This window comes from Lentzea sp. NPDC054927, from assembly GCF_053610285.1.
The window spans coordinates 1-56,486 of the sequence record NZ_JBSGXZ010000051.1; the positions used below are offsets into that span (position 1 = coordinate 1).

Consider the following 56,486-nt stretch of genomic DNA (forward strand, 5'->3'; position numbering starts at 1 on the left):
GACGAAAAGCGTGTCCGTTTGACACCCCTGCCTGGTTGCAGCGAGTGCTGAGGCACGACTCGTGACGGGGACCCGCCCGGAGCGCTGTTTCAAGACTTAAGGACGCCTCGGCTTCGCCGTCGGGACTGCTCGGCTTCGCCTTCGCTTGAGGGCTCGCCTCCGGCTTCGCGGCTTAGGAGCAGGTGCGTGGGCAGGCCGTGCAGGGTTCTGCGTCTGGGAGCACGTAGTGGAAGCAGCAGCTGTTGCGCTTGCGCTTCCAGCCCTCCTCGGTGAGGTGGAGGGTTGAGGCTGAGACGAAGGGCTCGAGCTTTTCGGGGAGGATCATCGCGGCGTCGGTGACGCCTGCGTTTTCATCGCCGAACAGGCGGCCTGCGGCCCAGGGGCCGTATTCGAGCATGTCGGTTGCCGCTGCCCAGAGTTGGCGGCGGCCGAAGCGGACCACTTGGCCGAAGGAAGCTACGAATTGGGCGGCGTGGGCTGCGTAGCGGGCGCGGAGGATGGCGGCTAGGGCGGCCTCGGAGGGGACGACGGTGGCGGCTGGGTGGTTTGAGGCCGGGTCGTCGGGGAGGCAGGCGAACTCGTCGCACATCAGGGCGATGCCGTCTGGGTGCGGGCGGCCTTCGGTGGCGATGTGGAAGGCCATGTCAGAGGGCTTGAGGGTGGGTACGCGGCGGGCCGTGTGGAAGAGGAGGCCTGCCAGGTAGCCGGGCTGGTGCAGGTACCAGCCCATGATGTAGCCGGCCGTTGCGCGGTCGTCGGACTCGCCGTATTGCTCTACGAGCCAGGAGGCCAGGTCTTTGCGCCACAGGTCGAACCGCGACGGCTCGGCCAGCAGGTCCGAACAGATCGTCCAGTCTGCCGGGGGCGTGCCGAAGCTGATCTCGGTGCCGGCGTTCAGACGGATGATGGATTCGGCCAGAGGCGTGAGCGCGTGCGGGTTCTGCTGTGAGACCCTCGCAGGTACGGTCAACGCGCAAGTCCTATCTCATATGTATGAGGCTTGCCTAACCTTACCTAAGGTGCTCGTTTTTGGCCTGTTGTGGTGGGCCCGGTCACAGGAGTATCGCTCAACGGTCGGTTGTTCGCGCTCAGCGGACATCGCCCGATCTGTGGAATCCGTTGCTCCCGACCTGCGTTGATGCCGATGTCAGAGTTTGCCGGACGCGGCTTGCCGCTGATGGGAACCACAGGCCTCGGGACCGCCTACTACAGTGGAGCCACGGTGCCGCGCTCACCAGGGTAGATCGGTGGAGCCGAGGACCGCCGACGCAGCAGTCAGGGAGTGCGAATGTTCGAAAGGTTCACCGACCGCGCGAGGCGGGTGGTTGTCCTTGCCCAAGAAGAGGCACGGATGCTCAACCACAACTACATCGGCACCGAGCACATCCTCCTGGGTCTGATCCACGAGGGTGAAGGTGTCGCCGCCAAGGCGCTCGAGTCGTTGGGGATCGCGCTGGAGGGCGTCCGCCAGCAGGTCGAGGAGATCATCGGCCAGGGCCAACAGGCTCCGAGTGGACACATCCCCTTCACCCCGCGCGCCAAGAAGGTGCTTGAGCTGTCTTTGCGCGAGGCGCTGCAGCTCGGCCACAACTACATCGGCACCGAGCACATCCTGCTCGGCCTGATTCGCGAGGGCGAGGGCGTTGCTGCGCAGGTCCTCGTGAAGCTGGGCGCCGACCTGAACAGGGTGCGGCAGCAGGTGCTGCAGCTGCTGTCGGGTTACTCGACGGAGAAGGGTGCCGCCGAGTCCACCGGCCGTGGCGAGGGCACGCCGTCGTCGTCTCTGGTGCTGGACCAGTTCGGGCGCAACCTCACGGCTTCGGCCCGTGAAGGCAAGCTCGACCCGGTGATCGGGCGCACCAAGGAGATCGAGCGGGTCATGCAGGTGCTGTCCCGCCGCACCAAGAACAACCCGGTCCTCATCGGCGAGCCCGGCGTCGGCAAGACCGCCGTCGTCGAGGGACTGGCGCAGATGGTCGTCAAGGGCGAGGTGCCCGAGACGCTCAAGGACAAGCAGCTCTACACGCTCGACCTCGGCTCGCTGGTCGCGGGTTCGCGCTACCGCGGTGACTTCGAAGAGCGCCTGAAGAAGGTGCTCAAGGAGATCCGCACGCGCGGCGACATCATCCTGTTCATCGACGAGATCCACACGCTCGTCGGTGCGGGTGCTGCCGAAGGTGCGATCGACGCGGCGAGCATCCTGAAGCCGATGCTGGCTCGTGGCGAGCTGCAGACGATCGGTGCCACCACCCTCGACGAGTACCGCAAGCACGTCGAGAAGGACCCCGCGCTGGAGCGCCGCTTCCAGCCGATCCAGGTGGGCGAGCCGTCGCTCGAGCACACCATCGAGATCCTCAAGGGCCTGCGCGACCGGTACGAGGCGCACCACCGCGTCTCGATCACCGACTCGGCGCTGGTCGCCGCCGCCACGCTGGCCGACCGGTACATCAACGACCGGTTCCTGCCGGACAAGGCGATCGACCTCATCGACGAGGCGGGCGCTCGCATGCGCATCCGCCGGATGACCGCGCCGCCAGACCTGCGCGAGTTCGACGAGAAGATCGCGGACGTGCGTCGCGACAAGGAGTCCGCGATCGACGCGCAGGACTTCGAGCGCGCGGCGAAGCTCCGTGACGCGGAGAAGCAGCTCCTGGGCCAGAAGGCCGAGCGGGAGAAGCAGTGGAAGGACGGAGACCTGGACGTCGTCGCAGAGGTCGACGACGAGCAGATCGCCGAGGTCCTCGCCAACTGGACCGGTATCCCGGTGTTCAAGCTCACCGAGGAGGAGACCACGCGTCTGCTCCGCATGGAGGACGAGCTGCACAAGCGGATCATCGGCCAGGTCGACGCGGTCAAGGCCGTGTCGCAGGCGATCCGCCGCACCCGCGCCGGCCTGAAGGACCCGAAGCGCCCCTCCGGCTCGTTCATCTTCGCCGGCCCGTCCGGTGTCGGTAAGACCGAGCTCTCGAAGGCGCTCGCGAACTTCCTGTTCGGCGAGGACGACGCGCTCATCCAGATCGACATGGGCGAGTTCCACGACCGGTACACCGCGTCGCGGCTCTTCGGTGCCCCTCCCGGTTACGTCGGCTACGAAGAGGGCGGCCAGCTCACCGAGAAGGTGCGCCGCAAGCCGTTCTCCGTCGTGCTCTTCGACGAGATCGAGAAGGCCCACCAGGAGGTCTACAACACGCTGCTCCAGGTGCTGGAGGACGGCCGCCTGACCGACGGTCAGGGCCGGACGGTGGACTTCAAGAACACCGTCATCATCTTCACGTCGAACCTGGGCACGTCGGACATCAGCAAGGCCGTCGGCCTCGGCTTCACCTCGGGTCAGGACACCGCGTCCAACTACGAGCGCATGAAGAACAAGGTCAACGACGAGCTGAAGAAGCACTTCCGGCCCGAGTTCCTCAACCGCATCGACGACATCATCGTCTTCCACCAGCTGACTCAGGACGAGATCATCAAGATGGTGGACCTGATGATCGCCCGCGTCGAGACGCAGTTGAAGAACAAGGACATGGCGATCGAGCTCACGGATCGCGCCAAGATGCTCCTCGCGAAGCGCGGCTTCGACCCGGTGCTGGGCGCCCGCCCGCTGCGCCGGACGATCCAGCGCGAGATCGAGGACACCCTGTCGGAGAAGATCCTGTTCGGCGAGATCCAGCCGGGCCAGATCATCATCACCGACGTCGAGGGCTGGGACGGCGAGTCGGACCAGCACGACAAGGCGAAGTTCGTGTTCCGCGGCGAGGCCAAGCCGAACCGCGTGCCGGACGCCCCGCCCGTCGACCTCGCGGCGCCCGCGGCCATCGAGCCGCAGGACGCTCCGGCGAACGAGACCGAGTGAGTTAGCTCCGGTGTGAAAACGGCCCCCAGGCTTCCGGCCTGGGGGCCGTTTTTTCTACGTGTTCAACAATCCGCGCTCGTGACGAGTTGAGGAAGAACAAGCCCCAGGGCAGAGAGGAGGTCGCGTGCTCACCATCGTCGTGATCGTCGTGGTCGCTTTCACGGTCATGTCCTTGCTGGCCAAGGGCTTCGCCTCCGCCCAGCGCGCGGACGCGGTGGCAGAGCAGACCCCTGCCCTGGCCGAACTGGCGGAAAGCCTCGGCGGCGAGCTGATGGGCCCCGACAAGGCGAGCACGTGGTCCCCGAAACTGCGCTGGCCGGCACTGACCCTCGCCTTCCAGCGCGGACCGTGGCACGTCCGGGTCAGCGAGACCTCCCGAGCCAGGGGACCGGGGCTCGGCGACACCAACGTGATCTTCGCCCACTGGATCGAGATCGCCACGGTTCCCGTGCCGTACCGGAGGGTGCCGCTGGAGTTCTTCGAGCTGATCTTCGAAGACGGGATCGTCCGCGTGGAGTGCGGCGGGCAGATCCGGGTCAGCGAGCTCGTCTTCCTGGTCGACATGATCGTGGAGACGCTCGACCTCATGGCCGGTGTCGAACCGAGAGATCCTTCCGCGGTCGTCTGACCCGCCCTGTAGCGCCGGTCACTCGGCCACCTCGATTCGTCCGTTTCGCCGCGAACCCGAAACTCCTCCTGCCACTATGACGCCCGCTCGCGTGATCTTGTGCGGGCGAGTCTTCAGAGGGAGGTCCTTGTGCCGTCGGCGGCGTTCGAGCAGCTGGTCGCTCAGTTCGAGCGGTTCCAGTCCCAGATGCAGCGCGTTGACCAGCAGTTCGCCGGCATCGGCGAGATGCAGCAACAGCTGACCGAGCTGGAGGCGGTGGCCACGTCGGCCGACCGCGCCGTCACGGTGGTGGCGGGACCGTCCGGCAGCATCAAGGACATCAGGCTGACCGACCTGGCCATGCGCAGGCCACCACACGCACTGGCCGCCGAGCTGATGAGCACGCTGCAGCAGGCCGTCGCCGAAGCCGCCCGGCGCCAGGCGGGAATCGTCGAGGGCGCGATCGGCGACGACATGTCGCTCTCCGACCAGGTCCTGGAAACCCAGGCGCAGCTCTTCGGAATGTCCAAAGAGGAGCTTCGCGCCGTCCGGGCTGAGGAAGCGACGCCGCAGCCGCCTGTCGCTCCGGCCCTGCCGCGTCCGCCGGTGCCATCGATGCCCCAGAACGGTGGACCGGTCCGGCCGCCCGCACCGCCACGCAGGCCCGCACCCGAGCCGCAGGACGACTTCTCCGACCAGAACGTGCTTCGCCGCAACTCGTGGACCGAGCGCTCGCCGCAGCCTCCTGCCGCTCCGTCCAAACAGGACGGGAAGTTCCTGAACCTCTTCGACGACGAGGACGGGCGATGAGCGGGTACAGCGTCAACCCGGAAGAGCTGCGGCAGTACGCGGACAAGCTTCAGGACCACCGCGGTTTCGCCGGCCAGGTCTCAGGTCTCGTGGACAAGTCCGATGTCGGCGACAAGTCGTGGGGTGTCGTCGGGATCTTCGTGAAGCAGCAGTACACGGAGATGCTCGGGGATCTCAAGGAGACGCTCACCGCCATGACGGAGGGTCTGGACTCCGGCGCGGAGAAGTTCAGCGACACCGCGAAGGGCTATGCGGACCAGGAAGAGGCTCTGAAGAAGATCCTCGAAGGCATTCAGGTCGACAGGGGGTAGGGCCGGTATGGCGGAACAGGACTACACGGCCGGCTCCGGCGACCAGCAGGTCAAGATCACCGTCGGCGAGAAGACGGTCGGTCAGAAGGCCGAGGAGAACGCGCCGATCTGGGGCAACTTCGTCAAGGCGAAGGAAGCCGCCGGCAAGACGGGCGACACCGGCGGCGTCGCGGGGCTGACCTCCGAGGGCAGCGCGCTGGTGACGTCGGTCGTCGAGTTCGGCCAGGGCATGGTGATGGACCCGATCGGCTGGCTGGTCGGCCAGGGGCTGAACTTCCTGATCAGCGTCGTGCAGCCGCTCGAGGACGCGATCCACTTCGTCAGCGGCGACGGTCCGGCGTTGCAGCAGGCCTGCGAGAACTTCGGCGCGATCGCCCAGGGCATCTCCGACCTGAGCACGAGGTTCACCGAAGACCTGCAGAGCACTGTGACGACCTGGGGCGGCAGTGCCTCGGAGGCGGCTGCCACGAAGCTGGGCGAGTTCGCCAGCGGCATCGACGGGGTGGCGGGCCAGGCGGGTGAGCTCGCCGAGTTGCTGATGATGTCCTCGATGGTCATGCAGATCATCGAGGACGTCATCAAGGCGATCCTCTCCGAGCTGATCACCTGGCTGATCATGATCTGGATTCCCGCACTGGCCGCCGCCGTGCCGAGCTGCGGCGCGTCGACGGCTGCCGCGGGTGCCGCGACCGGCGTCCGGATCGCCTCCACCGCGAGCCGGGTGTCGCGCATCGTCGCGAAGCTGCGCCAGCTGCTGACCAAGATCATGGACTTCCTGCGGAACCTGGCTGCCAAGGCCAAGAACCTCGGCACCGGTTTCAAGAAGGCCATGGCGGACAAGAAGGTCCGCAGCCAGGACGCCACGGACGCGCTCAGGGGCAAGACGAAGTGGGAAACGTTCCGGAGCAACCCGGTCACCCGGATGAACAGCCACGAGGGCATGGTCGGTGAGCGGATGCAGCAGGGCTTCTGGAAGTCGATGGGTGACGCTGTCGGCAACGAGGCACTTGCTCAGATCAACTACGGCCACGAGAAGGGTGCGCGAAACGCATCCCTCAACGAGCAGGCCGCCGAGTCACGCGAGACCGGAACTGATCACTCGAAACAGCGCATCGAAGGGTATTTGGACATCTGATCATGGAGCCCTACAAGCTGAAACTCCTGTTGCTGCTGGTCGGCCTCGTTGCGTTGTTCTCACCGCTGTGGTGGTGGTCGTGGCGCAAGAGCAGGCAGGAAGTGAACGAGCACGAGGACGCGCTGGCCGCGTTCGCCGGCAACGTCAGCGGTTCGGTGGCGGATGCGAGCGGCGACGTGCTGCCGTGGTCGGCTGCTCTCGCACCACCTTTCATGGGTGAGCACGGTGGTGCATTGGGGTTGTTGACGAGCGCGGGTGGGCCGAGGTTCGACTACGCACTCGAGTTCGAGCGCAACGGATGGCGCGTCCGGGTGTGCGAAGCCTCGGTGGAGGTGCGCACCGTGACCACAGCGGGCAACACCGTCACGCACTACGAGCACCGGATCGAGGTGGCCACCTCGGACCTGGTTCCGCTGAAGATCGTCATCGGGGGTGGTGCCGGACGCGGGCTCTTCACCAGATGGGCGGCCGAGCCGTCGCGGGCGGGCGAAAGCCGCCTGTGGATGGAACTGCGGTTGCCCGAACTGAGCGGGCACCTCGCGTACACCAGTGACCTGCCAGAAGCCGGTGCGGTGGTGAACGACCACGTCGCCGAGTGGTTGCGGACTCAGGCGGATGAGCAGCTGTTCTGGTTCATCGGCTGGGAAGGCGGAATCGTGCACACGACGGTGCATGGGCAGATCGAGGAGGAGTCCGTGCTGCGCAGGGTGGACGCTCTCATCGGCCTGCTCGACCGCATGCCCGGCGCGCGGCCGAGGCACCCGGCGGCGGTCTGAGGCAGGGGCAGGCAACGGGAGCGGGCTGCCGGCCGTCCTTCAGCTGTGAGCACCACACCGGAGACCGACGCGAGTTCGGGCACACTGCACGACGTGGTCACCACCGAGGTGAAGCCGGGCAAGAGCGGGTTCGCCACGTTCTTGCTGGTCGTGTGCGCGATGGCGTTCGTCACGGCGGCGTTCATCAGGCTGCTCGGCATCGACGGCACGCGGTACATGATCGCCACGACCTCGCTGATCCCGTACCTCACGGTCGCTGGGCTGCTCATCGGGTTGTTCGCGCTGTTGCGCAAGAGGTGGGTCATCGGGCTGACGATGACGCTGGTGGGGATCGTGCTCGTGGCCAACGTGGTGCCGCGGGCGTTCCCGGACGCGCGGCCGAACGGGGTGGGGCAGCAGGTCAGGTTGATGACCGCGAACCTGCTCACCGGCATCGCGGACGCCGGCGCCATCGTGCGCGAGGTCAGGGAACGCAAGATCGACATCCTGGCCCTGCAGGAGCTCACGCCGGAGATGGTGCGCGACCTCGACCGGGCGGGCCTCGGCCAGCTGCTGCCCGACCGCGTCTTCCTCGACGAGCCGGGCGGGTCCGGCAGCGGGATCGCCTCGAAGTACCGGCTCTCGCAGCGGAATCTGACCCCGCCGGGCACGTTGCAGCAGGCCGGCGCGCTGGTGGACCTGCCGGGCAAGGACATCGAGGTCGTGTCGGTGCACCCGTTGCCGCCGGTGGTCACCGAGGGGCCGGAGGCGTGGCAGCGCGAGCTCGCCGGGCTGCCCGTGCCCGACTCGACCGGCGCGATCAGGATTCTCGCGGGTGATTTCAACGCGACGCTCGACCACGTCGGCCTCACGCGGTTGCTGAACAAGGGTTACGTGGACGCCGCCGACCAGGTCGGCAAGGGGCTGATCCACACGTGGCCCAGCAACAGCGGGTTCTGGCCGCCGCCGGTCACCATCGACCACGTGCTGGTGGACACCCGCTGCCCGGTCGACACGCTGGACGTGTTCGACGTGCCCGGCAGCGATCACCGGGCCGTCGTCACGCAGTTCGTCGTGCCAAGGCTGTAAGAGCCTCCAACGCGCCCACCGGCAAGGACACGCCTCGCCCGTGACGGACGGCGGGCTCGCGGGTGTTGATCCGGATCAACGAACCGGACGCCGCGCTCGCCAGCTCTGCCTGACGCCGCACGGTCGGCACCGCGGTCCCGGCACCGATCTCGATCACGACCAGGTTCCGGTGCGAACGCCGCCACTCGGTCAGCGCGTCGAGCTGCTCCTGGCTGCGGTGCGGCACCCAGCCCCAGTCGCCGAACATCAGGATGTTGGGCCGCGCCAGGCCACCGCAGAACCGGCACGACGGCAGCTCGCCCACGGCCCGCATCGTCTCGGGATCCACCGTGACGTCGAACGCGCACTCCCAGATCTCGTCGGTGCACGGTTCCACGCACTGGACGTGGTGGATCGACCCGTGGACCTCGGCGACGTCGGTGAACCCCGCCTTCTGGAACTGACCGTCCACATTGGACGTGAAGGCGCGGGCACCCCACGAGCGCAGGATCGCGAAACCCTCGTGCGGCACCGTTTCCCGGTAGAGGTGGAGCCGGTGGCCGTAGAAACCCCACGCCAACTCGGGATCGTCGGCGAAGTGCACGGGATCGGCGATCTCCTCGAACTTCAGCCCGAGCCGCTCGTACGGCGGGTAGGCCCGCCAGAAGCCCTCGGTGCCGCGGAAGTCCGGCAGACCGGAGTCGACCCCCATGCCGGCGCCGGCGCAGACGAGCAACCCGTCCGCCCCGGCGATCAGCTCTGCTGCCTGGTCGTAAGTGGAGTCGAGCGATGTCACTGCTTGGGCTTGCTCCCCAAGACGACCTCGAACTCGAGCAGGTCGGCACCGGACGACACGGGCTTCGCGCGCTCACCGGAGTGCGCGGCGGCGCCGGCCTGCCCGTCGCGCCACGCGACGAAGGCCTCGTCGGTCTCCCAGTGCGTCACGACGAAGTAGCGGTCCTCGCCCGCGACCGGACGCAGGAGCTCGAAGCCCAGGAAGCCGGGCTGGTCGTCGACCGCGCCGAGGCGGGCGGCGAAGCGCTTCTCCAGCTCGGGGCCGTTGCCCTCGGGGACCTTGATCGCATTGATCTTCACGACTGCCATGACACCGACTCTAGCGGCACCATACGGTGATCACGTGGCGGTGATCTTGGTGATAGGCATGTCCGGCACCGGGAAATCGACGGTGCTGGGCCGGTTGGAACAGCGCGGACATCGGGTCGTGGACACCGACTTCGGAGACTGGATCGAACACGTCCTGCTTCCTGATGGCGCCGGCACGGAGCCGCAGTGGCGCGAGGACCGGCTCGACGCGCTGATCGCGGACCATGAACGTTCGGGTGAGCCGCTGTTCATCGCGGGCACGGTGTGCAACCAGGGCAGGTTCTATCCACGGTTCGACGAGATCGTCCTGCTCAGCGCACCCTTGGCGGTGATGCTCGACCGCATCGCCAACCGCGACACCAACCCCTTCGGCAAAACCGCAGAGGAACGTGAACGGATCATGGCGGACAAAACCGAGATCGAGCCGCTGCTCCGGTCGTCGGCCACGATCGAAATCGACACCCGGAAACCACTCACCGAAGTGGTGGACCAACTGGTGGCGCTTGCCGGTCCACGGCGCTAGCGGCGCACACCGGCAGGCAGCAGGTACTGATCTTCCGGAATGCCCGATCCGCGGAACCAGGCCTGAAAGAACCCGTCCAGCTGCTGCCCGGAAGCCTCCTTGAAGAGGTTCTCGAACTCGGGCCAGGACGCGTTGCCGTTGCGGTGCTTCGCGGTCCACGCCTGCAGTGTCTTGAAGAACACCTCGTCGCCGACCTGCTTGCGCAGCGCGTGCATCCCCATGAGGCCCTTGTCGTAGACGCCCCGGAACTCGTTGCCCTTGCCCATGTCGTAGAGCTTCGGCGCCCAGAACGACGACCGGTCGCGCAGCTCCTCCACGCGGCCCCGGTAACGCGCGTCGAGGTCGGTGCCCTCCTTCTCCAGCCACAGCCACTGCGAGTAGGAGGCCAGGCACTCGTTCAGGCAGATGTCGGCCCAGTTCTCGATCGTCACCGAGTCGCCGAACCACTGGTGGGCGTTCTCGTGCACGACCGTTTCGAGGTCCGCCCACGACGCGTAGATCGGCCTGGTCTGGGTCTCCAGCGAGAACCCGATCTGGTCGGCCACCCAGATGCTGCCGGCCGCGCGCTGCGGGTACGGGCCGAACTTCGTCTCGAGGTAGGCGATGATCTCCGGCATCTGCGCCTGCAGCGGTTTCTTCTGCCCGGACGTGCCGGGGGCGTACGCGTCGAGGATCGGCGCGCCGTTGGGCAGCTTCGAGCGGACGATCTCGAACTTGTCGATGGCCACGGTGACCAGGTAGGTCGCGAGCGGCGTCTCCTCCGCCCAGTTGAACGTCGTCCAGCCGTCGGCGCGCGTCACCGGGCCTTCGAGGCCGTTCGAGACGGCGGTCCAGCCGTCGGGCACGCGGGCCGCGAGCTTCAGGGCCGCCTTGTCGCGCGGGGTGTCGTTGGCGGGGAACCACGACGTCGCGGAGTGGGGCTCACCTGCGGCGAACGCTCCGCCGGTCGACGAGATCTGCCAGCCGCTGCGGCCCAGTGAGGCGTCCGCGACGGTCTTGGGCTCGCCGCCGTAGGTGACGACCGCGGTGAACGGCTTGGCCTTCGGGAGCGGCGCGGACGGCGTGATCACCAGCTCGTGGTCGCCCTCCTGCGCGAACTTCGCGGCCTGGCCGCCCACCTTGACGTCGCTGACCTTCAGGCCCTCCAGGTCGAGGTTGAACCTCGACAGGTCGGCGGTGGCGTTCGCGGTGATCGTCGCGACGCCCTGCAGCTGTTTCGACGACGGGTCGTAGGTGATCGCGAGGTCGTAGAGCGTGACGTCGTAACCGCTGTTGCCGTCCGTCGGGTAGTAGGCGTCGCCCGCGCCCGCACCGGCCTCCACCGCGGCCTGCGGTGACGTCTCCTGGCGCTGCTGCTTCGCGGGGTCGCCGCCCGGCGTGCGGAACACGACGAGCAGACCGGCGACGAGCACGATCAACACCAGGGCGATCAGGTACGGGCGGGCCTTCATGCGTTTAATCATCCCTGTGTCGGTGGTGGAGTTCGGCGGAACGGGTCAAGGCGTACTGCTCCTGCACGGTCTGATGAGCAGGGCCACCGCCTGGTGGCCGGTCGCGCAGTGGCTCACGCCCTTCGGTCGCGTCGTTGGTGTTGACCAGCGCGGGCACGGCAGAAACCCGCAGCGGGGACCGTTTCGCACCGAGGACTTCGTCGCCGACGCCGCGAAGGCGATCGAGGACCTGGACCTCGGGCCCGCTGTGGTGATCGGGCACTCCATGGGCGGGCTGCACGCGTGGTGTCTCGCGGCGACCCGTCCGGACCTGGTGCGCGCGATTGTGGTCGAGGACTTCGCCCCGGACAACAGGGGCAAGACGATCGATGAGTGGAAGTGGTTCTTCGACGCGTGGCCGGTGCCGTTCCAGTCGATCTCGCACATCGCGTCGTTCTTCGGCACGCCCCTGTTCGTCGAGTACTTCGAGGAACGCGAGGACGGCTGGCACCTGATCGCCTCGATGGACGACCTCTACGAGATCGCGGCCGAGTGGGGCACGCGGGCGTACTGGGACCTCATCGACCAGGTGAAGTGCCCGTCGCTGGTCATCGAGGCGGGCAAGGGCGGCCAGCTACCGGGGCAGATGGAAGAAGCGGCGCGGCGTTCGAAGGGCCAGTACCTGTACGTGCCGGAAGCCGGACATGTCGTGCACGCCAGCGCGCCGTGGGTCTACCGGGGCGCTGTGGAGGCCTTCTTGAGCACGTCGATCTCGCCGGTCTGAGTGTCGACGATCGACACCTCGCGGACCTTCGCGCGGATCGGCTCGACGGGGAAGATCGCGGCGAACGCGGTCTTCATCGCCTCGTCGTCGACGCTCTGGACGAGAGTGCAGTGCGGCACCCAGCTGCCGGGCAGGTAGTACGCGCTCGGGTTCTTCACGTGACCGGCGAGCACGTCGTGGATGGCCGAATGCACGGCCAGCAGTTCGGCATCGACCACCGCGGCGAGCATCAGCACGTTGTCGACCGTCGAGAACGTGCTGAGCGTCTGCAGCCAGAGATCCGGCATCCACAGCCGTTGGAGGTCTTCGCGGAGCTCCTTGCGCACCTTGGGGCCGATGGTGCTCGCCACGGCGTAGGTGAGGTGCGGTGGGTACTCGTGCTTCGAGCCGATGCGTCGTTGCAGGTCACGGACCTTCTTGTCTGCTTCGTCGTCGAAGAACGCCACCAGCGCGTGCATCAGTGCTCTCCAGGTAGCGCGAAAAGGCCGTCCCGCGTCTGTTCGAGCAGGCCGTCGTCGAGGAGCGAGACCAGGCACTTCTCGCGTTGCGTCACGTCGTGCCACACCATGTCGAGCTGGATCTTCGGCACCGGTCCGGGCGCACCGCGAAGCACGTCCAGCAGCTTGCCCCGCACCTGCCGGTCCGTCCCGGCGAACTGCTGCACCTTCTTCACCGGCCCCGCGTAGGCCGGTCGGCCCGCCTGCTGCCACGCGCACTCGATGTAGAGCGGGCAGTCCGCGCACTTCTGGTTCTTGGCCGTGCAGATCAACGCCCCGAGCTCCATCAACGCCGCCGAGAACACCGCGGCGTCGTCCTGAGCCTCGGGCAGGATCGCCTCGACGTCCCGGAGATCGCGCTTGGTCGACGGCGGGCCGGCGTCACCGGCACCGTGCACTGCGCGAGCCACCACGCGCCGGACGTTCGTGTCGACGACAGCGCACTTCTGCCCGTACGCGAACGTGGCCACCGCACGAGCCGTGTAGCTGCCGATGCCGGGCAGCGATTCCAACGTCTCGACGTCCGAAGGCACCACATCGTCGTGGTCGCGTGCGATGGCCGTGGCGGCCTCGTGAAGACGCAGTGCGCGGCGCGGGTAGCCGAGCTTGCCCCACATGCGGAGCACCTCACCATGGGAGGCGGCGGCCATCGCGGAAGGCACCGGCCAGCGCGCCAGCCACTCGTGCCAGATCGGTTCCACGCGGGCCACCGGCGTCTGCTGCAGCATGATCTCGCTGACCAGCACACCCCAGGCGGTGCACTCGGGACGGCGCCACGGAAGGTCGCGGGCCGCGGTGTCCCACCAGCCCAGAAGCAACTCGTGATTCATCGTGCGCCATTCTCGCGCAAAGGGCCCTCCCCGTTGCCAGGAAGGGCCCTCAGAGCAAGGAGATCAGGCGGCCTGCGCGTCCGCCGCGTCGACCTCGCGCAGCTCACCGGTGTGCACGTCGTACACGAACCCGCGGATCTTGTCCGTGTGCGGGATGAACGGGCTGCGGCGCAGGCGGGCCATCGACCCGCGGACGCTCTGCTCGACCACCTTGAACGCCTCGACGGCCCAGGTCGGGCGCAGGCCGGTGTCGGCCTCCAGCTCGTCCTTGAAGTCGTCCTCGGTCACCATCTCGAGACCGCAGTTCGTGTGGTGCACGAGCAGCACCTCGCGCGTGCCCAGTTTGCGTTGGCTCAGAGCGAGCGATCGGATCGCGTCGTCGGTGACGACACCACCCGCGTTGCGCAGCACGTGCGCCTCACCCTGCTTCAAGCCGAAGATCTCGAACACCCGGATGCGCGAGTCCATGCAGGTCAGAATCGCCACCTGCAGGGACGGCTTCGCGGACGAACGGTCTCCGGGAACCACGTTCCCGAGTTCGTAGTTCCGCTTGAGCAGTTCGTCGATCGCGGTCATGACACCTCCATGGCCTACCGGCGGACCCCTCAGGCGATTGGAACTGGTGTTAGTGCACGTTCACAAGGGGTTTCCGGCCAATATCACGTTCACCGGATCGAGCGATGCTCGCCTACCGCTGGATTCCACCTGGTCGGGCTACGTTCGGGCCGTGACCGAGCCCACAGGCCCCCTGCCGTCCACGGTGTACTGGCGCCGTCGCCTCGCCGCGATCGGGGCCGCGCTGGTCACACTGCTGCTCGTGATCTGGATCGTCGGGATGTTCAGCTCGGACGACCACCAGGCCCAGCCCACCAACGCGGCCGCGGCGTCCTCGTCGAACCCGCCGCCCAGCATGTCCGAGACGGCGTCCGCGTCGTCCTCGACCACTCCGCCGCCGTCGCCCAGCGAGACCGCGCCGCCGGCCCCGCCGCCTCCGCCTCCCGGACCGCCGCAGGCTTGTCCGGACGACGTCATCGGGGTCATGGCGAAGGCGAACAAGCCCTTCTACACCGTCGGTGACCAGCCGGAACTGTCGATGGACGTGGCCAACAACGGGCCGGTGCCGTGCATCAAGGACATCGGGCGCCAGCACCGCGAGCTCACCGTGCTGACCGCCGACGGCGCGACGGTGCTGTGGTCCAGCAACCACTGCCTGGCGACGGCGGGCTCCGAGGTGCGGGTCATGCAGCCCAAGGAAGTCTTCAACTACGGCACGAAGTGGGCGGGCTCCACCTCGCAGCCGGGGTGCGGTGCGCACACCCGGCTCGGGCCCGGCGACTACCTGCTGGTGGCGAAGCTGGCCGGAAAGGCCAGCTCACCCGTGGTGTTCAGGCTGGAACATTAGCTAGTGCCCGCGCTGCAGGCGGTACCACTGCTCGTCGGGCCGCAGGACCGCCTCCATCAGCTTGGGCAGGGTGAAGTGCGACTGCTCGACACCGGTGATCGTCCAGTCCGGGAAGGCCAGTTCGATCTCCTCGCGGTCGGCGCCGCGGATCAGCGGCCTCCTGCGGCGGGGCCAGGCGATCATGAGCAGGGTCGCGTCGGAGGCGGCGACGGCCGTCACCTCGCGGCCCATCGCGCGCTGCCGTTCGGTGTCGAAGTCGTGGAACGTGCCGGAGTCGACGATGAGCCGGTAGCCGGAGCCGACGTCCGCGGCGCGCAGGTCTGTCACGTCGCCGTGGACTAGCCGGACGTCGACGCCTGCCTCGGCCACGCGGTCCCCGGCGCGGCGCAGGGCCTTCTCGACGATGTCGACGCCGGTGACCTCCCAGCCGCGTTTCGCCAGCTCCACCGCCCAGATGCCGCTGCCGGTGCCGAGATCGAGCGCCGGGCCGAACGGGCGCTCCCGTCCCGCTTCCTCGCGGTCGAAGAGCTCGGAGATCTTGTCGACGAACGGCTGGTCGGTCGCCGCGTCCTCCCACGGGTGGAAACCGATCGAGTAGGCCAGTTGGTAGTGCATGGCGTCCTCCTGACGAAGCGGGTGCGCCGACGGTAGAAGTCCGAGACGCGCCACCACATCGGGAGAACTGCGGAGGTGTTCGCGGCCGGGGCGTCAGTACTTCAGACGAGGCCGTTCTCGTAGGCGTAGGCCGTGGCAGCGGCCCTGCTCGGCAGACCGAGCTTGGTGAGGATGTGGCTGACGTGGCTGGCCACGGTCTTCTCGCTGATCACCAGGTCCGCCGCGATCGTGCGGTTGCTGCGGCCCGCCGCGACCAGGGCGAGCACCTCGCGTTCGCGTCCGGTGAGCACCCCGGTGTCCTCGGTGTCGGCGCGGTCGAGCCGCCCCAGGTCGGGCACCGCGCGCATCGCGCGGAACACCGAGCGGGCAGCCTCCCACTCCACGGCGGCACCGTCGGCGTCGCCCAGCGCCCGGCAGGCGAGTCCGATGTGGACGCGGACGCGGGCGTTCTCGTGGCGGGCACCCAGTTCGAGCAGCCGGGAGGCCGCGGGGCGCAACGCGGTCAGTGCCGCGGCCGGGTCGTTCTCGGCGAGGAGCACCGTGCCGAGGGCGTGGTCGGCCCGTGCCCGCAGCAGCGGTGCGGCGAGCCGCGCGGCGTGCCCGGACAACTCCTCCGCACCAGCCCGCGCGGCCGTGATGTCACCGCACGCCAACGAGATCTCGACGATCGCAGGCAGCAGCGCGCACCGGCGCAGCGGCTCCTCCGCCTCGTCGAGGGCCCTGCGGATGCCACCGTGCGCGGCATCGGCCCTGCCCTGGACGAGCCGCAGCAACGCCAAGCCGGGCTGGGGATCGCGCCCGTGCGAGGCGGCTTCCTGGTAGGACCGCTCGGCCTCGGCGAACCGTCCGGTGGACCGGTGCAGCTCACCCTGCTCGTAGCAGGCGGCCGCAAGTGTCATCGGACCGGCCGCGGGGGCGAACCGCTCCCGCACACACGCGAGTTCGTCAGCCGCGGCCGTCCACTCGCCGTGCAGCCGCAGCAGCTCGGCGCGGTGCACGAGACACTGCCCGCGATACAGCACCAGTCCCTGCTGGCTGTCGCACCACCGGCTGAGGTCCGCCGTCCACTCCCGCGCCCGGCGCAGGTCGAACAGTTCCACGCAGCCCTCGATGACCGTGCAGTACAGGTCGCCGACCGCGAGCGGCGAGATCTCGCCCGACGTGACCGCGGCCATCGCCTCGTCGAGCAACGCCACCCCTTCGGCGACGTCGCCGAGGTAGATCAGGCAGCGCCCCTGGCCGACGCGCGCCAGGGTGGTCAGCTCGACGGAACCGAACCGCTCGCCGATCTTGGCCGCCTGCGTGAAGCCGTCGTGCGCGGCCACCACCTCGCCCTGCAGCACGTGCCGCAGGCCGGTCAAGTACCGCAGATAGCCCTGCTCGACGCACTCGCGTTCGCTCAGCAACCGCTGCGCCCGGTCGGTCCACCCACCGCCGCGCGCGAACTCGCCCTTGTTGATCAGTCCGAACGCGAGCCAGAACGCGCATCGGACGGCGCGCGGCGCATCGCCGGCGGTGAGCTGGAAGGCGCGACTCCACGCGGCGACGCTCTGCTCGTCCTCGCCCACGAGGAACGCGGCCTCGGCGAATCGCACGAGGTCGTCGGCCTGCTCGGCGCCGGACGAGGAACAGTAGGTGGCCGACCAGTCCTCACCCGCCATTCCGGGAACGGTACGCGCGCGCCCGACAGAATGCCGGGCGTGCGCAGTGCGGCGTCAGGACTTGCTCGTCCAGTCCTCAGGGCCCGAACCAACGCTCCTCGGCACCGCCGCGCGGCGGGCCCGAGGTCTTGCCGATGATCAGCTCGGTCGCGAGGTTCACCGACCGCGGCCGGGTCCGCTCGTTGGCGTCGAGCAGCAGCTTGCCCGCCGCCCTGCCCTTCTCCAGCACCGGCTGACGGACCGTCGTGAGCCCGGCCTCCTCGCCGGCGCGGATGCCGTCGAACCCGGTCACCGTGACGTCGTGCGGCACGCGCAGGCCACGCCGGGCCGCCTCGGTCATCGCGCCGAGCGCCAGCACGTCCGAGGTGCAGATCAACGCGGTGATCTGCGGGTCCTTGTCGAGCACCTGGGCGGCACCGGACGCACCGGAGGCCATGTTGTGGTCGAAGCGCTCGACCACGGGCACCTGCGACCAGTCGACGCCGGCCTCGCTGAACGCCTCTGCCAGGCCGGACAGGCGGTTGCGCTGCACGTGGAAGTGCGCGGCGTGCTGGCGGTCCGGGGTCACGAAGCCGTCGTTGCGGTCACGCGCGAGGCGCATGCACACGACGCCGACGCGGCGGTGGCCCAGCCCGATCAGGTGCTTCGCGAGCTCGTACATCGCGCCGCGGTCGTCGATGCCGACCCGGTCGACCGTGCCGAGGTCCGGCTGGTCGCAGACCACGGTGGGCACCGGGCGCTCCAGCACCGCGGCCAGGTGCGGGTCGTCGTCGGGGACCGAGTAGACGACGAAGCCGTCGACACCTGCGCGGTGGACGGACGCGACGTCCTCACGTTCGGGGTTGGCGGGCACCAGCAGCAGACCGGTTCCCGCGTCCTCGCACGCCAGCGCGAGGCCCTCGAGGAAGCCGATCGCCGCAGGGTCGCGGAACGCGTAGGAGAGGTTCTCGGTGAGCAACAGGCCCACCGCACCGGCCTTGCGCGTGCGCAACGAGCGCGCCACAGGATCCGGGCCGGGGTAACCCAGCCTTCGGGCCGTGTCCAACACCCGCCGACGCAGCTCGGGCGAGAGCTGGTCGGGCCGGTTGTACGCGTTGGACACCGTTGTCCGGGAAACGCCCAGCTCAGCGGCCAGAGAGGCCAACGTTGCCGGACGTCGCACATGCATCGACCGCGCCATGAAAGGACCGTAACGGTTCAGAACCAATTCGTGAAGTCAGGGTGACCTGCGTCCCTCAAATGACGCATCCGCGCTGGTTGACCCATCTGCCTTGTTCAGAAGTTGGTCCAGACCAATTAGGTCAATCGGTCATCTCATTTCGGAGGTGCAGACGATTCCCTCGCGACCAGCCGCGGCCGGAACACGCGGGTGTAGTTGTCGGTGCCCTGCCTGCGGCGATCCGGGTCCAGACGCAGCACGAGCTCGTCGATCGCCGCGGCCGCCATCTCCTCGATCGGCTGCGCGAGCGTCGTCAAAGCGGGCGACGAGTAGGCCGCCAGCGGGATGTCGTCAAACCCGACGACGGACAGCTCGTCCGGTATCGAGATCCCTCGTTGGTGTGCTTCGCGCATCACGCCGAGCGCCATGTGGTCGGACGAACAGATCACCGCGGTCGGCGTCACGGTGTCGAGCAGCTGCGCCACCGCCAAGCCGCCGCCTTCCGCGCTGAACGGCCCGTGCGCGACGTACTCCGAGCCCGCCGGCAGATGGTTTTCCTCAAGTGCGGCAGCCCATCCGGCGCGCTTCAGCCGTGAGGGAAGGGAGCGCGCCGGACCCGAGACGAACCCGATCCGCTCGTGGCCCAGTTCGATCAGGTGCTTGGTGGCCATGTAGCCCGCGAGCTGCTCGTCCACCGTCACATCGGGCACGTCCAGCGCGGGCGTGGCACCGTTCAGGAAGACCATGTGGACGCCGTCCGCGACGAGCTTCGCGTAGTAGCTCGGCTGCGGCGCCTGACCGAGCGGCACCTCGACGTTGGTGATCTCCGGTGACACGAACACCATGCCCTCGACCCCGCGGGCCAGGAGCATCCGGACGTACTCCTCCTCGCCCATCGGGGCGCCGCTGCGGGTGTTGCACAGCAGCGACGAGTAGCCGAGGCGCGCGGCCCGCGTCTCCAGTGCTTCGGCGAACGCGGGGAAGACCGGGTTCGAGAGCTCGGGTACGAGCAGGCCGATCACGCCGGTGCGCTGCAACGCACCGAGCCCTCGCGGGGTGTACGGCATCTCCGCGAGCACCGACAGCACCCGCTGCCGGGTCTCCTCGTTGACGCCTGCGCGCCTGTTAAGGACTCGACTGACGGTGGAGATGGACACCCCGGCTGCCCTGGCGATCTCGGACAGTCCGGACACGTTGCCTCCCAGCTCAGATCAGGTTTGGCGCAAGCCTGCCGTGTTAGGAAAAATTTTGCAACGAGCGTTTCCAAGACAGTGCCGTTACGGCTTGGTTACGGTCGACGTCTTGACCTGACCATGGTTCTGGTAGTGAAATCGCCCGCAACATTCTCGCAAAAACTTGCAAGACCCCTCATCTCACTGGGAGATGGGGCCCAGCTGGAGGGAACGGCAGCAACGATGCGACGGACAACCCTCGTGACCGCCATGGCGACGGGTGTCGCCCTCGTGCTCACCGCCTGCGGAGGCGGTGGATCGAGCAGCAACAGCGGATCCGACTCGGGCGAAGTGACCTTCTGGGACACCAGTGGCCCCAACGAGAGCCCCGTGTTCAAGAAGATCGCGGAAGGCTGCGCCACCAAGGACGGCTACAAGGTCAAGGTTGAGACGCAGGCGTTCGACACCGCCTTCGCGAACTACAAGACCGCCGCGCAGGGTGGTCAGGGCCCCGACGTCTTCCGCGCAGAGGTCGCGTGGGTGCCCGCGCTCGCCAAGCTCGGCTACGTCGCCGACCTGACGGACACCGACCTGGCCAAGGACACCTCCGACTTCGTGGAGGCCGCGCTGGGCTCGACGAAGTTCGAGGGCAAGAGCTGGGCCGTGCCGCAGGTGACCGACTCGCTGGCGCTGTTCTACAACAAGAAGAAGCTCGCCGACGCGGGCGTCGAGCCGCCGAAGACGTGGGACGAGGTCAAGGCCGCCGCTGTCAAGCTGGGCGGCGAGAAGGCGATCTTCCTCAACAACGACGCGTATTACGCGCTGCCGTTCATCTACGGCGAGGGCGGCGACCTGGTCGACGCCTCGGCGAAGAAGATCGTGGTCAACTCGGACAAGAACGTGAAGGCGCTGCAGACCGCGAAGGGCCTGCTGGACGCCAAGGCCGCGTTCACGTCCCTGGACGCGACGAACTCCTACACCACGATGCAGGCCGCGTTCTCCAGCGGTGACACCGCGATGGTGATCAACGGTCCGTGGTCGGTCGCCGACTACCTCAAGGGCACCGCGTTCACCGACAAGGCGAACCTGGGCATCGCACCGGTGCCCGGCCCCTCCGCCGGCAAGGGCAGCGCGCCGGTCGGCGGCCACGACTACGTGATCCGCCAGGGCACCAAGGCGAAGCAGTCGTCGATCAAGTTCATCCAGTGCATGGCGTCGGTCGAGTCGCAGGCCGCGATCGCCAAGGACCTGGGCCTGCTGCCGACCCGCAAGTCGGCCTACCAGAACGCCGACGTCAAGGCCAACGCCGTCGTCGCCGCGTTCGAGCCGGTCACCAAGACCGCGCACGAGCGCGCCTGGATCCCTGAGGGCGGTCAGCTGTTCGACCCGCTGAAGATCGCGTACGCCGACGTGCTCGCCGGCAAGAAGGAGCCGAAGGCGGCGCTGGACGAGGTCGCCAAGGCCTACAAGGACACCGTCGTTCCCGAGTACTCGATCGGCTGATTGGTGCTGAGTGGCCGGGGGCGACGTTCCCGGCCACTCGCCTGAGGTTCGGAGGAGTTCGGTGCGTCGGTTCCTGGACCGGTACTGGTACGCGTATGCGATGGTGCTGCCGGTCGTGGTGGTCATCGCGGTGTTGGTGCTCTACCCGCTCGCCCAGGGCGTGTTCTTCACCTTCACGAACATCAACGAGGGCAACATCGCCAACCCGGTCCTGGACCGGCCCGCGTCCTACGACGTGGTGGGCTTCAAGAACTACCTGAACGTCCTATCCGGCGGTGAGTCGTACGGCGCGTTCTGGGGCACGCTGGTCCGCACGTTGATCTGGACCTTCGCCTGCGTGTTCTTCCACTACACCATCGGTCTCGGCCTGGCCCTGCTGCTCAACCGGCAGGTGCGCGGCCGGTCGTTCTATCGGGTGCTGCTGATCCTGCCGTGGGCCGTGCCCGCGTTCATCAGCGCGTTCGCGTGGAAGTACATGTTCAACGCGCAGTACGGGATCATCAACCAGGTCCTGCGCGCGGTGGGCCTGCCCGATCCGGTGTGGCTCGGTCAATCCAGCTGGGCGTTGGTGTCCGTGATCATCGTGAACGTCTGGCTCGGCACGCCGTTCATGATGGTGGCGCTGCTCGGCGGCCTGCAGTCGATTCCCGGCGACCTGTACGAAGCGGCCGAAGTGGACGGTGCCACGCCGTGGCAGCGGTTCCGCCACGTGACGCTGCCGGGTCTTCGTTCGGTGTCGTCGACGGTGATCCTGCTGGGCATCATCTGGACGTTCAACATGTTCCCGGTGATCTACCTGGTGGCGGGCCCGAACCCGAACACGCGGATCCTGGTGACTTACGCGTTCGAGCGCTTCTTCTCCGGTGCGTCCCGCGACTACGCGATCGCCTCGACCTACGGCGTGCTGGTCCTTTCGGTGTTGTTGGTGTTCGCCACGGTGTACCGGCGGGCGCTGCGCAAGCAGGGCGAGGTGTGGTGATGACGCTCGACGCTTCGTCTCTCCAGGTGGTTCAGGCCCCCGAACGCCGGCTGCGTCGCGCGGACCGTTCGAAGGGCGCTTCCGCGTTGCTGCACGGCGCTCTGATCGTCGCCTCGATCATCTCGGTGTTCCCGATCTTCTGGGTGTTCGTCACCTCGCTGAAGCCGGACGCCCGCGCCGTCGAGCCCACGCCCAAGCTGGTCAACGAGTCCTCTTTGGACAACTACACCCGGATCCTGGCCGGCGAGAAGGGCGACTTCCTCGCCTGGTTCGGCAACTCCGTGGTGATCGCGCTGATGACGACCGTGATCGGCGTCTTCATCTCGGCCACCGCCGGGTACGCGGCCTCGCGGTTCCGGTTCCCCGGCAAGCGCGGCCTGATGATGTCGTTCCTGCTGGTGCAGATGTTCCCGTTCGCGGTGCTCATCGTGCCGCTGTACAACATCCTCATCGCGTTGGGGCTCAACGGAACCTCCATCGGTCTGGTGCTGGTCTACTGCACGACCGCGGTGCCGTTCTGCACCTACATGTTGAAGGGTTACTTCGACACGGTGCCCGCCGACATCGACGAGGCCGGCCGGGTGGACGGGCTGTCGCCGTTCGGCGTGTTCTGGCGGCTGATCATGCCGCTGGCCAAGCCGGGTCTCGCGGTCACGTCGTTCTACGCTTTCCTGACCGCCTGGGGCGAGGTGGCGTTCGCGTCGGCGTTCCTGTCGGCGGCGGACGAGTCGAAGACGCTGGCCGTCGGGCTGCAGGTGTTCGTGCAGCAGAACAGGACGGAGTGGGGCCACCTCGCCGCCGCGTCCATTTTGGTGGCGATCCCCGCGATCATCGTGTTCTACCTGGTGCAACGGTTCCTGGTGCAGGGCCTCGCGTCCGGCGCAGTCAAGGGCTGACGGAACGTAAGCGCTTGCGTTGAGGAACCTCGAAACGTAAGCGCTTACGTCTGTTCCCGTAAGCGCTTGCAATGCCTAACGTCGCGCCCAGACAAGGTGAAAGGTGCGTCACATGGCTGAGGTGTCCTACGTCAAGGCGTCGCGGATCTTCTCCGGCAATCCGCCGGTTCGCGCGGTTGACGAGCTGTCTCTCGAGGTCTCGGACGGCGAGTTCCTCGTGCTCGTCGGCCCGTCCGGTTCCGGCAAGTCGACCGCGCTGCGCATGCTCGCGGGCCTCGAGGACGTCGACGAGGGCGCCATCCAGATCGGTGGCAAGGACGTCACGAACGTGCCGCCGAAGGGCCGGGACATCGCGATGGTGTTCCAGTCGTACGCGCTGTACCCGCACATGACCGTCGCGGAGAACATGGGCTTCGCGCTCAAGCTGCGCGGTGTCAGCAAGACCGAGATCAAGGCGAAGGTCGAAGAGGCCGCCAAGATGCTCGACCTGCAGAAGTACCTGGAGCGCAAGCCGAAGGCGCTCTCCGGTGGTCAGCGTCAGCGTGTCGCCATGGGTCGCGCCATCGTGCGTGAGCCCTCCGTGTTCCTCATGGACGAGCCGCTGTCCAACCTGGACGCCAAGCTGCGTGTCGAGACGCGTGCGAACATCGCCGCTCTCCAGCAGCGTCTCGGCACCACCACGATCTACGTCACGCACGACCAGGTCGAGGCCATGACGATGGGTCACCGCGTCGCGGTGCTCAAGGACGGCCTGCTGCAGCAGTGCGACACGCCTCGCGCGCTGTACGACCGCCCGGCCAACGCGTTCGTCGCCGGGTTCATCGGCTCGCCGGCCATGAACCTCAAGACCGTGCCGATCTCGGCCGAGGGCGCGAAGCTCGACGGCGTCATCGTGCCGCTGAGCCGGGAGGCGCTCGCCGCCGCCGGTGGTCTGGACGAGGTCACCTTCGGCATCCGGCCCGAGGCGCTCGGCATCGTGCCGTCGAGCGAAGAGGGCATGGACATGACCGTTGAGCTGGTCGAGGAGCTCGGCGCCGACGCGCTCGTGCACGGTGCCGTGAAGATCGGCGACGCGTCGCAGCGCTTCGTGGTCCGCGTCGACGGCCGCACGCCGCCGACCCTGGGCCAGCACGTCAAGGTCGCTGTCCGCGACACCACCGAGATTCACCTGTTCCACCCCGAGTCGGGCGAGCGCCTGGAGGCGTGAGTCACTTCGAAAAGCCCCCGGCGTGACCGTCGGGGGCTTTTTCGTGTCGTAAACTGAACTCGACAACGGTTTCCATTACCTGATCGAGGGACGGCGTGATGACTCTCCGCAACGTTCTGGTGGGTGCGCTCGCAGTGGTGAGCCTGACCGCCTGTGGCACGACCACGCCGTCCGGAGACAGCGGCAAGATCCAGGTCGTCGCCTCCACGAACGTGTGGGGCAGCGTGATCAAGGCCGTCGGTGGCGACGCCGTCGAGGTCAAGGCGCTGCTCGACGACCCGTCGGCCGACCCGCACTCGTACGAGAGCAAGCCCGCGGACGCCGCGCTGGTCAAGGACGCCAAGCTGGTCGTGTTCAACGGCGGCGGCTACGACGACTTCTTCGCCAAGCTGATCACCAGCGACGCCACCAAGAAGATCGAGGCGTTCCCGCTGCGCGACAACCACGCGGAGCCGCAGACCGGGACGCCGGACGCGGACGGGCACGACCACAGCGTGAACGAGCACGTCTGGTACGACCTGCACACCGTGCGCGCCGTGGCCGAGGCCGCCGCGAACGAGCTGGGTGCGATCGCGCCGGACAAGAAGACGACGTTCGAGAGCAACACCCAGCAGTTCACCGCCGCGCTGGAGGACCTCGAGAAGAAGGTCGACGGCATCGGCAAGGGCAAGAAGGTCGTCGCGACCGAGCCGATCGCGCACTACCTGATCGACGAGACCGGTGCCGAGGACGTCACGCCCGAGGCGTTCAGCAAGGCGATCGAGGAGGAGTCGGACGTGCCGGCCGCCGCACTCGCGTCGATGAACCAGCTGGTCGAGGGCAAGCAGGTGAACGCGCTGGTCAACAACACGCAGACGGAGAACCAGGTCACCAATGGCATCGTCGAGAAGGCCAAGACGGCCGGGGTGGCGGTCGTGCCGGTCACCGAGACGTTGCCCGAGGGCGTGACCGGCTACCTTGACTGGATGAGCAAGCAGGTGGACGCGTTGTCGCAGGCGCTCAAGGCATGAGCGCGATCTCGCTGCGCGGGGCCCGGCTGTCCTACGGGGACAGAGTGTTGTGGGACGGGCTCGACCTCGACGTCGAGCCCGGTGAGTTCCTCGCGGTCCTCGGGCCGAACGGGTCCGGCAAGACCAGCCTGATGAGGGTGCTGCTGGGGTTGCAGCCGCTGTCGTCCGGCTCGGTCGACGTGGCCGGCGGAAACCGTGCCATCGGGTACATCCCGCAGCAGCGAGCGCTCGACCAGTCCATGACGTTGCGCGGCCGCGATCTCGTCGGCCTCGGCCTCGACGGCTACAAGTGGGGCCTCGGCCTGCGCAACCGTCGTGAGCGCAGGATCCGCGTCGACGCGGCCATCGAGTCCGTCGGCGCCACCCGGTACGCGGACTCGCCGATCGGCCTGTTGTCCGGGGGTGAGCAGCAACGGCTGCGCGTCGCCCAGGCCCTGGTCGGCGACCCGACCGTGATGCTCTGCGACGAACCACTGCTGTCGCTCGACCTCGCGAACCAGCGCAACGTCAGCGAGCTGATCGACAAGCGCCGCCGCGAGGCGAACACCGCCGTCCTGTTCGTCACGCACGAGCTGAACCCCGTGCTGCCGCTCGTCGACCGGGTCCTCTACCTGGTGGGCGGGCGGTTCCGCGTCGGTACGCCGGAAGAGGTCATGAACTCCCGCACGCTGTCCGAGCTGTACCGGACGCCGGTCGAGGTCGTGCGGGTGCGCGACCAGATCCTCGTCGTCGGTGCCGGGGCCTGCGAGGAGCAGACCCACCACCTCACGGCGGAGGCCGCGTCGTGACGTTCCTCGACCTGCTCGAACTGGACTTCGTGCAGACCGCGCTGATCGCGGCCGCCGTGCTGGGCCTGGTCGCGGGCGTGCTCGGACCGCTGGTCGTGACCCGCAAGATGGCTTTCGCGGTGCACGGGACCAGTGAGCTCGCGTTCACCGGTGGCGCGGCGGCGTTGCTGCTCGGCATCGGCATCGGGTACGGCGCGCTGGCCGGGTCGATCATCGCCGCGGTGCTGCTGGGCGTGCTGTCACGCCGCGAGAGCGACCGCGACTCGGTGATCGGCGCGATCCTGGCGTTCGGGCTCGGCATGGGCATTCTCATGCTCGCGCTCTACAAAGGCCGTGCTTCCAACAAGTTCGGGTTGCTGACCGGGCAGATCGTCGGCGTCGACTCCACCGACCTGAACCTGCTGGTGATCTCTTCGGTGGCGGTGCTCGCCGTGCTGGCGGTCATCTACCGGCCGTTGTTCTTCGCCTCGGTGGACCCGGACGTCGCTGTTTCGCGCGGTGTTCCGGTGCGGGCGTTGTCGATCGTGTTCGCCGTGCTGGTCGGTATCGCGACGGCGCTTTCGGTGCAGGTCGTCGGCGCGCTCCTGGTGCTGGCCTTGATGATCACGCCGGCCGCTGCCGCCATGCGCATCACCGCGTCGCCTTTGCGGGCGACCGTTCTTTCGGTTGTTTTCGCGGAAGTCGCGGCGGTGGGCGGCATTCTGCTGTCGCTGCAACCAGGCCTTCCGGTGTCCGCTCTCGTCACGGCGGTGAGCTTCGTGATATACCTCGTATGCCGAGGTATTGGGGCTGTGCAACGACGTTCCACATGATGGACTGGCGTAGCTCGCGCTTTTTGCCTGCATATCGCGCTGACCAGGTGGCGTAACACGCTGGTAACAAACTGATCGCCGCTCGCCGTCCATGCTGTGGGCCATGAGCAGCAGCCCGCGATCCGAGCGGCGGTTGCGCGCCGACCGGGCGCGGCAAGCCGCCGACGTCATCCGCCAGCAGGTGGTGCGCCGTGCGTTTCCCGACGGCGTGCTGCCGGACGAACGCTTTCTCGCCGCCGAGTTCTCGGTGTCCCGCAACAGCATTCGCGAGGCACTGGAGTTGTTGCGCGAGGAAGGCCTCATCGACCGCGTGCCGGGCGTAGGCACAGTGGTCGTGGCGAACAAGGTCGAACACGGGCTGAACCAGCTGATGGGCCTCGCGGAAACCCTGCACGAGCACGGGGAAGTCACCAACGACGTGCGGGCGGCGACCGTGATCCGGGCGCCTTCTTCTGTCGCGCAACGACTTCAGCTCGCGCCTGATTCCTCTGTCGTCTACGTCGAGCGGTTGCGGCGGCTCAACGGACTGCCGCTGTCGCTGGACCTCACCTATCTCGCGCTGGACGTCGGCGAGCCGTTGCTCGACGAGGACCTCGTCAACCGCGACATCTTCTCGTTGATCGAGCAGACCTCCGGGCAGCGGCTCGGGACGGCGTCGGTCGCGTTGGAAGCGGTCAACGCCGATCTGCATTCCGCGACCGTGCTGGAGGTGCCGCGCGGAGCGGCGCTGATGGTCGTGGAACGTCTCAGCCACTTCGCTTCCGGGCGCCCGGTCGATCTCGAGTTCATTCGCATGCGCGGTGATCGCCTGACCATGCGCGCCGAAATCTGTCGCTGAACCTCCCAACAATCCAACACAGTTCCCACCACATTCCTGGAGTTGAGTCATGGCTCTGGTCAACAACCGTGCCGACGTACCGGTCACGATCAACGAATCCAAGTGCATTGACGGCTGTCGGCTGTGCGTTGACATGTGCCCACTCGACTCGCTGGCGATCAACCCCGACTCCGGCAAGGCGTACATGCACGTCGACGAGTGCTGGTACTGCGGGCCGTGCGCCGCTCGCTGCCCAACGGGTGCCGTGACCATCAACATGCCTTATCTCCTCCGGTGAAAGGGAAAACGGTGAAGCGCTGTTTGTTGGCCTCTGTTCTTCTGCTCGCCGCGTGTGGAACGGGCGAGGCTGCTTCGGGCTCGGAAGTCCCGGTCGTCGTCGGCTACCAGTCGAAGACCATCAACACCGTCACCGCGGGCACGTTGTTGCGGGACAAGGGGTTCTTCGAACAGCGGTTGGCCGAGCTGGGGAAGAAGACCGGCAAGACTTACAAGGTGACCTGGCAGGACTACGACACCGGCGCGCCGATCACCGCGCAGATGATCGCGGGGAAGATCGACATCGGGTCGATGGGTGACTACCCGTTGCTGATCAACGGGTCGCGGACGCAGAAGCAGGGTGACGCCGGCACCCGGATGGTCGCGGTGACCGGGTACAACGCCCGCGGCGCGCTGAACATGGTCGTGGTGCCGCCCAGTTCGTCCGCTCGCACGCTGGCGGACCTGAACGGGCAGAAGGTGTCCGCGAGCGTGGGATCGGCCGGGCACGGGACGCTCGTGCGGGCGTTGGGCGACACCAAGGTGACCGTCGAGAACCAGCAGCCGTCGGTGGGCGCTTCGGCCCTGCAGTCCGGGAACGTCCAGGCGCTGGCGCAGTTCGTGGCGTGGCCTGGCCAGCTGGTGTTCGCCCGCCAGGCCAAGCTGCTGTACGACGGCGCCGCGTTGAACCTGCCGACGTTGCACGGGACAGTGGTGCGGAATCCCTTCGCACAGCAACAGCCCGAAGTGCTGCGGGAGTTCCTGCGGGCGCAGCTCGACGCGACGAAGTTCTTGCACACCAAGCCTCTTGAGGCAGCGGAGGTCGTCGCGAAGGCGACGAGTCTGCCGGTCGAGGTCGTGTACCTCTACAACGGGCCGAACGGCATCGCGACGTTCGACCTGTCGCTGAAGTCCGTGCTGCGCAAGGCGTTGAAGGAGGACGTGCCGTTCCTCAAGTCGATCGGCAACATCGACGAGCTGGACGTCGACGCGTTCATCGACGACAAGCCGCTGAAGGACGTCGTCGAGTCGACCGAGGACCTGACGAACCCGGCCTCGCTGGGTGGCGATCCCCGCGTGGCCAGTGAGGCGTGGTTCGACGGGGCGTCGCCGGAGGCCGTGGCGTCGCCGACGGCGTTGCTGAAGCTGGTGAACTCCAGCGGCAAGAAGCTGCGCGTCGGGTACGTGCCGGACGCCGAGACGGGCACGCGGTGGTTCGCCGAGCACGCGTTCTGGGTGCGGTCGGGTGCCGAACTGCTGCCGTTCACGACCGAGGCCGCAGCCTCGAAACGTGGTCAGGTGCTGACGTTCCAGCAGGCGCTCTCCGTGGCAGGCAAGTGATGCGCTGGGTGTTGAGGATCGGGTCCCTGGCAGCAGGCCTGGTGTTGTGGCAGCTGCTGACCGCGTCGGACACGCGGGCGTGGCTGCGGTTCGACCAGCTGCCGACCGTCGTCGAGGTCGCGGAGCGGTTCGTGGTGCAGATCGGTGCCGCCGAGTACTACCACGACCTGGGCAACAGCCTGGCGCGGATCATGACGGGCTTCCTGCTGGCCGCTGCGCTGGGGATCTCCCTGGGCGTGCTGATCGCGCGCTCGGCCTGGCTGGGCGACCTGCTGCGGCCGCCGCTGGAGGTGGTCCGCCCGATCCCGGCGATCGCGCTGGTGCCGATCGCGATCCTGCTCTTCCCCACCGACGAGCAGGGGATCGTGTTCATCACGTTCGTCGCGGCGTTCTTCCCGATCCTGGTGTCGACCAGGCACGCGGTGCGCGCGCTGCCGACGATCTGGGAGGACGCGGTCCGCACCATGGGCGCTTCGCGGGTTCAGGTGCTGTTCCGGGTGGTCCTGCCCGGTACGTTGCCCGGCGTCTTCGGCGGCCTGTCCGTCGGCATGGGCGTGGCGTGGATCTGCGTGATCTCGGCCGAGATGATCTCCGGCCAGTTCGGCGTCGGCTACCGCACCTGGCAGGCCTACACGGTCGTCGACTACCCCGGCGTGATCGTCGGCATGGTCACGATCGGCCTGCTCGGCTACCTGACGTCCGCCGCTGTGGAACTGCTGGGTCGCCGCGTGACGCGGTGGTTGCCTCGGGAGGCGCTGCGATGAGCCTGCGCGTGAGTTCGCTTGTCGTCGGGTACGGCCGGTCCGCGGTGCTGTCCGACTTCTCGTTGTCCGTGGCGTCCGGCGAGTTCGTGGTCGTGGCTGGTCCGTCCGGCTGCGGCAAGTCGACGCTGTTGCGTGCGGTGGCCGGACTGATTCCGTTCCGCGGTGCGATCTCCGTGGACGGCGTCGCTGTGCGCGGGCCGTCGCGGGACCGCGCGCTGGTGTTCCAGGACGACGGGCTGCTGCCGTGGCGGACCGCGTTGCGCAACGTCGAGCTCCCGCTTGCGCTGCAAGGGATTCCGCGTGCCGAGCGGCGGGCTCGGGCCTTGGCGTGGCTGGAGCGCGTCGGCCTGGCCGGGTTCGAGGGCTATCTGCCGCGGGAGTTGTCGGGCGGCATGCGTCAGCGGGTGCAGCTGGCGCGGACGTTGGCGCAGCAGCCGTCCGTGGTGCTGATGGACGAGCCGTTCGGTGCGCTGGACGCGCAGACCCGCTCGTCGATGCAGGAACTGGTGACCGAGGTGCTGTCCGGCACCACAACTCTGTTCGTCACGCACGACGTCGACGAGGCGGTGCTGCTGGGCGACCGCGTGGTCGTCCTGGGCGCGGGTGAGGTCGAACGTCGGCGCGACGCGATTCTCGCGGCGGTGAAGGCATGACTGTCGAATTGTCCTGCGACGTCCTGGTCATCGGCGGCGGCACGGCCGGCTCGATGGCCGCGATCACCGCGGCCGAAGCAGGCCGGTCCGTCCTGTTGCTGGAGAAGGCGCACGTCCGGCACTCCGGGGCGTTGGCCATGGGGATGGACGGCGTCAACAACGCCGTCATTCCGGGAAAGGCGCTGCCGGAGGACTACGTCGCTGAGATCACGCGCGCCAACGACGGGATCGTGAACCAGCGGACCATCATGCAGACCGCAACCCGCGGTTTCGAGATGGTGCAACGGCTCGAGCGCTACGGCGTGAAGTTCGAGAAGGACTCGTTCGGCGAGTACAACGTCCGGCAGGTGCACCGATCCGGGTCGTACGTGCTGCCGATGCCCGAGGGCAAGGACGTCAAGAAGGTTCTGTACCGGGTGATGCGGGAGCGCAGGCTGCGCGAACGGCTGCGCATCGAGAACCGGGTTATGCCGGTACGAGTGCTGGTGTCCGAGGGACGAGCCGTCGGGGCTGCCGGGTTCAACACCCGGACCGGCGAGTTCGTCACCGTGTCCGCGGGCGCCGTGGTGCTGGCCACCGGGGCTTCCGGTCGTCTTGGGCTGCCGGCTTCCGGGTATCTGTACGGGACCTACGAGAACCCGACCAACGCTGGTGACGGGTACTCGATGGCCTATCACGCCGGGGCCGAGCTGTCCGGAATCGAGTGCTTCCAGATCAACCCGCTGATCAAGGACTACAACGGGCCCGCTTGCGCGTACGTGGGGAATCCGTTCGGGGCGTACCAGGTCAACTCGCTGGGGGAGCGGTTCGTCGACTGCGACTACTGGTCCGGGCAGATGATGGCCGAGGTCGCCGCGGAGATCGCTTCTGAACGCGGACCGATCTACCTGAAGACGACGCACCTGCCCGAGGAGTCGATCTCGGCGTTGGAGGGGATCCTGCACTCCACCGAGCGGCCTTCTCGGGGGACGTTCCACAGTGGACGAGGGCGGGACTACCGGACCCATGACATCGAGATGCACATCTCGGAGATCGGGTTGTGCGGCGGGCACTCGGCCTCCGGGGTGTGGGTGGACGAGAACGGTCTTACGACTGTGCCCGGGTTGTACGCGGCCGGGGATCTTGCCTGTGTGCCGCACAACTACATGATCGGCGCGTTCGTGTTCGGGGATTTGGCCGGTGCGCACGCTTCTGCCCATCTGCTTCCGGGCGTGCCGTTGCCTGCTGACCAGGTTGCCGAGGCCTCCGAGTTGATCTACCGGCACTCGCGTCAGCCTGATGGGCCGCCGCAGCCTCAGGTCGAGTACAAGTTGCGGCGGTTCGTGAACGACTACGTCGCCCCGCCCAAGACCGCTACGAAGTTGTCGTTGGCGTTGGAGGCGTTCGACCGGATGTCGGGCGAGATCGCCGAGATGGGGGCCCGGTCTCCGCACGAGTTGATGCGGTGTGTGGAGGTGTCGTTCATCCGGGACTGCGCGGAGATGGCCGCGGCGTCCTCGTTGATGCGGGACGAGTCTCGGTGGGGCCTGTACCACTCCCGGGTCGATCTGCCGGAGCGTGATGATGCTCGGTGGTTCCACCACTTGAACCTGCGGAAGAACGCCGCTGGGGAGATGGAGTTCATCAAGCGGCCGGTTTCGCCGTATCTGGTGGAGGTGGAGGGGGTTCCGCACCGGCCCGGGGTGGAGGAGTACCTCGGGGTGCGTTCGGCTGCTGTCGCCGTGGCTGGGGATTCGGGTGTTGCCGACGAGGTCGTCGTCCAGTCCGAGCGGGTGTTGGAGGTCCTCGGACTGGTTGATTCACAGGCTTCGTTGGAGGTGCTGGAGCCGTACCTCGTGGACGGCGATGTGACGGTTCGGCGGGCTGCTGTTTCCGTGCTGACCGAGGCGGTGCCTGCCGGGTTCGAGTTCGCGCTGGTGCGGGCGATGGCGGATGTCGCTGTGCGGGACGTTGCCGCTGCCGGGTTGCTGGAACTCGTCGAGGTCGTGCCCGCGTCTTCGGCGTTGCGCGAGGCGTTGGAGAGGTCGCCGGCCCGGGCTGTCGCCTTGGAAGTGTTGTGGGCGTTGAAGCTCGGGACTTCCGCGGTTTATGCGGCCGGACTTGCCGATGGTGATGTCGAGGTCCGGTTGGCCGCCGTCCGCGGGCTGGTCGGGTTGCGGGAGGACTCGGTGCTCGCGGTCGCCGTTTCGGATCCTGCCCGGGAGGTCCGGGTTCAGGTGGCTCGGGGGATTTCCGACGTCGGCGTGCTGGGGTCGCTGGCCGCGGATGCTGATCCGCTGGTGCGGGCCGCGGCGTTGGAGGCGGCCGGACGGGTCGGGCATCCGGAGGTGTTGCACGGCAAGGCTGTCGAGTTGATCGGGGATCCGGCCTGGGAGGTCCGGGTCGGGGTCGCCAGGGCGCTCGACTCCGCCGAGCTGGTGGCCGGGTTGCTCGCGGATCCCAATCTGGACGTCCGGAAGGCCGCAGTGCGGGCTTTGGGCCGGTGGGCGGAGGATCCCGGGGTCGTGCCGGCGTTGAAGCGGGCGCTGGACGATTCGGACGCCGATGTCCGGGCCTATGCCCGGTTGGCTCTGTCCTGATCCCGGTGGGCGTCGACGGCGGCCAGGACCGCGTCGGCGACCTCTTCCAGCGGCCGGGTGCCGTCGACGATCGTCGCCCCGAGGGCTCGGTAGGTGGCCTCGACACGGGCGTTGTGGTCGAGTGACGCCGCCAGTTCCTCGGGGTGCTTGCCGAAGGAGTTGGTCGTGCGGGTCAGCACACGGTCGCGGAGCGTCTCGTTGTCGATCACCAGGCACACCACGTGGGTGAAGAGGTCCCGGACTTCGGCCTCGTTCTCGACACAGCCACAGAGGAACACGGTCTCGTCGTGCGTCCTCGCCGCGAGAGCCTCGACCTTCGCCCGGCTCATCTTCCAGCCGAAGCGGTCCAGCCACCCCGCCGGTACCGGGTCGGGAGGATCGACGACGACCTCTCCGCTCGTCCGGTCCACCCAGTGGTTGTAGCCCGCCCAGTCGGTGTCGATCGCAGACCGTCCCCGGCTCTCGAGGACCGCGCAGACCGTCGACTTGCCGGCCCCTGAAGTGCCGGTCACCCACACCAACGGCATCGGCTCAGGCGGTGCGGGACGTGATCGGCTTGGTCACGTCGTCCTGGCGCGGGGCCGGCATCAGGCGCGGCGGGATGTCCAGGCCTGCCACGCGGACCTGGTTGCGGCCGTTCTCCTTGGCCTTGTAGAGGGCCGCGTCGGCGGAGTGCTGGGCAGTGGCCATGTCCGGGCCGTTGTCCGGGATCACTGCTACGCCGATGGAGGCGCTGATTGCTTGCAGCGACTCGCCTTCTGGTTCTGGCGGCTGGATTTCGCGGCCGTAGAGGGTGACCACGTTGCGGTGCTTGTCGGTGGTCGGGACGGCCAGGGAGCCGATGGCCTCGCGGATGCGTTCGGCGATGGTCACGCCTTGGGCCACCGGGGTGTCCTTGAGGGCCACCACGAATTCTTCGCCGCCGTCTCGGCCCGCTACGTCGCCCGGGCGGAGTTTTTCGCGCAGGATTCGGCCCACTTCGGCCAGGACGGCGTTGCCTGCCGGGTGGCCCCAGGTGTCGTTGATGCGCTTGAAGTGGTCCAGGTCGATGACCAGGACGGTCATCGGTTCGCCGTCCAGGCGGCAGCGTTCGGCGAGCCTTCCGGCGTACTCGGTCAGGCCGTTGGTGTTGAGGAGGCCGGTTCGGTAGTCGGTGTGGGCGTCGGCTGCCAGGCGTTGGTGGAGTTGTTCTTGTTCGCGCAGCAGGCGTTCCAGGTGGGAACGGCGTTCTCCGGCGCGGGAGAGCAGGGCGTTCACGAGGATCACCGGGACGGTCAGCAGCAGAGGGCCCACCCAGTGGGTGGTCATGAGCATGCCGAGCATGGCGCCGGCGCCGAGGGTGCTCATTTCGAGCATGTTGTCGACTTTGGAACCGAGGAAGTCGAGGACCTTGGAGTTCGGCGTAACGATCTTGAACGCCGTCGCGACGGTCATCACCTGGACGAACCAGTAGAGAACGGCGGCGATTGCCAGGATCAGGACCAGGCCGAGGTCGGTCGGCACGTTTCCCGTTGCTGCGAGCGAAACACCCGAAAGGTGGACCAGTGCCCACGAAAGGAGGGTGGAGGCGAGCATCGAGGCTGTGCCGAAGACGAAGCGGTACGGCTGGCGGCGGGCGATGGGCTGGATCAGGATGCGCATCCAGATCGTGGCGATGACGGCCAGGCCGCCTGGCAGGGCCACGGCGGCGGCGAAGGTCCAGACAGAGGTCAGGTCGATGTGGGGGCCTGAGGCCTCGTTGCGGCGGGCCTCTTCTGCTCTGCGGACCACGGTCAGGTGAATGGTGATCGCGGCGATGAGCGCGCCGAAGCGCAGCCAGTCGGAGGTGGAGACCGTCGTCAGCTTCGTCAGGAGCCAGATGGACGCCACGGCCACGGCCGCTTCGAGCACGAAAAAGTATGCGATCGCACTAGGCGCAACGGTCCAAAGGTCCCAGTTGCGAATCGGAGTCAAGCCGAGTGCCCGCGATCGCCTGCGATCAGTCAAACTGTTCTTCACCACGACCCCCTACGCTCATGGCACTTCATGAGCTAAGCCGCCGCTGACCAGGTCGTAGACCACCCGCTGCTGCTAGTCGCAACGAGGAGGTGTCCTTCCATGTGCAACCGAGACTTCTGAACGCTGCCTCTCTCCTCGACCCGACTTCAATCGCACCTGATCATCCTGGTGCCTCTGCTACGGATATCGCTATTGGTGACCGTTCTGTTTCAGATTGCCACCGCCTTCGTGTCGTTGCGACCTCGAGCACGTCGCCAGGCGAAGGTCGCCTGCGTCGCCAGCAGCAGTCCGATACCGCCCGCACCCGCGATCGTGGCCGTCAGCGAGCCGATCGAATGGGCGACCACACCGGCCAGCGCCATTCCTCCGCCCTGGCTCGAGCGCAACGCAGCGCGCCCAATGCCATAAGCCCTTCCTCGGTACTGATCCGGTAGCAGCCGCATCCAGGCTGAACGAGCAGGCGTGTGATAAGCCCCGCCTATACCGGCAATGACCAACAAAACGATCGTCCACGTCAGGTTCGGGTTGAACGCGAACATGATCAACGGGGCCAGCGACAGGATCGCCAGCGGACCGATCAGCCGTTCTCGCTTCGCCGGATCTCGCACGAGACGGAAGAGCAACGCCACGCCCAGCACGTTCGCCGCGGGTTCGATGGCGAGGATCAGGCCCACCGCCCACACCGCGTTCAGGCTCGCCGCCAGTGGCACCGCGAGTCCTTCGGGGACCATCGCGAGGCCCGCGAGCAGCCGGACGCCGAGCAGTGTCCTCAATCGCGGCTCGGACACCATCAGGGTCAGCACGCCGCGCGGTTCGTCGTCCTTCTTCTTGCGGCCCAGTGGATCCGCGGCTGGACGGTGCTTCACGGACACCTGCACCAGGATCGCCAGCACCGCGAACGTCACGGCGTTGATCGCGAGCGCGACGCCGGGGTTGGTCTGGGCGACGAGGAAGCCGGCGGCGGCCAGTCCGGCCATCTGAGCGATGTCGACGGACGTGCCGAACAGCGCCACGCCGTCGTCGTAGCGGTGTGCCGGTAGGACGTGCGGGAGGCTCGCCTCCTGGGCGGCGAGGTACGGCGAGGAGATCGCCAGCACCGTCACCAGCAGCACGATCATCGCCCACAGCGGCATGCCCGGAATGGCCATCGCGGCCATCAGCCCGGCCTGCATCCACGCCGTCGTCACCATTACCGTGCGTCGCGGGAACCGGTCGGCCACCCAGCCGAGCAACGGGCCCGAAATCAGCGGCGGGAAGAGCGTCAGCGACCAGGTGAGGGCAGTCCAGGCAGCGGATTGTGTTCGCTCGAATACGAGCAGTGACAATGCGACCGCCGCGAGTTGGTCCCCGGCGGTCGAAGCTGTCGAACCGATCCACATGGCGCGGAACTCACGCAAACCCACGAGCTCGCGGAGGGCGCCGCGGGTCGTCATGCGCGACCTCGGCGAGCCGCGCGTCGCGCGCGGCGAATCAGCAGGTCCTGATTCGCTCTACGCCGAGTCACGTCGCCCCCGCCGGTGGTAATCAATTTCTATCGACAATCACGGTAGAAGCTGCCTGACCGTTCAACGTCAGTCCTACCACAGTGTGTACCTAAACGGAGCAGGCTGGTTACCTAAAGTAGTTACAATAGCGAAACGTAGCGCTGATCTTCTTCACAGTTGACCTCGGCGTCGCCTGATTGGACCCCAAATGGTCACGTTGTGTGTCAACCGGTGCCAAACGGGTGTCACCAGATCGGCCAACCGGTGCAATCGGCTCCGACCCCTGCCCGGCTGAACTGGTAATTGGTGATCCGGACAGAACGTACCCGCGCTCGGGAGTGGCGCGTAATAGGCCACGCCGTTTGTCATCGCAGTCACCCGCAAGTGCTTGGCAACAGCGGACTTCACCGTTTCCCCGCCCGCGCACCTAAACCGGTTTCGCGGGCAGGAAAACGATCACTAACGTCGGAGAATGACGCGCTTAGCGTCGCGAACTAGCCGATAACGTCAGTCGACTCAGGCCTTGACTCGGGCCTTGTGCGACTCAGCCGTTGTGCGACTCAGCCCTTGGCGACGATGCGGCGGCGGCGCGCGATCTCGGCGAGCACGACACCGGCCGCGACGGACGCGTTGAGCGACTCGACGCCGGTGGCCATCGGGATCGACACGGTCTGGTCGCAGGTCTCCTTGACCAGACGGCCGAGACCGCGGCCTTCCGAGCCCACGACGACGACCAGCGGGCCCGTCGCGAGGTCCAGACCGTCGACGTCCACGTCACCGTCCGCGTCGAGGCCCACGATCATCAGGCCCGCCTCCGCCCAGTCACGCAGCGTGCGGGTGAGGTTCGTGGCCATCGCGATCGGCAGCTTGGCCGCCGTACCAGCGCTGGTACGCCAGGCAACAGCCGTCATCGACGCACTGCGCCGTTGCGGCAGCACCACGCCGTGCGCACCGAACGCCGCGGCCGAGCGCACGACGGCACCCAGGTTGCGCGGGTCCGTCACGCCGTCCAGCGCCACGAGCAACGGCGTGTCACCGGCCCGTTGTGCGATCTTGAGCAGCTCGTCGGGCGTGGCGTACTCGTACGGCGGCACCTGCAGGCCGAGGCCCTGGTGCATCGCGCCGCCGGTGATCCGGTCGAGCTCGCCGCGGGCCACCTCCAGCACGGAGATGCCCCGGTCGGCGGCCAGACGCACGGCTTCCTGCACGCGGTCGTCCGCGTCGATGCCCAGCGCCACGTACAGCGCCGTCGCCGGCGTGCCCGCGCGCAGACACTCGACGACGGGGTTGCGGCCCGCCACGGTCTCCGCGAAGGCCTTGTCGCTCTTCTGCCTGCGCTGGGACTTGATCGCCTCGGTCTTCGCCACGACCTTGGCCCGCTTGTACGCGGGGTGGTTCGGGCGCTCGGAGGCCTTCGGGGTCGGGCCCCTGCCTTCCAGCCCCTTGGACTTCTGCCCGCCGGAGCCGGTGACCGCGCCCTTCTTCGAGCCCGGATTGCGCATCGCGCCCTTGCGCTTGGAGTTGCCAGCCACGGAAGTCAGTCGTCCTTCAAAGTCCACTGCGGACCGTCGGGGGTGTCCTCGACGGCGATGCCCGCCTCGAACAGTGAGTCGCGCAACGCGTCGGAGCGTGCGAAATCCCTGCTCTTGCGAGCTTCCTGGCGCTCGACGAGCAGCCGATCAACCAGCGTGGTCAGCGCCTGCCGCATGCCGAGATCGGCAGACGACTGGTCGTTCCACTTCGGCGCCAACGGGTCGACGCCGAGGATGTCGGCCATCCGGCGGACGCACTCGGCGGCCTCGCGGGCCGTCTCGTGGTCGCCGTCGGCGAGTGCCGTGTTGCCCTGACGCACCTTGTTGTGCAGTGCTGCCACGGCCTGAGGCGTGTTCAGGTCGTTGTCCATCGCAACGACGAAATCCGGGCACATGTCGCCACGGAGCTGAACCTGGCCCACACGCTCGGCGACGCGGCGCAGGAACGACTCGATGCGCCCGTAGGACGTCACCGCCTCCTGCAACGCCTCTTCCGAGTACTCGATGTGCGAGCGGTAGTGCGGCGAAACGAGGTAGTACCGCAGCTCCTGGGCGCGGACCAGCTCCAGCATCGCCGGGATGGACACGGTGTTGCCCAGCGACTTGGCCATCTTCTCGCCGGACATCGTGACCCAGTAGTTGTGCATCCAGTAGTTCGCGAAGCCGTCACCGGCCGCGCGCGACTGGGCCTGCTCGTTCTCGTGGTGCGGGAAGATCAGGTCGAGCCCGCCGCCGTGGATGTCGAACGTGCCGCCGAGGTACGTCGTGGCCATCGCGGAGCACTCGAGGTGCCAGCCGGGCCGTCCGTTGCCCCACGGCGTCGGCCAGCTCGGCTCACCGGGCTTGGCGGCCTTCCACAGCGTGAAGTCGCGTGCGTCCCGCTTGCCGCGCACGTCGGTCTCGCCCTGCTGCTGGTCGTCGAGCTTGCGGCCGGACAGCGCGCCGTACTCGGGGAACGAACGCACGTCGAAGTAGACGTCGCCGTCCACGTCGTACGCGTGGCCCTTGTCGATCAGCCGCTGCATCAGCTCGACCATCTGCGTCACGTGCCCGGTGGCACGCGGCGCGTAGGTCGGCGGCAGGCAGCCGAGCGCGTTGTAGGCGTCCTCGAAGGCCAGCTCGTGCTTGTACGCCCAGGCCCACCACGGCTTGTCGTGCTCCGCGGCCTTGCTGAGGATCTTGTCGTCGATGTCGGTGACGTTGCGGACCAGCGTGACCTCGGCACCGTCGCGCGCCAGCCAGCGGCGCAGCACGTCGAAGTTCAGACCGCTGCGCACGTGCCCGATATGAGGTACGCCCTGCACGGTCGCCCCACACACGTAGATCGACGCCGTTCCGTTGACCTGCGGGTGGAACTCCCGCATGGACCGGCTCGCGGTGTCGTAGATGTGGAGGCTCACACGGGAATGGTACGGGCCACATCCAAAAGAGCGTTCGGGCGGTCACTCGTCGGAACCGGGTTGACGAGCCGGAAGGCGCAACCGATCGCCTCCGCTCCGCCGTCCGCCTCCTCGCTGTCACCCACCATTACTGCATCGCGTGGATCGACGCCCAGCCGTTCGCACGCCGTGGTGAAGATCTTCGGGTCCGGCTTGATGACGCCTTCTTCATAAGACAGCACGAACTCGTCCACGAGGTGCGTCAGGCCGTGCCGCTCGAACACCGCGCGGATGTCCCAGCCGATGTTGCTGACGACCGCGACGGGGATGTCCTTCAGGTGTTCCAGCGTGGCCTTGGTGTCCGGGTACGGCTGCCAGGAGTCGGCGTGCAGCAGCTGGTCGTAGAGCGCCTCGGCGTCGGGCACCAGCGCGTCGTTGAGCACCTTGACGTGGACCCAGCGGTGGACGTCGGGGTCGAGGTCGCGGCGCTGCCACGCGTCGACGAGTTCCGGGTCCATGCCGTCGGCGATGCCGACCGGGGCGGTGAGAGCTCGCATCAGGTCGCCGTTGGACTCGAGCTCGGGGTGCTCGAGCCGGAAGAGCGTGCCGGAGAAGTCGAAGAGCGCAGCGCGGATCGTCACGCTCCCGACTCTACGTTCTCTCGCCTAGGTGGTCTGGACCTTTTTGAGCTCGGCCTCCACCGCGGACGGGTTGTAGGAGAGATGCAGCTGCAGGTCGCCCGCACCGCGTTCGCTGGCGGCCGCCAACGCGTGGACGAACTCCTCGATCTGCGTGAGCGGCTCGTTCGCGAGCTGCGCCGCCGTTTGGTAGAGCATCGTGAAACGGGAGGGCGTCGGGGTGCCGCGCAGGTCAGCCGACCAGTCGAGCAGCTTCTCGTACTCCTCGACGAAGCGGTTGGCCAGCTGCCGGATCCGCTCGCGGTCGCCCGGCCTGCCGGCCGGGCCGAACGCCCATTGCTGTTTGCCGGGGGAGAGCAGGTCCGCGATGCCGTTGATGATCTTGTCGAACAGCTGGGAGCGCGTCATGAAGTAGTCGAGCGCCTCGGTGTCCGTGGTCAGCGCGCGTCGAGGCGTGGAGAAGGCCATCTCGTGGCTGGTCCGCTTGTCCTCGAGCCTGCGCATGTGCATCGAGACGTTGTCGGAGAACAGCTGGTACTCCCAGCCGGGCTCCGGTCCGTCGACCTTGGTGCCCACCTTCTCGGCGATCATCCTGGCCAGCTCGCGCGGGGTGCGGTTGCGCAGGTCGATGAAGCCGGTGCCGACGCGCAGTGCGGGGACCTCGCTGTCGTCGAACCGCGCGGGCAGCACGTACTCGGCGTCCTGGACCATCGCGCGGTCGAACGCGGCACGCCGCTCGTGCTTGGTCCACATCTTCCGCACGTAGGCCTCGGAGATGAACATCACGCAGAAGCGGGAGTCGCGCCGGTAGATCTCGTCGAGGTGCTCGACCAGGTTCTTGCCCCAGAGATCGGCCTGCTCGTCGGTGTCGTAGAAGCGGGAGACGCCTAGGTCGGTCAGGTGGCGGGCCACCTCTTCGACGTAGTCGCGGTTTTCGCCGGCGAAGGAGAGACACACGTCGTACTTGGGCACCTCGGGGAGCTTAGTGGCGGGAACCACAGGCTCCGCGCGGGAGTTGTCCAGGTATGAGCCTGGGGTTCCTTTTCGCGATGTCGTTACCCGCGTTGGTGGCGGCCTTGTTCCTGCTCGCCGTGATCGAACGGTTCGCGCGCGGGAAGAAGGGCACGCCGATGGCCACGGCCGGGATCGGTGAGCTCGGTGCGACGTTCGAGGCCGGCAAGCGCGAGGAGCTCGAGTTCCGCAAGGAGGAACGGCAGCTGCGCGACGAGGAGGGGGACGGCGCGCCGCCGCGAAGCCGGGTGGACCTCGACGGCGGCACCGCTGTCCTGAAGGTGCCGGACCAGCGGATGCCCAGCTAGCACCTGCCTCGGTACGGGGTCAGGTCGCGCTGATCAGCAGGGCCGTGGCGATCGCCGCGATGCCCTCGTTGCGCCCGGTGAGGCCGAGACCGTCCGTGGTGGTGCCGGCGACGGAGACCGGGCCGCCGACAGCCTCGGAAAGCGTTTTCTGGGCTTCTGCGCGGCGCTTGCCGATGCGCGGCTCGTTGCCGATGACCTGCACTGTGGCGTTTCCCACACGGAAGCCGGCCTCTTCGACGAGGCGGCGGACCTCGGTGAGCAGGACCACGCCGTGCGCGCCTGACCAGCGCGGGTCGGACGTGCCGAAGACCTCGCCCAGGTCACCGAGGCCGGCGGCGGAGAGCAACGCGTCGCACAGCGCGTGCGAGGCGACGTCACCGTCGGAGTGACCCGCGCAACCGTCCACGCCTTCCCACAGCAGTCCGGCGATCCAGCACTCGCGACCTGCCTCGATCGGGTGGACGTCGACGCCCTGGCCGATCCTCACGCGCTTCCTCCAGTGAACAGTGCCTCCGCGACCGCGAGGTCGAACGGGGTGGTGATCTTCATGGCGTGTGCGTGGCCGGGAACCGTGTGGACCTGGCCGCCGTTCTTCTCCACGAGACCAGCGTCGTCAGTTGCGGCAATACCGGAGCAATAGGCGGCTTTGAGAGTCTCGGCGCGAAAACCCTGCGGGGTCTGGACGACTCGCAGACCGGCACGGTCAGGTGTGGAGACGACCACTCCGACCTCGTCCACCTGCTTGATGGTGTCGGTCACCGGAAGCACCGGGATGACGGCGTCGTGCCCGTCGCGCACCGCGGCCACGACGTCGGCGATGACCTCGGGAGGGGTGAAGGCACGGGCAGCGTCGTGGACCAGCACGATCGAGGTGTCCGGGATCACGCGGAGCGCGTGTTCGAGGGCGAGGCGCACCGAGTCGGTGCGTTCGGCGCCCCCTGAAAGCACGTGCACCGCCCCGCCGGCCGGGGCCAGCGAGGCGGTAGCGGTGTGCACCAAGTCCACATCGGACGGTGGAGCGGCGATGACCACGTGCTGAACCTGGCCTGATGCGAACAGGCCTTGCACGGCACGGGTCAGGAGCGGCACTCCGTTGACCGGCACGAGCGCCTTGGGCATCCCGTAGCCCAGACGCTCACCCCGCCCTGCCGCGGGCACGAGCGCGACAACACTCATGTTCGCGGTTGGTCCGATGCTCTGTGTTTGTTTTGTTGGGAACTACGACGCAGTGGCGAGAACTTCGTCGAGGAGAACCTCGGCCTTGTCCTCGTCGGTGCCTTCGGCCAGCGCCAGCTCGCTGACCAGTATCTGCCGCGCCTTCGCCAGCATGCGCTTCTCGCCGGCGGACAGCCCGCGATCCTTCTCGCGCCGCCAGAGGTCGCGCACCACTTCCGCAACCTTGTTCACGTCGCCGGAGGCGAGCTTCTCAAGGTTGGCCTTGTACCGCCGAGACCAGTTGGTCGGCTCCTCGGTGTGGGGAGCACGCAAGACCTCGAAAACCTTGTCGAGCCCTTCCTGGCCGACAACGTCACGCACGCCTACGATTTCGGCGTTGTCAGCGGGAACCCGAACGGTGAGGTCGCCCTGCGCTACCTTGAGAACGAGGTACTTCTTCTCCTCGCCCTTGATCACGCGGGTCTCGATTGCTTCGATGAGAGCGGCACCGTGGTGCGGGTAGACGACGGTCTCTCCGACCTTGAAAACCATGTGTCCTCTGCCCCTTTCGATGCCTCCATCCTAACACGTCCGGCAACCCTCCGATCGCTGCTCGATGATCCGTAAGTGCTGGTCAGGGCCATGCGGGGGGTTGACAAACCACCTGTTCGCGTGCAAGGTACGACTCATCGAAGATCGAATGGCACCACGTGCCGTGCGCTTTTCGGGTCCCGGTTAGGCTCCTCGCCTGGTGGTTGTTCCCTAGGAAGGACGCTGGAGCCGTGAATTCAGGAGTGTCTCGCCGGATGATCGTGACGGCAGCGCTGGCCGCGGGCCTCGGCCTGGTGGCGGTCGGCTGCAGCGCCGGTCAGGTCACCCAGACCGACACCCAGGTCGCCGCGGTCGACGGTGCGAGCGGCAACGCTGGCCCCATCGCGGTGCGCAACGTCATGCTGGCCTTCCCGCCGGACGGCAACCGGTATCACGAGGGTGAAGACGTGCCGATGACCTTCGTCATCGCGAACACGGGCGAGAACCCGGACAAGCTGCTGTCGATCAAGTCCGACGCCGCGGAGGCCGAGGCCGAGATCGTCGGCGGCAAGGACATCCCGTCGCGGTACGCGCTGCAGGCCGAGTACGACGCCTCGAAGGCGCCGACGAAGACCTCCGCGCCGTCGTCCTCGTCGCACGCCCCGGATTCGTCGCACGCCCCGGATTCGTCGCACGCCCCCTCGTCGTCGAACGCGCCTTCCTCGTCGGTCTCGCCGACGTCCGGCGCGCCTTCGTCGTCCTCGGTGTCGCCGACCTCTGGTTCCGTGACGCCGTCGTCGTCCGGTTCGGTGTCGCCCTCCTCGGGCCGCCCGTCGGGTTCGTCCGTCGCGCCGACCTCGTCGTCGGCCGCGATTCCGGACGACCTCGAGGTGCTGCACATCCGCTGCACGCTGAAGAAGGTCAAGCGCGACGTGGTGGCCGCGCAGACCATCAAGGTCACGTTCCTCTTCGAGAAGGCCGGTTCGGTCACGCTCGAGGTGCCGATCGCGCCGTCCGAGCACAAGCGCGTCAGCGAGGGCCACGAAACCGGCGGTCACTGAGTTCTTTGCCGCTGCTTCGCAGACGGCGGCGAGTTCGTCTTCAAGTCGGTCGTCCGGCCACCGCTTCGGCCCGAATCGCCTTCGGCGGTTGACCCGAAGAGGTAACCGGACGACCGACACGAACTCGCGAGATGGCGAAAACGCCGCTCCCTCGTTGTGAGGGGGCGGCGTTTGTCGTTGGGCGATCAGCGAGCGATCAGGCAGCCTTGAGCATCGGGCGGAACTTGTCGCGGTAGGCCCACGCCAGGCCGATCTCGGCCGCGACCACGAGCAGTGCGATGACCAGGCCGGACGGCTCCAGGAAGACGTGGAACAGGAAGATGTTCACGACCATCGGGGCCAGCATCGCGAGCGCCAGCGGCACGAAGCGGCCGATGATCAGCAGCAGGCCGGCGAGGAGCTGGACGCCGGACGCGAGCTGCAGCATGTACCCGGTCGCGTAGAGCGCGGCGCTGAACGCGACACCTTCGGGTGCCATCGTGCTGGGGTCCGGGGCGGGCATGAACATGATGAAGCCGTTCAGGCCGGTCGTGGCGAACAGCAGGCCGGTCAGCACGCGGGTGACGACGGTGGCGTAGCGGCCGAGGGCGAACTTGCGGGTCTGCGTCGCGGAAACGGTTGCGGTGCTCACTGTGTCCTCCAGGCTTGTCGTGTCCTTCCACTGATGCGTCGAACGGGCTCCTGGCTGGATCGACAAACCGGCCCAAAAATCTTGGAAGTTTCTTCGACAGCCCCCTGACCTGGGGTGCGAGTTCGTGTCGGTCGTCCGGTCGCCTCTTCGGGTCAACCGCCGAAGGCGATTCGGGCCGAAGCGGTGGCCGGACGACCGACTTGAAGACGAACTCGCCGCCGTCTGCGGAGCAGCGGCCACAAACACTGTCGGGGGTCTGCTCTACGGTTCGATCCGTGGCGAAGACAGCGCGGCCGATCTTCCGTTGTGCCGAGTGCGGGCACGAGGTGGCGAAGTGGTTCGGCCGCTGCCCCGAGTGCCAGGCGTGGGGCAGCATCGAGGAACGTGGCACGGCATCGGTGACCCGCGTGGTCGCCGGCGCGCCCACGTCCGCGGCGCGCCCGATCGGCGAGGTCGACATCGAGTCGGCGCGGGCGCTGACGACTGGCGTCAGCGAGTTCGACCGGGTCCTCGGCGGCGGTCTGGTGCCGGGCGCCGTCGTGCTGCTCGCCGGCGAGCCGGGCGTGGGCAAGTCGACGTTGCTGCTGGAGACCGCGCACCGCTGGGCCGAGCACCACGGCCGCTGCCTCTACGTCACGGGCGAGGAGTCCGCGGGTCAGGTGCGGCTGCGCGCCGAACGCACCGGCAACCTGCACGCCGAGATGTACCTGGCGGCCGAGAGCGAGCTCAGCGCGTTGCTCGGCCAGGTGGACGCGGTGAAGCCGTCGATGTTGATCGTCGACTCCATCCAGACCATGTCGACGGTGAGCGTCGAGGGCGTGCCCGGCGGCGTCACCCAGGTGCGCACCGTCGCATCAGGACTCATCGCGATGGCCAAGGAACGCGGCCTGCCGGTTGTACTGGTCGGACACGTCACCAAGGACGGATCCGTTGCAGGGCCCCGAGTTCTGGAACACCTCGTCGACGTCGTCCTGCAGTTCGAGGGCGACCGGCACTCCAGCCTGCGACTGCTGCGCGGCATCAAGAACCGCTACGGCGCGGCCGACGAGGTGGGCTGCTTCGAGCTGCGCGACGACGGCATCGTGGGCGTCCCGGACCCGTCCGGCCTGTTCCTCACGCGCCGCGAGAAGGCCGTCGAGGGCACCTGCGTCACGGTGATCGTCGAGGGCAAGCGCCCGATGCTCGGCGAGGTGCAGGCCCTGGTAGCCAAGACGAACCTGCCCGCACCGCGCCGCGCGGTGAGCGGCCTTGACTCCGCGCGCATCTCGATGGCGCTGGCAGTGCTGGAGAAGCGCGGCAAGGTCAACCTGTTCCAGAAGGACGTCTTCACCGCGACCGTGGGCGGCATGCGCCTGATCGAGCCCGCCGCCGACCTCGCCGTGGTGCTGGCGGTGGCGTCCGCCGAACGGGAGATCGCCCTGCCCGCCGACCTGGTCGTGCTGGGCGAGGTGGGGCTCGCCGGGGAGATCCGGCGCGTCAACGGGGTGGGCAAGAGGCTTCAGGAGGCCGCGCGGCTGGGGTTCAAGAAGGCTTTGGTGCCGCCGGACCACGGGCCGTTGCCGGAGGGGGTGCGGGCGCTGGTGGCGAACGACCTGGTGTCGGCGCTGGAGGTGCTCGGGCTGAATCGGCGTCGCAGCACCAAGGGCGACGACGGCGGCAAGCCCGAAGATGACTGACCTGCTGCGCCGTGCCCTTGCGCTCGTGCCCGACGACGCGCGCAGCGACACCGGGGCCTCGGCCGCGGACGTGCGGGGGTACCTCGACCAGAACGAGTGGGAGTTCGCGCTCGACCTGCTCGGAGACTTCGGCGGCATCGCCTGGCAGACGTCGGAGTACTGGTTCCTGCTGGCCGGCGCGGCCAAGGAGCTGTACCTGCCCTTCAAGTGGTTTCACTGGCGCGAGACCGAGACGCGCCTGGGCCTGATCCGCGTCGACCTCCAGTTGGTGCCCAGCACCAGAAACCCGATTCCGGCCGAGGGCGTGCTGCGGCCGCTGTGGCACGTGGGTGGTGGCGATCACCGGGTGGCTGTGATGTGGATCGAGGCGAAGCCCGAACTGGAGCCCGGTGGCCGTGCGACGGTCCGGCTGGCGGCGCTGTCGCCGGAGGGGTGGCGCCACCTCGCGCCGGGCGACGTGATCACCATGCACGAGGGACAGCCGGTGGCTGGAACGGCGACTGTGATCGAATGTGCGGGTGTTGGGGAGGCACGACCGCGAGATAGGTGAGTTGTTGCGGTTCGCCGCGGGCATGGTCCCGGCGGAGGTGCAGAGCGAGGACGTGCTCGACCACCTCGACCACGAAGAGTGGGAGCTGGTGCTCGATCTGCTGGGGGAGTTCGACGGCAACACCTGGCAGACGCCGCGTTACTGGGCCCTGCTGGCCGAGGCGGCCACGCAGATGGACGTGGACGGGGCCTGGTTCCAGTGGCGGTGCGTGGAGTCGATCCAGGGCGTGTTGCGGGTGGAGCTGGTGCTCGGGCTCGACGCGGAACCGTTGCAGGCCAGGGGAGAGCGGCCTACGTGGGACGTGACGGGCAACCATCGGCGGGTCGCGGCGTTGTGGATCGAGTCCAAGCCCGTGCTGGGGCCGGGTGAGCGTGCGACGGCGCGGCTGAGGCCGTTCGTGCCGCCGGCGTGGACGCATCTCATCCGGGGTGACCTGATCACGCTGCTCGGCAGTTCGCCGGGCACTGCGAAGATCATTGAAAAAGTGCCGCCGCGGCCCTAGGAGGACCGCGGCGGCATCGAAATCAGACTTACTGGGACAGCAGCTGGGCGCAGCGGATCAGGCCCAGGTGCGAGTACGCCTGCGGGTGGTTGCCCAGCGAACGCTCGGCGACCGGGTCGTACTCCTCTGGCAGCAGGCCGGTGGGGCCCGCGGCCGCGACGATCTGGCCGAACAGCTCCTCGGCCTCGGTGCGGCGGCCGGTCAGCAGGTACGACTCGATCATCCAGGCGGCGCAGAGGTGGAAGCCGCCCTCGTCGCCCGGCAGGCCGTCGTCGCGGTGGTAGCGGTACACGGTCGAACCGGACCGCAGTTCCGCCTCGATGGCCGTGACGGTGGACTGGAAGCGCTCGTCGGTCGGGTCGATCAGACCCGACAGGCCGACGAACAGGGAGGCGGCGTCGAGGTCGTCGCCGTCGTAGGCCGTGGTGAAGGACTGGACTTCGTCGTTCCAGCCGTTCTTCAGCACGTCCGTGGCGATCGTGTCGCGCAACGGCACCCACGACGGGTCCAGCTCGCGGCCGAACTGTTCGCCGAGCTTGATCGCGCGGTCGATGGTCAGCCAGCACATGACCTTCGAGTACACGTGGTGGCGCGGCGCGTGCCGCTCCTCCCAGATGCCGTGGTCGGGCTCGTGCCAGCGCCGCGAGACGGCTTCGGCCATCGCCTCGGCCATGGCCCAGTCGGCGTCCGACAACGAACCACGCGCCGACGCCAGCTGCACCACGAGATCCACGACCGGACCGAACACGTCGAGCTGCACCTGCTGGTTCGCGAGGTTGCCGACGCGCACGGGACGCGAGCCCGCGTAGCCGGGCAGCGTGTCGATCACGGCTTCGGCACCGAGTTGCGTGCCGTGCAGCGTGTACAGCGGGTGCAGGCGCTCCGGGCCAGGGATGGTCTCCAGGACGCCGTGCAGCCACGCCAGGAAGCCGTCAGCCTCCGCGAAGGAGCCCACCGAGACCAGCGCGGCGGCGGTCATCGCGCCGTCACGCAGCCAGCAGTAGCGGTAGTCCCAGTTGCGGACACCGCCCAGCTCCTCAGGCAGCGACGTGGTGGCCGCCGCCATGATCGAGCCGGAGTCCTTGTGTACCAGGCCGCGCAGCGTCAGGGCCGAGCGCAGCACCAGATCCGTCTGCACGGTCGGCAACCGAAGCCCCGCCGCCCAGTCCGACCAGTAGCCCGCGGCACGGTCACGACGAACGGACTCGGCCTGGGCGTGCTCGGAGATGTCGTCGGTGCCGCAACGCAGCTCCAGCAACACCGGCGCGCCCTCACGCGGGCGAACCACGGCGCGTGCGGTCTCCTGCACGCCGTCGGAGGTGATCTCCCAGTCGACGCCGGGCGACCGCAGCACCATCGGGTCCGAGGTGCCGACGACCCGCAGGCCTTCCTGCTCGCGGATGAACCGCACGGGCACCTGACCGAACTCCGGCCGCGGCGCGAACGTGATCACCGCGTTGGTCGAGCCGGAGATGCGGCGCACCAGGTCGGTGCGGTGCGAGGCGAGGTCGTGCTCCAGGTAGTCCGTCACCAGGAGTCGCGACCAGCGGGTCTCCACGATCATCGTGCCCGGCAGGTAGCGCTGGCCCAGCGGCAGCGACCCGTGCTCCGGCTTGATCGAGAAGTGGCCGGCGGCCGGACCGCCCAGCAGGTCCGCGAAGATCGCCGCGGAGTCCGGTTCCGGGTGGCACAGCCAGTTGACCTTGGCATCGGGCGTGACCAGGGCGACCGAACGCTCGTTCGCGAGCATGGTCAGTCGCTCGATCGGCACGGCCTGGTCGCCGTGCAGCCACGCGCGGCGCTCCTCCAGGAGGAACGCGAGCACGGTGGCCACGTCGGCGGGGTCGTTCACGTAGTGCTCGGCCAGCGACTCGCCGGCACCCACGCGGATGCCGACGTCCGGGCCGGACAGGCGCGCGAACGCCTTCTCGTCCGTCACGTCGTCGCCCAGGAAGACCGCCGCGGTGGCGCCTACCTGGTGCCGCAGGATGTCGAGGGCGTGGCCCTTGTCGGTCTCGACGACGGCGAGCTCGATGACGGCCTTGCCCTCGGTGACCTGCACACCTTCCCAGGTGCACGGGCCGGAGCGGACGGCGGTGAGCACGGCCTCCCCGATGGCCTCGCTCGCGGCACGGCGCACGTGCACCGCGACGGAGGCGGGCTTGACCTCGAGCTGGACGCCTTCTTGGCCGTCGGCGATCTCTTCGAGCTCGGCTTCGATGCGCCGCAGCAACGCCTTGGCGTTGGCGTCCAGCGCGTGCACGAAGCCGACGTCGAACTCGGAGCCGTGCGAGCCCACCAGGTGGACCTCGCCAGGCAGGCGGGAAAGGGTGGCCAGGTCGCGCAGCGCACGGCCCGAGATCACGGCTGACGTGGTCTCGTGCAGGCTCGCGAGCGAACGCAGTGCGTTCACCGACTCCGGAAGCGGGCGTGCCTGCTCCGGGTCGGCCACGATCGGCGCGAGTGTTCCGTCGTAGTCGCTGGCGACCAGTAGTCGCGGGGTCCGCGCGAGCTGAACGATCGCTCGGCGCAGTTCGGCGGGGAGGGCCTCGGCGGTCAACGCCCCTCCTGGAGCACTCGATGGGTCAGTGGGATCTGAAAGGATTCAGACCGAGGTCTGCGTGCCCAACGCCTCCAGGAAGGACCTCGCCCAGCGGTCAACGTCGTGGGTGAGGACCTGGCGGCGCAGCGCGCGCATCCTACGGCGGCCTTCAGCGGGATCGATGTCGAGGGCGGCCTGCAGTGCGTTCTTGACACCGTCCAGATCATGGGGGTTCACCAGGAACGCACTGGTCAGTTCTGCGGCAGCGCCGGCGAACTCGCTGAGCACCAGAGCTCCACCAAGATCATATCGGCAGGCGACGTACTCCTTGCACACGAGGTTCATTCCGTCCCGAACGGGCGTGACGACCATGACGTCCGCCGCGCTCATGAACGCGACGAGCTCCTCGCGGTTCACCGACTGGTGGAGGTAGTGCACGACGGGCTTGCCGACCCGTCCGAACTCGCCGTTGATCCGGCCGACCGACTGCTCGATGTCCTGGCGCATCGTCTTGTAGTGGTCGACCCGTTCCCTGCTGGGGGTGGCCAGCTGGACCATCGTGACGTCCTCCGGGTCCACGCGTCCGTCCGCGATCAGCTCGTACAGAGCGCGGATCCTGACGTCGATGCCCTTCGTGTAGTCGAGACGGTCCACGCCCAACAGGATGCGCTTGGGGTTGCCGAGGTCCGCTCGAATCTGCTTCGCACGGGCCTGCGTCTCCTTGCGGCGAGCCACCGCGTCGAGCCCCGCGCTGTCGATCGAGATCGGGAACGCGCCGACGCGCACGGTCCGGTCGCCGACCTGCACGACACCTGGCCGGGTGCGGACACCGACGGTGCCGCGGCTGGGCTCCAGGCCGACGAGCCGGCGGGCCAGCCAGAGGAAGTTCTGCGCGCCGCCGGGCCGGTGGAAGCCCACGAGGTCGGCGCCGAGCAGACCGCGGATGATCTCCGTGCGCCACGGGAGCTGCATGAACAGCTCGACCGGCGGGAACGGGATGTGCAGGAAGAAGCCGATCTTCAGGTCGGGCCGCTGCTCGCGCAGCATCGCCGGGACGAGCTGCAGCTGGTAGTCCTGCACCCAGACGGTCGCGCCCTGGGCGGCGACCTTAGCGGTCGCGTCGGCGAACCGCTGGTTGACCCGCACGTAGGAGTTCCACCAGTGCCGGTGGAACGCGGGCTGGGCGACGACGTCGTGGTAGAGCGGCCAGAGGGTGCCGTTGGAGAAGCCCTCGTAGTAGTCCTCGACCTCTTTGGCGGACAGCTCGACCGGGTGCAGCAGCAGGCCGTCGTCCTCGAACGGCGAGACCACGGCGTCGGCCACACCGGGCCAGCCGACCCATGCGCCGCTGTGTGAGCGGAGGAACGGTTCGAGCGCACTCACCAGCCCTCCAGGGCTGTGCTTCCAACGTTCTGTGCCGTCGGGCAAGCGCTCCAGGTCAACCGGCAGCCGGTTGGCCACGACTACGAATTCCGCCCCGTTCTCGCCAATGTCCATGCTCACAAAAACCCAGGTTAGTGCGGTCGCGTGGCCGCTGCGTGTCGTGTAACCCCCGTCACAGGGAGGTTCACTCCAACCGACGCTCGGTGGGTTTGAGCGGCCCGGACATGCGCGGACCAGCGAACTTGCGCTCCAATCGGCCCAGTCCGGTGCGCACCGGCTGGGCCAGGTACTCACCGAAAACGACCCCTCCGGCCAGGGCGAGAGCAATACCACTCGCGAACACCAGCGTGCTCAAACCGGCCGGATCGCCCTCCGCGGTGAGCTGGAACAGCCCCTGGTAGGTGGTCCAGCCGGGCAGCAGCGGCACGACCCCCGCCTGCACGACGACGAGCGTCGGGATGCGCAGCCGCCGGGTCATCGTCGCGCCGCCGAACCCGGTGATCGCGGCGGCCAGTGCGGACCCGAGCAGCGCGTCCAGACCGGCGCTCGTCACGAGACCGTAGGTGGCCGTGCCGATCGCGCCGGAGATGGCGGCGGCGATGAGCGCACGGGGCCGGGCGTAACAGGCGAGCGCGAAGAACGCACTGGTCGCCGCACCTGCCGCGAACTGCATCGGCACGGCGGAGATCAACGCGGGCAACGGGTCGCTGAGCCTGATGTCCAGTCCGAAGTGGACGGCGGCGCGGATCGCCAGCGCGACGCCCGCGATCAGGCCCGCGCTGAGCAGCACGGTTTCGACCGTGCGGCCCGCGGCGGTGACGTTGTAGCCGGAGATCGCGTCCTGCACGGTGCTGACCAGCGCGAGCCCGGACAGCAGCACGACGATCCCGACCGCGACCAGCAGGCTCGGCCGCACCGGCAGCAACCCGGTCGAGTAGATGGCCAGCGCGGCACCCGTGCCGAGCCCACCGCCGACGAGTTGCTGGAAGAAGAACGGGAGCGCACGGCGGTTGAGGAGCCTGCCGACCCGGTCGACCACGGCGGTGATGGCCGCGGCGGTGATCGCGAGCACCAGCCCGCCACCGACGAGGAAAGCGACCGCGGCGGCCATTCCTCCCCACGCGGCAGTCGCGACCCAGCGCGGATACGGGTGCTTGGCGTTGGTGATGTCTTCCAGCCGTGCGTGCGCTTCTTCGATCGGCCCGAGATTGCGCACGAGGTGCTCGACGTCCGCGAGTCGCGTGTAGTCGAGACCACGCTGCCGGACGACCCTGATCGAGGTGATAGGCGGTGCCTCTGTGCCGCGATGACACGACACGCTGATAGAGGTGTAGATCACGTCTACTTCGGTATGGGGAAGTCCATAGCTCTCGGTGACGGAGAGAATCGTGGCTGTTACGTCGGCCGCGCCCGCACCACTGGACATTTGGACCTCACCGATCTTCAGTGCGAGATCGAGTACCAGGTGAACCGTGGTGTCATCGGGCAGAGCGGGGCCGTGCAGGCTGTTCGTGGAAATCTTGCGCACCTCCGTCGTGTGATCGTGAGGAGTCGTTCGACTGTTGCTGTGTCGTCTGCCACCTCCGATCGGGCGACCCAAAACGGAGGACATGATCACTGTCTGTTGGTTACCCTCCTGACCTGGTCAAGGCGGCCTGTGCGGCGCTTTGAGCCACTCAGTTGGTTGGTCTGACTCCGGTCGGAGCAATCCGATCACACTGAGAGCAGACCGTTCGCCGCAGGTAGCACCCGCAACGGGCGCTTACCATGTTCGCGAACACGAGCCAGGCCGGCGTAGCTCAATTGGCAGAGCACTCGCCTTGTAAGCGAAAGGTTAGGGGTTCGATTCCCCTCGCCGGCTCTATTGCAGAAGGGGGTTCGCCCAGGTGGGCGGGCCCCCGTCTCAATTCGACGTGACAGTTCGTCAGCTTTTGCGAACGAGCCCGGTAAAGCCCGCGACGCTCAGCGTGGCGAACGACCAACCCAGGATCTGCACCACCCAGCCTGCTCCGGTCGCCCACTGTCCGGCTGGCCCGTTCGCCAGTTCGCAACGCGGTGTCCCGCCGAGCTTCACCAGCGGGATCGCGAGATCCGCCGCAAGACTGATTCTGTTCACCGGTGAACACGAGTCGGCGGGGCGGTCCTTGGCCGGTGTAAGGCCGTTATAGGCATTGGTTGTCCACACGAGACAAAGCGCGAGCACGAACGTGGCGAGCAGTCCGGCGACCGCTCTGGACGGCTTGTAGCCGTAGCCGAGCGTGACGCCGAGGAACCAGTGCCAGAGCTTGTTGCCGGGGTCGCCGCGGCGGCGGAGGTCCCGTTGCTGGGCGATGAGGACCTTGCGCGCGGTGTGTTCGTGACCGGCGGCTCGGTGGACGGCGGCGAGTTGTTGATATGGCTGCGCTTCGTACTCCAGCGTGTGGTTGCGCAGCATCGTGAGCCATGCGTTGGTGTCGTCAGGTGGCTCCGGATAGGTGAGGCCGTTCAGCGATGCGGTGAACGGACCGGCGTCGATGTGCTGCATGACGCCGAGGCGGAGCGCCCGTCCGGCTCTCGTGGCGAACAGGTCGACAGCGAAACCGCTGCGGTGATTGACGATCTTTTCGGGGTTGACGGCGATCTCGCCTCCGACGTCGGTGTCGCTGATCTCCAGCGCGGCACCGAACGACTCCGCCTCGATGCGCGAGCCCGCGACCAGCAGGCTGCCCTCGACGACCGCTCGGTGCACCACCACTGCCCGGCCGCCCCGGTTGCGAATCGACCCACCGATCCAGAGGTCTCCGCCCAATCTCGTGTTGACGAGTTCGACGGCGGCATCGGTGCTGTTCGTCAGGACGTTGAAGCCGCGGTCGAGCGTTATGCCGGAGCGGATGTGCGCGCCGCTGCCGCGCAGGGCGATGCTCGCCTCACTGCGCAACACGGCGCCGGCGAGCTCCATCCCGCGCGCCGTCGCGTCGACGAAGGTCAACGCGTCGCCGTTCCCCCTCGCCCGTGCGAAAGCGTGGTGCAGCCTGATCACGCCACCGATCCGCGCACCGTCGAGGTAGATCGCGTCGCCGTCGGCGTCCACGACGGCGTTGTTGAGCATGAGGTCCATGCCGATCTCGCAGCTGTCGAGCCAGCACCCGATTCCCTCGGAGGTGACGAACACCCCGTCCATCCACACGTCGCGGCTGACGTGCATGCCGCCGCCGCTGAGTCCGCGCATGCTGCTTCCGGTGAGCAGCAGCGGACCGTCGATCCGTGCGTTGTCCAGGTCGAGCAGCCCGGTGCAGCGGATGTCCCGCATGGCGAGGTAGCTCGTGTGCAGACCCTCGGCGTTGACGCCGGGCACCGTCGAGTCGTCGAGCGACAGCCCGGGAACCTCTGTGTGGAACAGCGACAGCGGCTCCTCGAACAGGCAGTTGTCCAGCAACAACGGGTTCGGCGACTGGAAGAAGTCGAGAGCGAGCTGGCCGGTGATCCGCGCACCGGTCACCTGGAGCCCCACCGGACCGAGGTCGCCGGACTGCAGCAGGTCGCGGACGGCTTCGGCGCGCAGAACGTTGTCGCCCCGGCGGGAGAGATCGAGGATTTCGCCCGCCTCCGCGGCGCGCTTCATGTCCTGCTCTGTCTCACTAGGACGTGACATTCTGGGCCCCATGTCCTACCTCGCGGATAGCGCGCGCTACGACCAGATGACGTACCGGCGGACGGGACGCAGCGGCCTCAAGCTGCCCGCCATCTCGCTCGGACTGTGGCACAACTTCGGCGGCGACCGGCCTTATGAGCTGGGTCGCGGGATCGCGCGGAGGGCGTTCGACCTCGGTGTCACGCACTTCGACCTCGCCAACAACTACGGTCCGCCCTACGGCTCGGCGGAGATCACGTTCGGGCAGATCCTGAAGGATGATCTCAGGCCCTACCGCGATGAGCTCGTCATTTCGACGAAGGCCGGCTACGACATGTGGGCCGGGCCGTACGGGGAGTGGGGCAGCCGCAAGTACCTGCTCAGCTCGCTCGACCAGTCGCTGACCCGGATGGGCCTCGACTACGTCGACATCTTCTACTCCCACCGGTTCGACCCGGAGACGCCGCTCGAGGAGACGATGGGCGCGCTCGTGTCCGCGGTGCAGCAGGGCAAGGCGCTGTACGCGGGCATCTCGTCGTACTCGCCGGCCAAGACGCGGGAGGCGGCCGAGCTGCTGCGGTCCGCGGGCGTGCCGTTGCTGATCCACCAGCCGTCGTACTCGATGCTCAACCGCTGGATCGAGCCGGAGCTGCTGGACGCGCTGGAGGAGGTCGGGGCCGGCTGCATCGCGTTCTCGCCGCTCGCGCAGGGCATGCTGACCGACCGCTACCTCAACGGCATCCCCGAGGGCTCGCGCGCCTCGCAGGGCAAGTCGTTGTCGACGGACCTGCTGAGCGACGAGAACCTCAGCCGGATCCGCTCGCTCAACGAGATCGCCAAGTCGCGCGGGCAGTCGCTCGCCCAGCTCGCGCTGACCTGGACGATCCGCGACCCGCGCGTCACGTCGGCGTTGATCGGCGCGTCCTCGGTCGGGCAGCTGGAGCAGAACCTCGCGGCTCTGCAGGCGCCGCCGCTGACCGACGACGAGCTCGCCGAGATCGACAAGTACGCCGTCGAGTCGGGCATCGACCTGTGGGCGACGAGTTCCAACGCCGAATGACCTGAGGCGTGGGGGATATACACCACACAAACCCGGTGTGGGGAGTGGAGGAGGCCGAACACCGAACGCCCCCGCGGGGGAGGCGGAGGGTAAACCA

General features: G+C 67.9%; 55 protein-coding genes and 1 tRNA gene. 30 read left to right on the forward strand and 26 right to left on the reverse strand.

All coding sequences use genetic code 11. The features are described from left to right. Positions 1–172: 172 nt before the first annotated feature. Positions 173–970, reverse strand: coding sequence for a (2Fe-2S)-binding protein (locus ACWGE0_RS40070; RefSeq protein WP_452266103.1), 798 nt, complete (start codon positions 968–970; stop codon positions 173–175). Positions 971–1,288: 318 nt separating this feature from the next. Between ACWGE0_RS40070 and ACWGE0_RS40075 the strand changes: the two genes are divergently transcribed. From ACWGE0_RS40075 to ACWGE0_RS40105, 7 genes are all read left to right on the forward strand, one after another. After that, positions 1,289–3,850, forward strand: coding sequence for an ATP-dependent Clp protease ATP-binding subunit (locus ACWGE0_RS40075; protein ID WP_452266104.1), 2,562 nt, complete (start codon positions 1,289–1,291; stop codon positions 3,848–3,850). Between the two features lie 124 nt (positions 3,851–3,974). Beyond that, entirely contained in the window at positions 3,975–4,478 is a 504-nt protein-coding gene (locus tag ACWGE0_RS40080) for a hypothetical protein (protein WP_452266105.1), read from the forward strand. A 129-nt stretch (positions 4,479–4,607) separates the two neighbouring features. Further along, positions 4,608–5,267 (forward strand): YbaB/EbfC family nucleoid-associated protein, encoded by a 660-nt coding sequence (locus ACWGE0_RS40085; protein WP_452266106.1) that lies wholly within the window; start codon positions 4,608–4,610, stop codon positions 5,265–5,267. Next, positions 5,264–5,578: an ESX-1 secretion-associated protein gene (locus tag ACWGE0_RS40090; protein ID WP_452266107.1), complete on the forward strand. Its 315-nt coding sequence runs from the start codon at positions 5,264–5,266 to the stop codon at positions 5,576–5,578. The genes ACWGE0_RS40085 and ACWGE0_RS40090 overlap by 4 nt, the downstream gene beginning before the upstream one ends. Before the next feature lie 7 nt (positions 5,579–5,585). Further along, entirely contained in the window at positions 5,586–6,713 is a 1,128-nt protein-coding gene (locus ACWGE0_RS40095; RefSeq protein ID WP_452266108.1) for a WXG100 family type VII secretion target, read from the forward strand. Positions 6,714–6,715: 2 nt separating this feature from the next. After that, a complete protein-coding gene (locus ACWGE0_RS40100) occupies positions 6,716–7,489 on the forward strand; it encodes a hypothetical protein (protein ID WP_452266109.1) in 774 nt (257 codons plus the stop codon). A 45-nt stretch (positions 7,490–7,534) separates the two neighbouring features. After that, positions 7,535–8,557 (forward strand): endonuclease/exonuclease/phosphatase family protein, encoded by a 1,023-nt coding sequence (locus ACWGE0_RS40105; RefSeq protein ID WP_452266110.1) that lies wholly within the window; start codon positions 7,535–7,537, stop codon positions 8,555–8,557. Here ACWGE0_RS40105 and ACWGE0_RS40110 read toward each other — a convergent pair. Next, on the reverse strand, positions 8,529–9,332 hold the full coding sequence (locus ACWGE0_RS40110; protein WP_452266111.1) for an SIR2 family NAD-dependent protein deacylase: 804 nt from the start codon (positions 9,330–9,332) through the stop codon (positions 8,529–8,531). The two genes, ACWGE0_RS40105 and ACWGE0_RS40110, sit on opposite strands and share 29 nt — an antisense overlap. After that, the gene (locus tag ACWGE0_RS40115) at positions 9,329–9,640 is read right to left on the reverse strand and encodes an antibiotic biosynthesis monooxygenase family protein (protein ID WP_319971873.1); all 312 of its coding nucleotides are present in this window, start codon (positions 9,638–9,640) and stop codon (positions 9,329–9,331) included. Before ACWGE0_RS40115 ends, ACWGE0_RS40110 begins: the two co-directional genes overlap by 4 nt. Between ACWGE0_RS40115 and ACWGE0_RS40120 the strand changes: the two genes are divergently transcribed. Continuing rightward, a complete protein-coding gene (locus ACWGE0_RS40120) occupies positions 9,639–10,163 on the forward strand; it encodes an AAA family ATPase (RefSeq protein ID WP_452266152.1) in 525 nt (174 codons plus the stop codon). The genes ACWGE0_RS40115 and ACWGE0_RS40120 overlap by 2 nt on opposite strands. Here ACWGE0_RS40120 and ACWGE0_RS40125 read toward each other — a convergent pair. Further along, complete coding sequence (locus tag ACWGE0_RS40125; protein ID WP_452266112.1) at positions 10,160–11,614, reverse strand: M1 family metallopeptidase; 1,455 nt, start codon at positions 11,612–11,614, stop codon at positions 10,160–10,162. The two genes, ACWGE0_RS40120 and ACWGE0_RS40125, sit on opposite strands and share 4 nt — an antisense overlap. Here ACWGE0_RS40125 and ACWGE0_RS40130 point away from each other — a divergent pair. After that, positions 11,613–12,377 (forward strand): alpha/beta fold hydrolase, encoded by a 765-nt coding sequence (locus ACWGE0_RS40130; RefSeq protein ID WP_452266113.1) that lies wholly within the window; start codon positions 11,613–11,615, stop codon positions 12,375–12,377. The genes ACWGE0_RS40125 and ACWGE0_RS40130 overlap by 2 nt on opposite strands. Here the strand turns inward: ACWGE0_RS40130 and ACWGE0_RS40135 are convergent. The 3 genes from ACWGE0_RS40135 to ACWGE0_RS40145 form a co-directional block, all read right to left on the reverse strand. Beyond that, positions 12,326–12,835, reverse strand: a complete 510-nt coding sequence (locus tag ACWGE0_RS40135) for a 2'-5' RNA ligase family protein (RefSeq protein ID WP_452266114.1) — start codon at positions 12,833–12,835, stop codon at positions 12,326–12,328. The two genes, ACWGE0_RS40130 and ACWGE0_RS40135, sit on opposite strands and share 52 nt — an antisense overlap. Then, on the reverse strand, positions 12,835–13,704 hold the full coding sequence (locus ACWGE0_RS40140; RefSeq protein ID WP_452266115.1) for an A/G-specific adenine glycosylase: 870 nt from the start codon (positions 13,702–13,704) through the stop codon (positions 12,835–12,837). The genes ACWGE0_RS40135 and ACWGE0_RS40140 overlap by 1 nt, the downstream gene beginning before the upstream one ends. Before the next feature lie 63 nt (positions 13,705–13,767). Further along, positions 13,768–14,280: a beta-class carbonic anhydrase gene (locus tag ACWGE0_RS40145; RefSeq protein ID WP_452266116.1), complete on the reverse strand. Its 513-nt coding sequence runs from the start codon at positions 14,278–14,280 to the stop codon at positions 13,768–13,770. Between the two features lie 151 nt (positions 14,281–14,431). On the opposite strand from ACWGE0_RS40145, the gene ACWGE0_RS40150 reads away from it, so the two are divergent. Then, entirely contained in the window at positions 14,432–15,106 is a 675-nt protein-coding gene (locus ACWGE0_RS40150) for a hypothetical protein (protein ID WP_452266117.1), read from the forward strand. On the opposite strand, the gene ACWGE0_RS40155 is transcribed toward ACWGE0_RS40150, so the two are convergent. The 4 genes from ACWGE0_RS40155 to ACWGE0_RS40170 form a co-directional block, all read right to left on the reverse strand. Then, on the reverse strand, positions 15,107–15,721 hold the full coding sequence (locus ACWGE0_RS40155) for a class I SAM-dependent methyltransferase (protein ID WP_452266118.1): 615 nt from the start codon (positions 15,719–15,721) through the stop codon (positions 15,107–15,109). Between the two features lie 101 nt (positions 15,722–15,822). Then, complete coding sequence (locus tag ACWGE0_RS40160; RefSeq protein ID WP_452266119.1) at positions 15,823–17,382, reverse strand: LuxR C-terminal-related transcriptional regulator; 1,560 nt, start codon at positions 17,380–17,382, stop codon at positions 15,823–15,825. A 76-nt stretch (positions 17,383–17,458) separates the two neighbouring features. Continuing rightward, positions 17,459–18,562, reverse strand: coding sequence for a LacI family DNA-binding transcriptional regulator (locus ACWGE0_RS40165; protein ID WP_452266120.1), 1,104 nt, complete (start codon positions 18,560–18,562; stop codon positions 17,459–17,461). A 134-nt stretch (positions 18,563–18,696) separates the two neighbouring features. Next, positions 18,697–19,734 carry a LacI family DNA-binding transcriptional regulator gene (locus ACWGE0_RS40170; RefSeq protein ID WP_319971862.1) on the reverse strand — a complete coding sequence of 346 codons (1,038 nt, stop codon included), beginning with the start codon at positions 19,732–19,734 and terminating at the stop codon, positions 18,697–18,699. A 222-nt stretch (positions 19,735–19,956) separates the two neighbouring features. On the opposite strand from ACWGE0_RS40170, the gene ACWGE0_RS40175 reads away from it, so the two are divergent. From ACWGE0_RS40175 to ACWGE0_RS40235, 13 genes are all read left to right on the forward strand, one after another. Then, entirely contained in the window at positions 19,957–21,216 is a 1,260-nt protein-coding gene (locus ACWGE0_RS40175; protein ID WP_452266121.1) for an extracellular solute-binding protein, read from the forward strand. Positions 21,217–21,277: 61 nt separating this feature from the next. Continuing rightward, positions 21,278–22,195, forward strand: a complete 918-nt coding sequence (locus ACWGE0_RS40180; protein ID WP_406601664.1) for a carbohydrate ABC transporter permease — start codon at positions 21,278–21,280, stop codon at positions 22,193–22,195. Beyond that, a complete protein-coding gene (locus ACWGE0_RS40185; RefSeq protein ID WP_452266122.1) occupies positions 22,195–23,091 on the forward strand; it encodes a sugar ABC transporter permease in 897 nt (298 codons plus the stop codon). The genes ACWGE0_RS40180 and ACWGE0_RS40185 overlap by 1 nt, the downstream gene beginning before the upstream one ends. Positions 23,092–23,203: 112 nt before the next feature. Next, complete coding sequence (locus tag ACWGE0_RS40190) at positions 23,204–24,298, forward strand: ABC transporter ATP-binding protein (RefSeq protein ID WP_452266123.1); 1,095 nt, start codon at positions 23,204–23,206, stop codon at positions 24,296–24,298. Between the two features lie 98 nt (positions 24,299–24,396). Then, the gene (locus ACWGE0_RS40195; RefSeq protein WP_452266124.1) at positions 24,397–25,308 is read left to right on the forward strand and encodes a metal ABC transporter solute-binding protein, Zn/Mn family; all 912 of its coding nucleotides are present in this window, start codon (positions 24,397–24,399) and stop codon (positions 25,306–25,308) included. After that, positions 25,305–26,096, forward strand: a complete 792-nt coding sequence (locus ACWGE0_RS40200; RefSeq protein ID WP_452266125.1) for a metal ABC transporter ATP-binding protein — start codon at positions 25,305–25,307, stop codon at positions 26,094–26,096. Before ACWGE0_RS40195 ends, ACWGE0_RS40200 begins: the two co-directional genes overlap by 4 nt. Next, positions 26,093–26,908 carry a metal ABC transporter permease gene (locus tag ACWGE0_RS40205; protein ID WP_452266126.1) on the forward strand — a complete coding sequence of 272 codons (816 nt, stop codon included), beginning with the start codon at positions 26,093–26,095 and terminating at the stop codon, positions 26,906–26,908. Before ACWGE0_RS40200 ends, ACWGE0_RS40205 begins: the two co-directional genes overlap by 4 nt. 103 nt (positions 26,909–27,011) lie before the next feature. After that, the gene (locus tag ACWGE0_RS40210; protein WP_452266127.1) at positions 27,012–27,746 is read left to right on the forward strand and encodes a GntR family transcriptional regulator; all 735 of its coding nucleotides are present in this window, start codon (positions 27,012–27,014) and stop codon (positions 27,744–27,746) included. A 49-nt stretch (positions 27,747–27,795) separates the two neighbouring features. Next, entirely contained in the window at positions 27,796–28,023 is a 228-nt protein-coding gene (locus tag ACWGE0_RS40215) for a 4Fe-4S dicluster domain-containing protein (RefSeq protein WP_452266128.1), read from the forward strand. A gap of 26 nt (positions 28,024–28,049) precedes the next feature. Then, positions 28,050–29,342 (forward strand): ABC transporter substrate-binding protein, encoded by a 1,293-nt coding sequence (locus ACWGE0_RS40220; protein WP_452266129.1) that lies wholly within the window; start codon positions 28,050–28,052, stop codon positions 29,340–29,342. Further along, positions 29,342–30,106 (forward strand): ABC transporter permease, encoded by a 765-nt coding sequence (locus ACWGE0_RS40225; RefSeq protein WP_452266130.1) that lies wholly within the window; start codon positions 29,342–29,344, stop codon positions 30,104–30,106. Before ACWGE0_RS40220 ends, ACWGE0_RS40225 begins: the two co-directional genes overlap by 1 nt. An 8-nt stretch (positions 30,107–30,114) precedes the next feature. After that, complete coding sequence (locus ACWGE0_RS40230) at positions 30,115–30,759, forward strand: ABC transporter ATP-binding protein (protein ID WP_452266131.1); 645 nt, start codon at positions 30,115–30,117, stop codon at positions 30,757–30,759. Then, positions 30,756–33,338 carry a fumarate reductase/succinate dehydrogenase flavoprotein subunit gene (locus tag ACWGE0_RS40235; protein WP_452266132.1) on the forward strand — a complete coding sequence of 861 codons (2,583 nt, stop codon included), beginning with the start codon at positions 30,756–30,758 and terminating at the stop codon, positions 33,336–33,338. Before ACWGE0_RS40230 ends, ACWGE0_RS40235 begins: the two co-directional genes overlap by 4 nt. Here ACWGE0_RS40235 and ACWGE0_RS40240 read toward each other — a convergent pair. From ACWGE0_RS40240 to ACWGE0_RS40270, 7 genes are all read right to left on the reverse strand, one after another. Continuing rightward, positions 33,314–33,850, reverse strand: coding sequence for an AAA family ATPase (locus tag ACWGE0_RS40240; protein ID WP_452266133.1), 537 nt, complete (start codon positions 33,848–33,850; stop codon positions 33,314–33,316). The two genes, ACWGE0_RS40235 and ACWGE0_RS40240, sit on opposite strands and share 25 nt — an antisense overlap. A gap of 19 nt (positions 33,851–33,869) precedes the next feature. Next, positions 33,870–35,228: a GGDEF domain-containing protein gene (locus tag ACWGE0_RS40245; RefSeq protein WP_452266134.1), complete on the reverse strand. Its 1,359-nt coding sequence runs from the start codon at positions 35,226–35,228 to the stop codon at positions 33,870–33,872. Between the two features lie 317 nt (positions 35,229–35,545). Then, positions 35,546–36,769: an MFS transporter gene (locus ACWGE0_RS40250; RefSeq protein WP_452266135.1), complete on the reverse strand. Its 1,224-nt coding sequence runs from the start codon at positions 36,767–36,769 to the stop codon at positions 35,546–35,548. A 611-nt stretch (positions 36,770–37,380) separates the two neighbouring features. Continuing rightward, on the reverse strand, positions 37,381–38,352 hold the full coding sequence (rlmB, locus tag ACWGE0_RS40255; protein WP_452266136.1) for a 23S rRNA (guanosine(2251)-2'-O)-methyltransferase RlmB: 972 nt from the start codon (positions 38,350–38,352) through the stop codon (positions 37,381–37,383). A 5-nt stretch (positions 38,353–38,357) separates the two neighbouring features. After that, entirely contained in the window at positions 38,358–39,752 is a 1,395-nt protein-coding gene (cysS, locus tag ACWGE0_RS40260; RefSeq protein ID WP_452266137.1) for a cysteine--tRNA ligase, read from the reverse strand. Then, positions 39,749–40,372: an HAD family hydrolase gene (locus tag ACWGE0_RS40265; protein ID WP_452266138.1), complete on the reverse strand. Its 624-nt coding sequence runs from the start codon at positions 40,370–40,372 to the stop codon at positions 39,749–39,751. The genes cysS and ACWGE0_RS40265 overlap by 4 nt, the downstream gene beginning before the upstream one ends. Positions 40,373–40,396: 24 nt before the next feature. Next, positions 40,397–41,341 carry a toll/interleukin-1 receptor domain-containing protein gene (locus ACWGE0_RS40270; RefSeq protein ID WP_452266139.1) on the reverse strand — a complete coding sequence of 315 codons (945 nt, stop codon included), beginning with the start codon at positions 41,339–41,341 and terminating at the stop codon, positions 40,397–40,399. A gap of 53 nt (positions 41,342–41,394) precedes the next feature. On the opposite strand from ACWGE0_RS40270, the gene ACWGE0_RS40275 reads away from it, so the two are divergent. Continuing rightward, on the forward strand, positions 41,395–41,688 hold the full coding sequence (locus ACWGE0_RS40275) for a DUF6191 domain-containing protein (RefSeq protein ID WP_452266140.1): 294 nt from the start codon (positions 41,395–41,397) through the stop codon (positions 41,686–41,688). Between the two features lie 19 nt (positions 41,689–41,707). Here ACWGE0_RS40275 and ispF read toward each other — a convergent pair whose 3' ends face one another. Genes ispF through ACWGE0_RS40290 form a run of 3 tightly spaced genes read right to left on the reverse strand, consistent with a single transcriptional unit; the run spans position 41,708 to position 43,395 of the window. Then, positions 41,708–42,175 (reverse strand): 2-C-methyl-D-erythritol 2,4-cyclodiphosphate synthase, encoded by a 468-nt coding sequence (gene ispF / locus ACWGE0_RS40280; RefSeq protein ID WP_452266141.1) that lies wholly within the window; start codon positions 42,173–42,175, stop codon positions 41,708–41,710. Beyond that, positions 42,172–42,864: a 2-C-methyl-D-erythritol 4-phosphate cytidylyltransferase gene (gene ispD, locus ACWGE0_RS40285; RefSeq protein ID WP_452266142.1), complete on the reverse strand. Its 693-nt coding sequence runs from the start codon at positions 42,862–42,864 to the stop codon at positions 42,172–42,174. Before ispD ends, ispF begins: the two co-directional genes overlap by 4 nt. A 42-nt stretch (positions 42,865–42,906) precedes the next feature. Then, a complete protein-coding gene (locus ACWGE0_RS40290; protein ID WP_012782996.1) occupies positions 42,907–43,395 on the reverse strand; it encodes a CarD family transcriptional regulator in 489 nt (162 codons plus the stop codon). A gap of 230 nt (positions 43,396–43,625) precedes the next feature. Here ACWGE0_RS40290 and ACWGE0_RS40295 point away from each other — a divergent pair, with 230 nt between their 5' ends. Next, positions 43,626–44,435 carry a hypothetical protein gene (locus tag ACWGE0_RS40295; protein WP_452266143.1) on the forward strand — a complete coding sequence of 270 codons (810 nt, stop codon included), beginning with the start codon at positions 43,626–43,628 and terminating at the stop codon, positions 44,433–44,435. Between the two features lie 196 nt (positions 44,436–44,631). Here the strand turns inward: ACWGE0_RS40295 and ACWGE0_RS40300 are convergent, their stop codons facing one another. Beyond that, positions 44,632–45,066, reverse strand: a complete 435-nt coding sequence (locus ACWGE0_RS40300; protein WP_452266144.1) for a hypothetical protein — start codon at positions 45,064–45,066, stop codon at positions 44,632–44,634. A 275-nt stretch (positions 45,067–45,341) separates the two neighbouring features. Between ACWGE0_RS40300 and radA the strand changes: the two genes are divergently transcribed. Genes radA through ACWGE0_RS40315 form a run of 3 tightly spaced genes read left to right on the forward strand, consistent with a single transcriptional unit; the run spans position 45,342 to position 47,794 of the window. Then, positions 45,342–46,742: a DNA repair protein RadA gene (gene radA / locus ACWGE0_RS40305; protein ID WP_452266145.1), complete on the forward strand. Its 1,401-nt coding sequence runs from the start codon at positions 45,342–45,344 to the stop codon at positions 46,740–46,742. Beyond that, entirely contained in the window at positions 46,735–47,292 is a 558-nt protein-coding gene (locus tag ACWGE0_RS40310) for a hypothetical protein (RefSeq protein ID WP_452266146.1), read from the forward strand. The genes radA and ACWGE0_RS40310 overlap by 8 nt, the downstream gene beginning before the upstream one ends. Beyond that, the gene (locus ACWGE0_RS40315) at positions 47,264–47,794 is read left to right on the forward strand and encodes a hypothetical protein (protein ID WP_452266147.1); all 531 of its coding nucleotides are present in this window, start codon (positions 47,264–47,266) and stop codon (positions 47,792–47,794) included. Before ACWGE0_RS40310 ends, ACWGE0_RS40315 begins: the two co-directional genes overlap by 29 nt. A 28-nt stretch (positions 47,795–47,822) precedes the next feature. On the opposite strand, the gene otsB is transcribed toward ACWGE0_RS40315, so the two are convergent. The 3 genes from otsB to ACWGE0_RS40330 all read right to left on the reverse strand — a co-directional run bounded on the left by otsB (position 47,823) and on the right by ACWGE0_RS40330 (position 53,331). Then, positions 47,823–50,354 (reverse strand): trehalose-phosphatase, encoded by a 2,532-nt coding sequence (gene otsB, locus ACWGE0_RS40320; protein ID WP_452266148.1) that lies wholly within the window; start codon positions 50,352–50,354, stop codon positions 47,823–47,825. Positions 50,355–50,399: 45 nt separating this feature from the next. Continuing rightward, positions 50,400–51,833, reverse strand: a complete 1,434-nt coding sequence (locus ACWGE0_RS40325; protein WP_452266153.1) for an alpha,alpha-trehalose-phosphate synthase (UDP-forming) — start codon at positions 51,831–51,833, stop codon at positions 50,400–50,402. A 70-nt stretch (positions 51,834–51,903) separates the two neighbouring features. Further along, the gene (locus tag ACWGE0_RS40330; protein WP_452266149.1) at positions 51,904–53,331 is read right to left on the reverse strand and encodes a threonine/serine ThrE exporter family protein; all 1,428 of its coding nucleotides are present in this window, start codon (positions 53,329–53,331) and stop codon (positions 51,904–51,906) included. A gap of 176 nt (positions 53,332–53,507) precedes the next feature. Between ACWGE0_RS40330 and ACWGE0_RS40335 the strand changes: the two genes are divergently transcribed. Continuing rightward, positions 53,508–53,580: transfer RNA gene (locus ACWGE0_RS40335), tRNA-Thr, on the forward strand. A 63-nt stretch (positions 53,581–53,643) separates the two neighbouring features. Here the strand turns inward: ACWGE0_RS40335 and ACWGE0_RS40340 are convergent. After that, a complete protein-coding gene (locus ACWGE0_RS40340) occupies positions 53,644–55,320 on the reverse strand; it encodes a hypothetical protein (protein WP_452266150.1) in 1,677 nt (558 codons plus the stop codon). 40 nt (positions 55,321–55,360) lie between these two features. On the opposite strand from ACWGE0_RS40340, the gene mgrA reads away from it, so the two are divergent. After that, positions 55,361–56,389: an L-glyceraldehyde 3-phosphate reductase gene (gene mgrA, locus ACWGE0_RS40345; protein ID WP_452266151.1), complete on the forward strand. Its 1,029-nt coding sequence runs from the start codon at positions 55,361–55,363 to the stop codon at positions 56,387–56,389. Positions 56,390–56,486: the final 97 nt, after the last annotated feature.

Bases quoted from the DNA above. Each gene is read 5' to 3' on its own strand.
- ACWGE0_RS40075 (WP_452266104.1), top strand. From the start codon at position 1,289: ATGTTCGAAAGGTTCACCGACCGCGCGAGGCGGGTGGTTGTCCTTGCC.
- ACWGE0_RS40090 (WP_452266107.1), top strand. From the start codon at position 5,264: ATGAGCGGGTACAGCGTCAACCCGGAAGAGCTGCGGCAGTACGCGGAC.
- ACWGE0_RS40095 (WP_452266108.1), top strand. From the start codon at position 5,586: ATGGCGGAACAGGACTACACGGCCGGCTCCGGCGACCAGCAGGTCAAG.
- ACWGE0_RS40100 (WP_452266109.1), top strand. From the start codon at position 6,716: ATGGAGCCCTACAAGCTGAAACTCCTGTTGCTGCTGGTCGGCCTCGTT.
- ACWGE0_RS40120 (WP_452266152.1), top strand. From the start codon at position 9,639: ATGACACCGACTCTAGCGGCACCATACGGTGATCACGTGGCGGTGATC.
- ACWGE0_RS40115 (WP_319971873.1), bottom strand. From the start codon at position 9,640: ATGGCAGTCGTGAAGATCAATGCGATCAAGGTCCCCGAGGGCAACGGC.
- ACWGE0_RS40130 (WP_452266113.1), top strand. From the start codon at position 11,613: ATGCGTTTAATCATCCCTGTGTCGGTGGTGGAGTTCGGCGGAACGGGT.
- ACWGE0_RS40125 (WP_452266112.1), bottom strand. From the start codon at position 11,614: ATGAAGGCCCGCCCGTACCTGATCGCCCTGGTGTTGATCGTGCTCGTC.
- ACWGE0_RS40135 (WP_452266114.1), bottom strand. From the start codon at position 12,835: ATGCACGCGCTGGTGGCGTTCTTCGACGACGAAGCAGACAAGAAGGTC.
- ACWGE0_RS40140 (WP_452266115.1), bottom strand. From the start codon at position 13,704: ATGAATCACGAGTTGCTTCTGGGCTGGTGGGACACCGCGGCCCGCGAC.
- ACWGE0_RS40145 (WP_452266116.1), bottom strand. From the start codon at position 14,280: ATGACCGCGATCGACGAACTGCTCAAGCGGAACTACGAACTCGGGAAC.
- ACWGE0_RS40155 (WP_452266118.1), bottom strand. From the start codon at position 15,721: ATGCACTACCAACTGGCCTACTCGATCGGTTTCCACCCGTGGGAGGAC.
- ACWGE0_RS40160 (WP_452266119.1), bottom strand. From the start codon at position 17,382: ATGGCGGGTGAGGACTGGTCGGCCACCTACTGTTCCTCGTCCGGCGCC.
- ACWGE0_RS40165 (WP_452266120.1), bottom strand. From the start codon at position 18,562: ATGGCGCGGTCGATGCATGTGCGACGTCCGGCAACGTTGGCCTCTCTG.
- ACWGE0_RS40175 (WP_452266121.1), top strand. From the start codon at position 19,957: ATGCGACGGACAACCCTCGTGACCGCCATGGCGACGGGTGTCGCCCTC.
- ACWGE0_RS40185 (WP_452266122.1), top strand. From the start codon at position 22,195: ATGACGCTCGACGCTTCGTCTCTCCAGGTGGTTCAGGCCCCCGAACGC.
- ACWGE0_RS40190 (WP_452266123.1), top strand. From the start codon at position 23,204: ATGGCTGAGGTGTCCTACGTCAAGGCGTCGCGGATCTTCTCCGGCAAT.
- ACWGE0_RS40195 (WP_452266124.1), top strand. From the start codon at position 24,397: ATGACTCTCCGCAACGTTCTGGTGGGTGCGCTCGCAGTGGTGAGCCTG.
- ACWGE0_RS40200 (WP_452266125.1), top strand. From the start codon at position 25,305: ATGAGCGCGATCTCGCTGCGCGGGGCCCGGCTGTCCTACGGGGACAGA.
- ACWGE0_RS40210 (WP_452266127.1), top strand. From the start codon at position 27,012: ATGAGCAGCAGCCCGCGATCCGAGCGGCGGTTGCGCGCCGACCGGGCG.
- ACWGE0_RS40215 (WP_452266128.1), top strand. From the start codon at position 27,796: ATGGCTCTGGTCAACAACCGTGCCGACGTACCGGTCACGATCAACGAA.
- ACWGE0_RS40225 (WP_452266130.1), top strand. From the start codon at position 29,342: ATGCGCTGGGTGTTGAGGATCGGGTCCCTGGCAGCAGGCCTGGTGTTG.
- ACWGE0_RS40235 (WP_452266132.1), top strand. From the start codon at position 30,756: ATGACTGTCGAATTGTCCTGCGACGTCCTGGTCATCGGCGGCGGCACG.
- ACWGE0_RS40250 (WP_452266135.1), bottom strand. From the start codon at position 36,769: ATGACGACCCGCGGCGCCCTCCGCGAGCTCGTGGGTTTGCGTGAGTTC.
- ACWGE0_RS40275 (WP_452266140.1), top strand. From the start codon at position 41,395: ATGAGCCTGGGGTTCCTTTTCGCGATGTCGTTACCCGCGTTGGTGGCG.
- ispD (WP_452266142.1), bottom strand. From the start codon at position 42,864: ATGAGTGTTGTCGCGCTCGTGCCCGCGGCAGGGCGGGGTGAGCGTCTG.
- ACWGE0_RS40290 (WP_012782996.1), bottom strand. From the start codon at position 43,395: ATGGTTTTCAAGGTCGGAGAGACCGTCGTCTACCCGCACCACGGTGCC.
- ACWGE0_RS40310 (WP_452266146.1), top strand. From the start codon at position 46,735: ATGACTGACCTGCTGCGCCGTGCCCTTGCGCTCGTGCCCGACGACGCG.
- ACWGE0_RS40325 (WP_452266153.1), bottom strand. From the start codon at position 51,833: ATGGACATTGGCGAGAACGGGGCGGAATTCGTAGTCGTGGCCAACCGG.
- ACWGE0_RS40330 (WP_452266149.1), bottom strand. From the start codon at position 53,331: ATGTCCTCCGTTTTGGGTCGCCCGATCGGAGGTGGCAGACGACACAGC.
- ACWGE0_RS40340 (WP_452266150.1), bottom strand. From the start codon at position 55,320: ATGAAGCGCGCCGCGGAGGCGGGCGAAATCCTCGATCTCTCCCGCCGG.
- mgrA (WP_452266151.1), top strand. From the start codon at position 55,361: ATGTCCTACCTCGCGGATAGCGCGCGCTACGACCAGATGACGTACCGG.